Raw genomic sequence first — 53606 nt, 5'->3', positions numbered from 1 at the left:
GGCGGCGGGCTACACCGACGACACGCTGGCGCTGAACCTGCGCTCGTCGCGGGGCGAGGTGAAGACGGTGTTCGGGGGGCTGTATGCGGGGGCCCTGTACGGGGCGCTCGACATCAAGCTGGGACTGTCAGGAATTTCGTGCGGGAGCGGCATGATTGGGAACGGAGGTGATTCCCCATGCCTGCACGCAAGACGACGAGGATATCGGCGGAGCTGCTCGACCAGCTCTTGGACGGCGCCGAGGCGAAGACGGCTTTCGACAAGGATGGCCTTTTCGACGAGTTGAAGAAGGCGCTCGCCGAGCGGGCGCTGAACGCGGAGATGGACCATCATCTGGCCAGCGAGGCCGCGGCCGGGGTGTCGAACCGGCGCAACGGCGCGGGCCGCAAGACGGTGCTCACCGAGACGGGCTCGATCGAGCTGGAGATTCCACGCGACCGTAACGCCAGCTTCGATCCCCAGCTGATCGCCAAATACCAGAGGCGTTTTCCCGGCTTCGACGAGAAGATCGTCTCGATGTACGCGCGGGGGATGAGCACGCGGGAGATCCAGGGTCACCTGCGCGATCTCTATGGACTGGAGGTCTCGCCGGACCTGATCTCGACGGTCACCGACCAGGTGCTCGAGGAGATCGCCGCCTGGCAGTGCCGGCCTCTGGAAGCTGTCTATCCCCTGGTCTTCTTCGACGCCCTGCGGGTGAAGATCCGCGACGAGGGCCTGGTCCGCAACAAGGCGGTGCACGTCGCCCTGGGGGTGCGCCACGACGGGACCAAGGAGGTCCTGGGCCTGTGGCTGGAGCAGAACGAGGGCGCCAAGTTCTGGCTTCGGGTCATGAACGAGCTGAAGAACCGCGGCGTGGAGGACCTCCTGATTGCCGTGGTCGATGGCCTCAAGGGCTTCCCCGACGCGATCCGCGCGACCTTTCCCGAGGCGACGGTGCAGACCTGCATCGTCCATCTGCTGCGCCACAGCCTCGACTTCGTCTCCTACAAGGACCGCAAGGCCGTGGCGGCCGCCCTGAAGGACATCTACCGGGCCCTCGACGCCGACGCCGGCGAGCGGGCCCTGGCGGCCTTCGAGGCGGGGCCCTGGGGGAGCCGATATCCGGCCATCGCCATGAGCTGGCGCCGGGCCTGGACCGAGGTGATCCCGTTCTATGCCTTCCCGGGCGAGGTCCGGCGGATCCTCTACACCACCAACGCCATCGAGGCGCTGAACGCCAAGCTCCGCCGAGCGGTGAGGGCAAGAGGCCACTTCCCCAATGACGAGGCGGCCATGAAACTGCTCTTCCTGGTCTTGAACCAGGCCCAGAAGGACTGGAAGATGGCCGCCAGGGAGTGGTGCTTGGCCAGGGCCCAGTTCGCCGTGCTCTTCGGCGAGCGCTTCACACGGGCCGCGGCCTGAATGTCAAACCGCCGCTCCCGCACGAAATTCCTGACAGTCCCCATCAAGCTCGGGGTGATGGGCGGCGGGACGCAGGCCACGACGCAGCGGACGGTGCTGTTCCCGTCCTTCATGGACACGGCCCACGGGCGCGGCGACGGCACGCTGGTGCAGGGCTTCGGGGAGGTAGGCTACCGGATCGGCCTGCCGGAGGGCGCCGCGCGGGGCTACGTGGAGCCGGTGGTCCAGGGGGCGGTGATCCACGTGGACCAGGACGGCCTGCGGGAGACGGGCGGTTCGGCGGCGTTGCGGGTGTCCTCGCGTTCGGCGGATGTGGGGACGACGACGCTGGGCGTTCGGAGCGAGGTGAGCCTGTCGGCGGCGCTTCCGGTGATGGCGCACGGTTTCGTGGGCTGGCGCCGTGCCTTCGGCGACGTGGTGCCCCGGGCGCTGGTCGGGTTCGGGGGCGGGGCGACGCCGTTCGCCGTGGCCGGGACGCCGATCGACCGGAACGCGGCGGTGGCGGAGTTCGGGCTGGACTACCGGGCGAGCGCGGCGATGACGCTGGGCGTGAGCTACAGCGCGCAGGTGGGCTCCCGGGCCTCCGACCAGAGCGTCAAGGGCCGGTTCGAGTATCGGTTCTGATCCGCCCGGCGACCGGGTTGATTGCAAGACCACAAGAAGAGCCCCGGCGTCCGGCCGGGGCTCTTTCGTTTTTGGGCCGGACGGCCCTTGCCTCGGGCGGACGGTGAGTCAGGCCGCCAGGGGCAGGCCAGCGGCCCTGCCGGGCTCGGAGGCCGCCGCGACCGCCTCGGCGACGAGTTCGGCGGTGGCGCCCGAGAGGGTCCAGCCGAGATGGCCGTGGCCGGTGTTGTAGAAAACCCCGGCCCGGCGGCCGCGCCCGACCTTGGGCAGCATGTTCGGCAACATGGGCCGCAGGCCGCTCCAGGCCACCACCCGGTCCGTGTCGACGCCGGGGAACTGCGCCCTCGTCCAGTCCACCAGGGGCTGGATGCGGTCGTGGCGGATGTCGCGGTTGAAGCCGTTGAACTCGGCGGTGCCGGCCACCCGGAAGCGGTCTTCGCCGAGGCGGCTCGTGACGATCTTGGTGGCCTCGTCGAGGATGCTCACCTCCGGCGCCGCGGCCCGGGCCTCGGGTGTGTAGAGGTTTACGGTGATCGAGTAGCCCTTCACCGGATAGACGTTCACCCGGTCGCCCAGCATCGCCGCGAAATGCCGGCTGCCGGTGCCGGCGCAGATCACCACGGCGGCGGCGTCCTCCATCCGCGTGTCGCCCCGCCCGGCCTCGCGCCAGTGGATCCGGTGGGCCCCCTCCCCGCCCGGCTCGATCGCCTCGACGGTGGCATCGTGCACGAAGCGTACGCCCCTGCGGGCGCAGGCGGCGGCGAGGCCGCGGGTGAACTTATGGATGTCGCCGGTGGCGTCGGAGGGCGTGTAGAACCCGCCATAATAGTCGCCCGCCAGCGTCGGCTCGATGGTCCGGATCTCCTCCGGGGTGACGGCATGCCGCTCCAGCCCGCCCTCGCGCAGCAGGGTGTTGACGGCCTCAGCCTTCCGGAAGGCGGTTTCGTCCCGGTAGAAATGCAGGATGCCGCGGGTCTTTAGGTCGAAGTCGATCCCCTCCGCCCGGGCCATGCCGAAGAGGGCTTCCCGCGCCCGGATCGCGAGACGCACGGTCTCCACGGTGTTCTCCCGGTAATGGGCGATCTCGCGGACGAATTCAGCCATCCACGACAGCTTGTGCCAGGAGGGGGCCGGGTTCATCAGCAATGGCGCGTCGCGCCGGGCCATCCAGCGCAGGCCCTGGATCACCGTCGAGAGCTTGTTCCATACTTCGGCATTGCAGGCCGAAAGCTGGCCGCCGTTGGCGAAGGACGTCTCCATCGCGGCATAGCGGTTGCGGTCGTAGACGGTGACGGGGTAGCCCCGGATAGCCAGGGCATAGGCTGTCGTCACGCCGGTGATGCCGGCGCCGATCACGGCGATGGGGGTCATGGGTCGAACGCTCCGGGACATGGGAGGGACGCGAGGGACCGGCGTCGTGTGTCGCCGGCCGGTTGCGCCCCATCTGTCCCGGTGCCTGAGAGCTTGATCCGGCGCCGCCTTGGCGTGGCGGTGAGCACGGACGTCCCCTTCGGCGGGTGCCAGCGGACGAACCGCCGCACCGCTCTCCAGATCGCCCCGACGACACGGTTCTGGTGCCTGAGAGTTTCCGGGGCGGTTGCTCCGTCGGCGCCGGGCCGCCTCTAGGGGGTGGTCCCGGTCTCTCCCGCATCATCGTGATGGGCGCTGCGACACTAACGCAACGGCGGCTCAGAACAGAAGCCCATTTGGCCGGCAACGCGCCCGGAATGCTTGCAATCCGCAGGCCCTGTCAGCACGGCGGCGAGAAACCTTCGCCGGCCTCGCGGCTTTGGTGGGCAGCCGACCCGGCGCGGGGGGAGAAACGGACCGGATGACAAGCCTCAGCGTGGCCATCGCCTTCTTCGTCCGCCTGCTCCTCGTCCTGCTGTTCCTGCCGTTCAGCGCCCTCGACAAGATCGTGAACTTCAAGGGTGCGGTCGGGCAGGCCAAGCAGGCGGTCCACGCGACGGCCCCGGCCGTGGTGCTCATCCTGATCGGGCTGGCGGTGGAGATCGGGATGTCGGCCTGCATTCTGGCCGGTACCTTCGACCGGGCCGCCGCCTTCGTGCTGGCAGGCTATTGCGGCGTCACCGCCCTGCTCTGGAAGCAGTTCTGGAAGCCCGGCGACTTCTGGTCCGGGGGCAAGGGCCGGGAATTGTTCTGGGATTTCCTGAAGAATTTCGCCCTGGCCGGGGGCTTCCTGCTCATCACCTTTGGGACGGGGGCAAGGACCGTGGACAGTTTCTTCGCCGATCCCCTGGCCTCATCGCATCCCTACACGGTGACGGAGGCGCGCTAGTGCTACGGCGCATTCACCTCGTTCATGCGAACGAGCACTAGCTCTTTGTTATTCATCAATTTTTCCAGATCCGGATGATGCCTCCGTCTGGATCGATGCACGGGGCGGAGGGCTGGGAGGGTCCCCTCCCCCCCTTCGGCTCACCCCTGCGGCGGCACCGTCGCGGTCATCGAGGGGCGACCCTCGAACACGGCGTACCACGCGGCCGTGGCGGGACGCCCATCCCTCCATGCGAGGTCGGGGAAGCGGTAATCGAGGTAACCGAGGGCGCAGGCGATGGCCACCGTCCCGATATCGAGCACGGGCATGTCAGCCACCACCCCTTCGATCCGGTCGAGGGCGGCGCGGATCTTGGCCACCTGGCCCGCATCCCAAGCGTCCCAGCGCAGGGGCTCCGGCCGGAGCACGCGCTCGTAGCGGGTGATGAGGGCGGCATCGAGGATGCCGTCGGCGAGGGCCTGACGGATCAGGGCATCCCAGCGCTCGGCGCCTTCGGGAAAGAGGTGCGTCCCCTCCGAACGCATGTCGAGGTACTCGCAGATCACCCGGCTGTCGAAGAGGCAGGTGCCGTCGTCGAGCACCAGGGCCGGCACCTTCCCCAGGGGGTTGTGGGGGGCGACGTCGGGGGCACCCGCCGTCGGCGACGTTCCGGCGGTGACGACCTCGATCTCGCCGGCCTGGCCGGTCTCGTGGGCCACAACCAGCACCTTGCGGGCATAGGGGGAGGCGGGGGAGTAGAGAAGCTTCATCGGCCGGTCCCGGAATTGTCGTCGGCGCACCACGCACCGATCCGCCGTGGAAATCCAGCCCCGCTCGGCAGCTTTCCGCGGCAAGTTCGACCACGCAGGTCTGGAACCCCCCGGCCGTTGGGGCGTAGCTTGAGCAGAACGCCCTGCTCTGCTTCCACCGTCGCTGCCATCTGGGGATGCATCCATGCGCGCCCGAGCTTCCACCATCCTCTCCGGACTCGTCCTCTCGCTGATCCTGGGCGCCCCCTCGGCCATGGCCGACGTGGTGATCACCGTCGACAAGTCGGCCCAGCGGATGAGCGTCGCCGTCGATGGCACGCCGCGCTACTCCTGGCCGGTCTCGACCGGCGGGTCCGGCTACGACACCCCGTCCGGCAGCTACCGTCCGTTCCGGATGGAGAGGACCCACTTCTCGAAGGAATGGGACGACGCGCCGATGCCCTTCGCGATGTTCTTCACCAACCAGGGCCACGCGATCCACGGGACCAACCATGTCCGCAGCCTCGGGCAGCCCGTGTCCCACGGCTGCGTGCGGCTCTCGGTGCGCAACGCCGCGACCCTGTTCGGCCTCGTGAAGGCCGAGGGAATGGGCCACACCCAGGTGCGGATCGAGGGTGAGGGTGTCCCCATGGCCGAGGGCGAGCCCCGGATCCGCAGCGCCCAGCGCCGGGGTGGATACGGTGCCGCCTCCTTCGACGACGATCAGATGGGCGCCCGGCCGGCCTACTACGCCGTTCCGGTTCGGCGTTCGCCGTATCGCGACCCGGTGGGGATCGACGGCTACGGGTATGGCTCCGCCCCGGCCGACCTCTACGACGGCTACTGAGGCCGTCGATGACGCCCCTCCCCCGTCTCGCGCTCCCGGCTTTCGCCATGCTGGCGGCCCTGGGGGCGGCGCAGGCCCGCCCCGCCGGCGGCGTTTCCCAGGATTCGGACCGGGTGCTGATGCGGATGGCGGTGCAGGACAGCCGTACCCTCTGGCCCGCATGGCGGCACGGGCGTCCCCTGTCCAGTGTCTTTCCCCCCGCAACGCGGGAGCGGGTGGCGGCCCCGCCTTTCGCCGGATGGGGCTACGGGACCACCATTCCCGGGGCGTGGCCGTCTTTTTGAGAGACGGCTCTCGGACCTCCCCGGGAAACTCGGCCCGTTAACTCTTCTTCTAAGCGAAGCCTTTACGGGCGCCCGCGACACTTGCGCGGGTACCTCGCCCTTCCGGGCGGGACGTCGCAGAGAGGAGGGACGATTCGATGAAGCGATCTGCTGCCATCGCCGCCGTATGCCTCGCGCTCGCCGCTCCGGCCTCCGCCAGCACGGGTGACCATACGGTCCTTACGGGACGGCGCCTCGAAGGGCTTCTGACCGCCACGGAACCTGGCACAACGGGCTCGGTCCAGCCGGCCCCCGCCACGACCGCGAAGCCTTCCTGCCCGCCCGAGAAGCGGGTCGGCACCGGCGCGGGCTTCTGCCTCATCAACTAAGACGCGCCGGCCTCACTCGCCGATGGCGGCCCCCGCGGGACGGCGGTTGTCGTTGGCGCCGTAGATCAGGCCCGGCTGCATGCCCCGGGTGCGCGAGGCATCGTTGCCCGAGGACGCCGCCCCCTCCTCGTGCTTGAGCGCGCCTCGCACGGCGATGAGCTCTTCCGCACCCCAGGGGACCTGGATGCTGAGGGTATGACCCATGCCCTTCAGCGCGGCCTGGGTATCCGCCGAGAGGGCGAAGGGCTCGGCGTAGACCGTGTCCGGCAGCCATTGGTGGTGGATGCGCGGGGCATCCACCGCTTCCTGCGGCTGCATGCCGAAATCCAGCATGTTGATGATCGTCTGAGCGTTGATGGTGATGATCCGCGAGCCTCCGGGCGAGCCCACCACCATGACCGGCTTACCATCTCGCATGACGAGGGTTGGCGCCATGGACGAGAGGGGGCGCTTGCCCGGCGCGATGGCGTTGGCGGTGCCCTGAACGAGGCCGAACAGGTTCGGCACCCCGACCTTCACGGTGAAGTCGTCCATCTCGTTGTTGAGGAAGAAGCCGGTTCCCGGGGCGATCACGCCGGAGCCGAAATAACCATTGATCGTGTAGGTCAGGGAGACCGCGTTGCCCGCCTCGTCAAGGACGGAGATATGCGTGGTCTCGGCGTGCTCCCTCGGGAGGATCAGGGTCGGATCGGGCTTGATCGCGGATGAAGGGGTCGCCCGGTCCGGGTCGATCCCGGCTCGCAGGGTGCGGGCGTAGTCCGGCGAGATCAGCCGCGCGACGGGGTTTTCGACGAAGGCCGGGTCGCCGAGGGTGGCGTTGCGGTCGGCGTAGGCCCGGCGCATCGCCTCGACCATCAGGTGAACGCTCCGCGCCGAGTTGAAGCCCGCGCCGGCCAGATCGTAGCCGTCGAGGATCGCCAGGATCTCGCACAAAGTCGTGCCGCCCGAGGAGGGCGGGGGCGCCGACAGGATCGTGGCGCCGCGGTACGGGCACGCGAGCGGGTCGTCCTCCGTGACGGTATAGCTGGCGAAATCCGCCGCGGTGAGGATCCCGCCCCCTTGCCCCGAGGCGGTCTCGACGGCCTGGGGGATCCTGCCCTTGTAGAAGGCATCCGCGCCGCCATCGGCGATGGCCTGGAGCGTCCGGGCGAGATCGGCCTGGACCAGCCGGTCCCCCGGCCGGAACGGCGAGCCGTCCGGCCTCAGGAAGATCCGGGCGACGGCTGGATCCCTGGCGAAGGTGGCGGTGCCAGTCTCGAGGATGTCCGTGTCCGCCCGGGTCAGGACGAAGCCGTCCCGAGCCAGGGCGACGGCCGGCGCCACGATCCGCGCGAGGGGCATGGTGCCGTAGCGGGCGAGGGCGGTGGTGAGGCCGAGCACCGTCCCGGGCACCCCGGCGGCCTTCCAGCCGCGGAGGGAGGCACCCTTCACGACCTTGCCCGCCGGATCGAGATACATGTCCTGGCTCGCTGCGCCGGGGGCCTTCTCGCGGAAATTGACGAAGCGGCTCCGGCCGTCCCCCATGTGCAGCAGCAGGAAGCCGCCACCGCCCAGGTTGCCGCAGCAGGGATTCACGACCGCCTCGGCGAAGGCGACCGCGACCGCCGCGTCGACCGCATTCCCGCCCGCCGCGAGGATGTCGGCGCCGATCTGCGAGGCCAGCGCCCGGGACGACACCACCATGCCGTGCGCGGCCTCGACCGCGGGAGCCGAGGCCGCCCGCGCCGTGGCTGGCAGGGCCAGCGACAGCGCGACGACGAGTGCGGTCCGCAAGCGTGCGATCATGGGAACCTTAACCGGCGGCGGGGACCGCCGTTCCGGGACAGCCTACACGGGGCGTCGGTTCTCCGCACCGGGCGAGGCGGCTTCCCCCGTAGGGGAGCGTGTCCCGGCGTCCGTCCCGGCCTTGAACCTAATCCCGAGGTGCCCGCCCCCGGCGGGCCTAGACGGAGGGTTCCAGACTGCGCGGCGATCCCTTGGAGCCCTCCTTCGAGGCCGCTGCTGCGCAACGGCACCTCAGGATGAGGGCGGGCAGAAAGTGCGCTGACGAAGCCGCCCTCACCCGTTGCGGAAGGTGTAGCTGTAGCCGTTGAGTGCCGGCGCGCCGCCGAGATGGGCATAGAGCACCTTGGAGCCTTCGGGGAAGAAGCCCTTCTTCACGAGGTCGATCATGCCCTGCATCGACTTGCCCTCGTAGACCGGGTCCGTGATCATCCCCTCCAGACGCGCCGACAGGCGGATCGCCTCGACGGTCTCCTTCGAGGGCACGCCGTAGACCGGATAGGCGTAGTCCTCCTTGATGACGACGTCCTCGTCCTCGATCCGGGCGGCACCGACCAGTTCGGCGGTGTTGCGGGCGATCTCCAGCACCTGGGCGCGGGTCTGCGCGGGCGTGCAGGAGGCGTCGATGCCGATGACGTTGCGGGCCCGCCCGTCGGCGCCGAAGCCCACGACCATGCCGGCATGGGTGGAGCCGGTCACCGTGCAGACGACGATGTAATCGAAGCGCAGGCCCATCTCCTTCTCCTGGGCGCGGACCTCCTCGGCGAACCCGACGTAGCCGAGGCCGCCGTACTTGTGGACCGAGGCGCCCGCGGGGATCGCGTAGGGCTTGCCGCCCTCGGCCTCGACTTCGGCAAGCGCCCGCTTCCAGCTGTCGCGGATGCCGATGTCGAACCCGTCATCCACGAGCTGCGCCTGGGCGCCCATGAGCCGCGACAGGAGGATGTTGCCCACGCGGTCGTAGACGGCATCCTCGTGCGGCACCCAGGCCTCCTGGATGAGCCGGCACTTCAGGCCGAGCTTGGCCGCCACCGCCGCCACCATGCGGGTGTGGTTCGACTGTACGCCGCCGATGGAGACCAGGGTGTCCGCCCCCGACTTCAGGGCATCGGGGACGATGTATTCGAGCTTGCGCAGCTTGTTGCCGCCATAGGCGAGGCCGGAATTGCAATCCTCGCGCTTGGCATAGATCTCGACCCCGCCCCCGAGATGGGCCGAGAGCCGCTTCAGTGGCTCGATCGGCGTGGGGCCGAAGGTCAGGGGATAGCGCTCGAATTTCTCCAGCATCGGGTCTCTCCGGGGTCACTGAACTCCGGCAAAGCTAGCAAAGCTGGTGTGAAAGGTGCTCTCGATCTTTCGCCATGCGTCTATACGATGTTTCGCCAGTAACGCTAAAATCCGCGTTTCCTTCCGGCTCCGGGCGCCATTGTGAAAGAATCTTCCGTTCCGCCTTCGCTCGACCGGACTGACATCCGGATCCTGCGCCTGCTGCAGGCGGACGGCCGGATGGGCAACGCCGAGATCGCCAAGCGGGTGAACACCAGCGCGGCCACCTGCCATCGCCGCCTGCAGGCCCTATTCGCGGATGGCGTCGTCCGGGCGGTGAGGGCGCTGATCGACCCCGCCCGGGTCGGGCGCGGCACCCTGGTGATGGTCGGCGTGGTCCTCGACCGCTCGACGCCGGAGAGCTTCTCCGCCTTCGAGGCTGCCGTGCGAGCGATCCCCACCGTCCTCGATTGCCATCTCGTGGCCGGGGATTTCGATTACTTCCTGAAGATCCGCGTGTCGGACATGGCGGACTTCAACGCGCTCCATAGCGTCACCCTCCTCGGCCTGCCGGGGGTGCGCCAGTTGCGGACCTTCTTCGTGATGAAGGAGGTCATCGACAACGCGCCGTTGCAGCTCTAAACGCATGATCGGTGTGATTGTGGGATTTTTGCCCACAATCCCGTGAGCGAGGCGTGAACCTTGGTCAAGCCCGTTGCGTGGCCTCATGAAAACCGCATTGCCGCCGTCAGCAGCTTCCCCAGAAAGGCCACCATCCGGATCGCCGCCCATGCCGTCCCCGCCGCCAGAGCCGGCGACCGCCGTCCCCGCGCCGGGGCTCGCGCAGGTCGCCGCCGGGATCACCCTGTTCCACCCCACCGCCGAGCAGATCGCGGCCCTGCCGGGGCGCCTGCCGCAGGGGCTGTGCGCGCGGCTGGCCTTCGCCAACTCCGTCCTCGGGCCCGACGCCTGGGACGCGTTGGCGGAAGCGGGTTTCACGCTCCTCGGGGATGGGACGAATCTCGGCATCGCCGAGGCCCTGAACCGCCTCGCGGAGGCGGCCGGGACGGCGGGGGCGCAATGCCTCTACCTCCTCGATCAGGACGCGGCGGCCGATCCGGCCCTGCCCGCGTCCCTCCTCGCCGGGCGCGAGGCCCTGCGCGCCCTCGGCCTGACGCCGGCCGTGGTCGGGCCGGCCCCCGCCGCCGCCGCCGGGCACAAGGCCCCCTCCTATCCCGCCCGCTCCGGTGCGGCTCCGGTGGCGGGATTGCGCCCGGTGCAGTTCCTGGCGACCTCCGGCTCCCTCGTCGATCTCGCCGCCTTCGCCCGTACGGGGCCGTTCCGCACCGATTTCTTCATCGACGGCGTCGAGCTTGAATGGTGCTTCCGCGCCTGGAGCCTCGGCTGCGGCACTTACCTCGACCCGGCCTCGTCCCTGCCCCACCGGGTCGGCGGCGGCACAATCCGCGCCTTCGGGATCGCCATGCCGCGCCAGCCCCTGTTCCGCATGGCAACCTACCTGCGCAACAGCGTCTACGCGTGGCGGCTGCCGCACCTGCCCCTGTCGTGGAAGCTGGCCCAGGGCCTCTACCTGCCAGCCCAGGCGGCCCTGTACTGGGCCGATTCCGGCTGCCGACCCGCCGTCCTCGCGCGCCTCGCCGGGGCAGCCCGCGACGGGCTGCTTGGGCGTCTCGGCCCCCCGCGGGACTTCGGACGATGACCGAGCTCGACGTGGTCATCGTCAATTGGAACGGCGGCTCTCTCCTGCGTGACTGCCTCGCCGGCATCGCCGCGTCCGAGGGGGCGGAGCGTATCGCGGTGAGCGTGGTGGACAACGCCTCCACCGACACATCCCTCGATGGCCTGCCCGCCCTCCCCGGTCCGTTCCGGCTGATCCGCAACGGCGAGAACCTCGGCTTCGGCCGGGCCTGTAACCAGGGCGCCGCGGCGGGAACCGCCCCGGCGATCCTGTTCCTCAACCCCGATGCCCGGGTCGAGCCCGACACCCTCGTCTGCGCCCGCGCCGCCCTGCTGGTCGAGCCCGGCTGGGGGATCGTCGGCGCCCGCCTGCGGGAGGCGGACGGCACCACCGCCCGGTCCTGCGCCCGCGCCCCGACTCCCGCCGGCATGCTCGGCCGGGCCTTCGCCCTGGACCGGCTGGGCCTCGCGCGGCCGCACTTCATGCGCGAATGGGACCACGAGACCGACCGCGCTGTGGATCAGGTCATGGGGGCCTTCCTGATGATCCGGCGGGACCTATTCGCCGCCCTCGGCGGCTTCGACGAACGGTTCTTCGTCTACTACGAGGATGTCGATCTGTGCCTGCGGGCGCGCGAGGCGGGCTACGCCGTCCGCCACCTCGCCGGCCCGAGCGCCCGGCATCTCGGGCAGGGCACCACCCGGCAGGCCAGGGCGCGGCGCTTATTTTACATCTTGCGCAGCGAGATCCTCTACGCCGGCAAGCATCACGGCCGGGCCGTGGCCCTCGCCCTCACGGCGAGTGCGTTCGGCGCGCAGATTCCCCTGCGCCTCACCCAGGCCCTGCTGCGCCGCTCCCCCGCCGAGGCCCGGGAGGTGCTGCGCGCCGCTTGCCTCCTGGCCGCCGCCCTGCCGGAGATCCTGTCGGGCCTCCGGGCCGGGTCTACCCCCTCCCCCGCGGTGCCGGCCGGTTCCGGCGAGCGTGCCTGAGTCCCCACAAGAACGAGCCTGATGCTGCACGGACAGAGAATCACCGTCGTCCTGCCTGCCTACAACGCGGCGGCGACCCTCGAACGCACCCACGGCGAGATCCCCTTCGACATCGTCGATGACGTGATCCTCATCGACGATGCGAGCCGGGACGCCACCGTGGCGGTGGCCGAGCGGCTCGGCATCCACACGGTGCGGCATGCCACGAACCTGGGCTACGGCGGCAACCAGAAGACCTGCTACCGAACCGCCCTGGAGCGGGGGGCGGACGTGGTGGTGATGCTCCACCCGGACTACCAGTATGCCCCCCGTCTCGTGACGGCCATGGCCTCCATGATCGTCTCCGGAGAGTATGACGCGGTGCTGGCCTCGCGCATCCTGGGCAACGGCGCCCTGGCAGGGGGCATGCCCCTGTACAAGTACGTCGCCAACCGCGGCCTCACCCTGGTCCAGAACTGGCTGATGGGGCAGAAGCTCTCCGAATACCATTCGGGCTACCGGGCCTGGAGCCGCAAGGTCCTCGAATCCCTGCCCCTCGACCGCTGCTCGGACGACTTCGTCTTCGACAACGAGATGCTCGCCCAGGCGATGCACCAGGGTTTTCGGATCGGCGAGATCTCCTGCCCCACCCGCTATTTCGACGACGCCTCGTCCATTAACTTCCGGCGCTCGTGCATCTACGGCCTCGGGGTCCTGCGCACGAGCCTCGCCTATCGCCTGCACCGCTCCGGCCTGAAGGCGGATCCGCTCTTCGCGGATGGGGCACAGCCCCTAGAGGTCCGGCCGTGATGCTGCCGAAGGCCTCCCGCCTCGCCGGCCTTCTGCTGCTCGGTGTCCTTGCCGCCGCGCCACTGGCGGTGGGAGTCCTCGCCCCCGACGCCGCCGAGCGCGTGGCGAACGGCCTGAAGGGCCTCGGCCCCTCCGGGCCGGCGATCATCCTTGCCGTCCAGGCGCTCGTGGCGGCGTCCGGCGTGGTGCCCGCCTCCGGGATCGGCATCGCCGCCGGCGCCCTCCTCGGGCCGGTGGAAGGGTTTGTCGTGGCGGCGGCGGGTACCCTGGCCGGTGCCCTCGTCACCTTCGGCCTCGCCCGGACGGTGCTCGGCGCCCGGGCCCTGGCCCGGTTCGGCGGCCGGCGGCTGGCCGCCCTCGACGGGGCGCTTGCGGAGGAAGGATGGCGCCTCGTCTGCCTGATCCGGCTGTCGCCGATCATGCCCTTCGCGCCGACGAGTCTCGCCCTCGGCACGACCGCAGTGGGACTGCGCGACTACGCGCTGGGCACCCTGGCCGCCCTCCCCGCCCTGTTCGCCTACGTGGCCCTGGGGGCCCTCGGCCGGGGCGGCGGCCACCTTCTCTCCGGTGCCGGGCCAGCGGAATGGCTGCGCCTCGGCGTGCTCGGCGCGGGAGCCGTGGCCACGATCCTCCTGATGATGCGCCTGCGCCGGATCCTCGGTCGTGCCCTGCCGGACCATGCCCTTCCGGGCGGGACACCGTCGCGCGAAGACCTGCCCGCGTGATCCGCATGCCCCGCGTCCCGTCCGGGCCCCGGTTCTGGTGCCTCGCCTATCTGTGCCTCTGCGCCCCTGTCTGCATCGCCCTGGCGCTGATCGTGCCGCCGGGCGAGGTCGCCGACGAGGCCGCCCACCTCGCCCGCGCCGCCGCGCTCATGCAGGGGGATTTCGTCGGCCACCGGGAGAACGTGCGCTATGCCGACGGCTCGACCCATGTGGCGGCCGGGGTGCGGATCGATCCCGCCTGGATCCGGGTGGCCCTCTCGCGGCCCAAGGATTTCTGCGGCGGCCTCGCGGCCGACGACGGAACGCCCGACGCCCGGGGGCGGCTGTTCATGCCCCTCTACACGGTGGGCACCTACCCGCCCTTCCTCTACGCGCCGGCGGCAATGGGCCTCGCCGCGGGGCGGATCCTCGGGCTCGCGCCGGAGGTCTGCGTCTATCTCGGTCGGCTCGCCAACGCGACCGCCACCGTGGTCCTCGCCATGGCCGCCCTGGCCCTGGCGACCCGCGGGCGGGCCGCGCTGTTCGCGCTCCTCGCCCTGCCGATGACCCTGTCCCTGGCGGCCTCGTTCAACCAGGACGCCCTGATCATCGCCCTGTCCGCCCTGTCGGCCGCGCTCCTCACCCCCCGCGATCCGGCGGGCCCCGGCTCTCGCCTGAGAATCTCCGGGGCGATCCTCGGCATCGCCCTCGTGGTGCTCGCCAAACCCCCCTATGCGGGCCTCGCCGCGATGCTGCTGGTCCCCCTGAACCGGGCCGAGACCGGCAGTCTCGCGCGCCATGCCGGGCGGCGCCTCGCGGCGGCTGTCCTCGCCGTCCTGCCCGCCGTGGTGTGGACCGCCGCGGCGACGGCCTTCGTCGCCACCCCCGTGCCGCGCTACGCCTACGAGGCCGGCCCCCTCTGGTCCGGGCCGCGCCCGGCGACCTTCACCGCCACCGATCCAAAGGCGCAGGGGCAGATCCTCTTGGACAAGCCCGCCCGCCTCGTGACCCTGCCCGGGCATTTCTTCGGTACGATCAAGCACCTGACTGTGCTCGCCAAGGGGGCCGTCGGCATCTTCGGCTGGCTCGACAGGCCCCTGCCCGGCTTCGTCTACGGCATCTGGGCCCTGGCCTTGCTCGGCCCCCTGTTCCTTTTGCGCCAGGGGATCGCGCCTCCGTGGCCCGAGCGGATCGTCCTGCCGGCCGCCGCCCTGGCGAGCCTCTGGCTGGTGGTGCTGTCGCAGTACCTGACCTGGACCTCCGTCGGCGCAGACCGGATCGACGGGCCGCAGGGGCGCTACCTGCTGCCGCTGGTGCCGATGCTCGTCCTCGCCTTCGCCCGCATCCGGCCGGGGCCGGTGGGGGCGGGACGCTGGCCGGCGATGCTGCCAGTGGCGGCGGCGGGGATCGACCTCGTCGCCCTGCCGCTCGCCGCCCTGTCCATGACCGTCTCGGCCTGAGCGCCCGGGCGGCTTGCCGGACGCCCCGAGCCGACTACAATCATTGGTTGCTCCCGAGGAGTGACCTGCGATGCGCGCCCTGTCTTGCCTCGTCCTCGTGCTGGGTTGCATTGGATCGGGAGCCGTGGCCGGCGAGGCCGAGCAGGCGGCGGCCCGGACCGTTATCACCCGCCAAGCCGAGGCCTTCGGCCGCGACGATGCCCCGACGGCCTATGCCCAGGCCGCGCCGGCGATCCGGCAGATCTTCCCCAACGCCGACCTGTTCCTCGGGATGGTGCGCAACCAGTACCAGCCGGTCTACCGCCACCGGAGCTTCGTGTTCGGTCAGGCCCGGGACCTCGGCGACACGTCGGTGAGCCAAACGGTGGCGATTCAGGACGAAACCGGCACCGACTGGACGGCCGAATACACCCTGGAGCGCCAGTCCGACGGGGAGTGGCGCATCACCGGCTGCCGGCTCACCAAGGCGCCGGGAACCAGCGCGTAGGATCGTTCCCGCGGCCACCGTCTTCACGGGCGCAGCGAAGCACTCCGGGAGCGCGGACCATCGACCGGGGTGGCGCTTACCCTGGGGTGCTTCACTCTGCTCGCAATGAGGGCGAGGGTGTCACGGAGGTCTGTCGTCCAGAGAGGGCAAATGACCCCTCGGAAGTGCCGACGCGGCCCCCGGAGGCGGCGTCGGCACGGGGCCGTGGCCCGTCAGCGGGGTGTCAGCGACCGTCACCCGGCTTCATGGACTGAAGCTTGTCGAGGAGCTGCGTGATCGTGTCGGCACAGGCCTTGGTGGGCTCGTCGTCGGCGCATTTGACGTCGATCCGCGCATCTCCCCGCTGGAAGACGAAATGGGCCGCCTTCGACGGCGGTGGGGGCGGCGGGGGCGGGGGCGGCGCGTCGGGCCCGCGACCGAAGCCGGGGCCACCCGGCGGCGGCGGAGGCGGCGGGGGCGCGTCGGCCTCGGGGCCCGGGCGCGGCCCGCGAGGCGGCGGCGTCTGGGCCATGGCGGCGGTGCCGAGGAGCAGGGTCGCGACCCCGGCGAGACAGAGCAGGCGCTTCATGAACGGGTCCTTGAGCGTGAAAACATCGTGGGACGCGGCACCGCGGACGGGCCTCGACCCGGCGTTCGATTAGGCGCAGCCCGGCAACCGGCCCTGAACCGGCCGGTTAAGCCCCGGTTCAGCGTCGGATGCGGGATCCGCTTTCGACACGGGCGCCCGCATCGTGTAGACGGGCGGCCTTCCCACGGAGGCCCCTGTGCTCCACGTCTCGACCCGCGGCGAGGCCGCGCCGCTCTCGTTCTCGGATGCGCTCCTGGCGGGTCTCGCCCGCGACGGGGGGCTCTACGTGCCCCAGACCTGGCCGCGAATCGGCCGCGACGAGATCGCCGCTCTGGCCGGCAAGCCCTATGCCGAGGCCGCCAAGCGCGTGCTGCGTCCCCTGGTGGACGGCGAGATCGCCGATGCCGACCTCGACCGGATGATCGACGGCGCCTACGCGACCTTCCGGCATCCGGCGATCTGCCCGATCACCCAGCTCGACGACAACCTGTTCCTGCTGGAACTCTTCCACGGCCCGACGCTCGCCTTCAAGGACGTGGCGATGCAGCTCCTCGGGCGGATGATGGACCATGTCCTGCGCCAGCGGGGCAGCCGGGCGACCATCGTGGGCGCGACCTCGGGCGATACCGGCTCGGCCGCCGTCGAGGCGTTCCGCGGGCTCGATCAGGTCGACGTGTTCATCCTCTACCCGCACGGGCGGGTCTCTGAGGTGCAGCGGCGGCAGATGACCTCCGTCGACGCCCCCAACGTCCACGCGCTCGCCTTGGACGGGACGTTCGACGATTGCCAGAACATCGTCAAAGCGTTGTTCCAGCATGGGGAATTCGCGGACGCGGTGCGCCTGTCCGGCGTGAACTCCATCAACTGGGCCCGCGTCGCCGCGCAGGTGGTCTACTACTTCACCAGCGCCGTGGCGCTCGGCGCCCCCCACCGGGAGGTCTCCTTCGCGGTGCCCACGGGCAATTTCGGCGACATCCTCGCCGGCTGGGTCGCCAAGAAGATGGGTCTGCCGATCAAGCGCCTGATGATCGGCACCAACGCCAACGACATCCTCGTCCGCACCCTCGAGCATGGGGCCTACGAGCTGCGGGGCGTCGAGCCCACCACCTCGCCCTCCATGGATATCCAGATCTCCTCGAATTTCGAGCGCCTGCTGTTCGAGGCCCTCGACCGGGACGCCTCCGGCCTGTCGCGGCTCATGGCGGGGTTGAAGCAGTCCGGCGGATTCCACCTCGACGAAGGAGTGCTGGCCCGGGTCCGGGGGGAGTTCGACGCCCACGCGGTGCCGGAGAACGCCGTGATGGAGGAGATCGCCCTCACCCACGCTGCGACCGGCGTGACCCTCGATCCCCACAGCGCCATCGGCGTCAACGCCGGCCGCCACCTGCTGGCCAGGGATCCGGCGACGCCGGTCGTGGCGCTCGCCACCGCCCATCCCGCCAAGTTCCCCGACGCGGTCTCCAAGGCGACGGGGGGCCGGCGCCCCATCCTGCCGCCACACCTCGCGGACCTGATGGACCGGCCCGAGCGTCTCACCCGCGTCGCCAACGACCAGGCGGCGGTGGAGCGTTTGATCCGCGAACGCGCCCGCATCACGAAGGCGGCCTGATCCGCGCATGAACCAGCATTTCTCGACCCATGCCGCCTCCCCGACCCTCCGGGTCACGCGGCTTCCCAACGGCGTCACGATCGTCACCGAGCCGATGCCGGGGGTGGCGACGGCGAGCTTGGGCGTCTGGGTGGGCGCCGGCTCCCGCCACGAGCGGGCGGATGAGAGCGGTCTATCCCACCTCATCGAGCACATGGCGTTCAAGGGCACGGGCCGCCGCACGGCCCGGGACATCGCAGAGGAGATCGAGAACGTCGGCGGCGACATCAACGCCGCCACCTCCACCGAGACCACGAGCTACACCGCCCGGGTGCTCGGCGAGGATGCGGGCCTCGCCCTCGACGTGATCGGCGACATCCTGACAAGCGCCACCTTCGACGAGGGCGAACTCGCCCGGGAGAAGGGCGTGATCCTGCAGGAATACGCGGCCATCGAGGATACACCGGACGACGTCGTCTACGACGCCTTCACCGAGGTCGCCTTCCCCAGCCAGCCGGTGGGGCGGCCGATCATCGGTCGGCCGGAGACGATCCGGAGCTTCGACGGGGCGGCGATCCGCGCCTACCTCGCCCGGGAATATACCGCCGACCGGCTCGTGGTGGCGGGCGCCGGCAGCGTCGAGCACGAGGCGATCGTCGCGGCGGCAGAGCAGCATTTCGGCACCCTGCCGGCGCACGAGGCGCCGCCGATGGAGCCTGGCCGCTACGGCGGCGGCGGCGAGCGGCGGATGAAGCGCAAGCTCGAACAGGCCAACCTCGTCATCGGCCTGCCCGGCCTGTCCTTCCGGGACGAGGGCTACTACGCCCTGCATATGTTCGCGCAGGTGCTCGGCGGCGGCCTGACCTCTCGCCTCTGGCACGAGGTGCGGGAGACCCGCGGCCTCGCTTACGAGATCCAGGCCTTCCACTGGCCCTTCTCCGATTGCGGCCTGTTCGGCATTGGCGCGGGCACGGCGGGCTCGGACGTGGCCGAACTCGTGGACGTGACCCTCGACGCCACCGCCCGCGCGGCGAAGGATCTCGACGGGATCGAGGTCGCCCGCGCCAAGGCGCAATTGAAGGTCTCCCTCCTCTCGGCCCTGGAGACCCCCGGCGGCCGGATCGAGCGCAACGCCCGCCAGATCCTCGCCTGGGGCCGGGTGATCCCGGCCGCGGAGGTGATCGCCAAGGTCGATGCGGTAACGGTGGATGACGTCCGCGCAGTGGCGGCGCGGATGCTGTCGGGGGCTCCGACGCTTGCCGCCATCGGCCCCATCGCCGGCCTGCCGAGCCTCGACCGCATCGCGAAGGGCCTGCAGGCGGGCTGACCGGTCCGATTTGGGCGCGGTTTCCCCTCTCTCCGCAGGGCGGGGAGAGGGGATGCTTCCTCGTTCGGGTGGACCAACCTTGGCCGACGCGAGCGTCCGAATCCCCCCTCAACTTGATTTGGCCGCAAAAGGGCGCGATCCGCGGGCGGTGGACCGGCACGGCCTCGGCCTTGCCGGGCCTTAGCGTCGCCTTTACCAATCGAGGCCGCCAGGGCGGCCCAAGCCAACACCCCCGGCCGGACACGTCAGCCCTTTGCGCATCCTCGCCCTCCTCCTGATCCTGGTCGGCGGCCTCGTCACCGGCGGACCCGCCCGTGCCGTCGAGGCTGTCCGCGTCGGCCTCGACCAGCCCGTGATCGACCTGACCGGCGCCATCGAGCGCTACCGGTCGGACGGCGACCTCGTGCAGATTTCCACCGCCGCCGGCAAGGACGGCATCAAGCGCCGCATCGTGGTGAAGGCCCGTGACGCCGGCGCCCGGCCCGACTGGATCGCCTTCGCCCTCACCAACGACACCGACGAGCAGATCGACCGCATCCTCGTCGCCCCGCATTTCCGCCTCGTCGGCTCGGGCGTGATCTGGCCCGACCTCGGCGGTTCGCGCATCGCCGCTATCACCGCGAGCCAGGGCATCCGCCCGGAGCGCGACGAGAACCCCGATGCGGACCAGTTCACCATCACCCTCGATCCCGGCACGACGGTCACCTACGTCGCCGAACTGCGCACGCCCAACGTGCCGCAGCTCCACCTTTGGGATCAGGACGCCTACCGCCGGAAGACCTCCGGCCTGACCCTGTACAAGGGCATCATCATTGGGATCAGCGGGCTGCTCGCCCTGTTCCTCACCATCGTCTTCGTGGTGAAGGGCGCGATCATCTTCCCCGCCGCCGCGGCGCTCGCGTGGTCCGTCCTCGCCTATGCCTGCATCGATTTCGGCTTCCTGCAACGGGTCTTCCCGGTGACGGAACTGGCCGAGCGGGTCTACCGGGCCTCCGCCGAAGCGGTGCTCGGGGCAACGCTGCTGGTCTTCCTGTTCGCCTACCTGAACCTCGCCCGCTGGCACGTGCGCTACAGCCACGTCGCGTTCTTCTGGCTCGCCTTCCTCGCGGGCCTCGTCGGGCTCGCGGTGTTCGACCCGCCCGTCGCGGCCGGTGTGGCGCGGATCTCCATCGCGGCGGTGGCCGGCATCGGCCTCCTGCTGATCCTCTACCTCTCGGTCCATAACGGCTACGACCGGGCGATCCTGCTGGTGCCGACGTGGCTCCTGTTGGTGATCTGGGTGACGGCGGCGGGCTTCGCCGTGACGGGGCAGATCGGCAGCGACCTCGTCCAGCCGGCCCTGATCGGCGGCCTCGTGCTGATCGTGATGCTCATCGGCTTCACGGTGCTCCAGCATGCTTTTGCGGGCAGCGGCCTGTCCCACGCCCTCGTCTCCGACACGGAGCGTCGGGCGCTCGCCCTCACGGGAGCCGGCGACGTGGTGTTCGACTGGGACGTCCCCGCCGACAGGATCTTCGTCGGCCCGGAGATCGAGGCGCAGCTCGGCCTGTCGCGGGGGGCGCTCGAAGGCCCGGCCTCGAACTGGCTGGGTGCCCTGCACCCGTTCGACGTGGAGCGCTACTCGGCGGCCCTCGATACGGTGATCGAGGAGCGCCGGGGCCGCATCGTCCACGATTTCCGCCTGCGCTCCGCGGCGGGCAGCTACTTCTGGTACAGGCTGAAGGCCCGTCCGGTGATCGGCGCCGACGGTGAGGTGATCCGGGTGGTCGGCACCATCGCCGACGTGACCGAGGTCAAGACCGCCGAGGAGCGCCTGCTGCACGATGCCGTGCACGACAGCCTCACCGGGCTGCCGAACCGGGAGCTGTTCGGCGACCGGCTCGACGCCGCCCTCGCCTTCGCCAGCCAGGATGCCCGGCTGAAGCCCACGGTCCTCGTCCTCGACATCGACCGGTTCACCGGCATCAACGACGCCATCGGCCTCTCGGCGGGCGACTCGATCCTTCTGACCCTCTCCCGCCGCCTCGGCCGGCTGCTGCGTCCGCAGGACACCCTGGCCCGCCTCTCCGGCGACGAGTTCGCGGTGATCCTGCTCTCGGAGCGGGACCCGGACCGGATCCTCGCCTTCGCGAGCATGATCCAGCGGGCCATCGCCACGCCGATCACCTATGCCGACCGGGAGATCTTCCTCACGGTGTCCATCGGCCTCGCCCTCTATGAGGGCGGCCAGAAGCGCGAAGAGGTGCTGAAGAACGCCGAGGTCGCGATGATCCAGGCCAAGCGCCAGGGCGGCGACCGGATCGAGGTGTTCCGCGCCCACATGCGGGCCGAACGCTCCGACCGCCTCATGCTCGAAGGGGACCTGCGCAAGGCCATCGAACGCAACGAGCTGCGGGTGCTTTTCAACCCCGTGGTCCGCCTCGACGACCGGACGGTGGCCGGGTTCGAGACGGTGCTCCGGTGGGATCATCCGAAGCTCGGGCGCATTCCCGCGGCCACCTTCATGCCGCTCGCCGAGGAATGCGGGCTCATCGTCAACCTCGGCATTTTCGCCCTCGAGCGCACCGCCCTCGAACTCGCGGCGTGGCAGCGCTCCCTGGAAGTGGAGCCGCCGATCTTCGCGGCCTGCAACCTGTCCTCCCGCCAGCTCCTGCGCCACGACCTCCTGCACGATGTGAAGACCGTGCTCGCCCGGTCCGGCGCCCTCCCCGGCTCCCTGAAGCTCGAATTCAGTGAAAGCCTCGTGATGGAGAACCCAGAATACGCGGCGCAGATGCTGTCGCGGATCCACGATCTGGGCGCGGGCCTGTGCCTGTCGGATTTCGGCACCGGCTACTCGGCCCTGTCGTACCTGCAGCGCTTCCCCTTCGACACGATCAAGGTCGATCGGGCCTTTGTCCGGCAGATCGCCTCGGGCCAGACCGGGATCCTGCGCTCGATCGTCAAGATGGCGAGCGAACTGAACCTCGCCATCGTCGCCGAGGGCTGCGAGTCGGAGGCGGATGCCGTGGCATTGGCCGAACTCGGCTGCGAATATGCCCTGGGCCCCGCCTTCGGCGAGCCGATGACCATGCTCCAGGCAAGGCAGATCGTCGGCGCGGCGCCGGAAGCGGCTTAGGGCGCTCCCCTCCCCCCGCATCGCGAACGCGATGACGGAGGGGCGCCCGGCGGGTGGGCCGCGCCCCGGTTGCGGGGCATTCGAGGCCTCGGATTAAGCCCCCCTTAACCACGTTCGCCCAAGGTCATCCACAGGTCGCGTGTGGGGAGATCAGCGGATGGCCGAGGCGGCGAGGCGTTTCCAACCGGCGGACAGCCCCGATCTCGTGCGTCGCATGATCGCCCGGCCCGTGCAGCTGGCCCATCGGGCCCGCACCCGTCTCCCGGAGCACGAGACCACATCCGGATCAGCTGTTGGCCGGGCCGAGGCCGCCATCGGCCGGCTCGAAGCCGAGCTGAGCGTGATGAAGGCGGTGGCACGGGTGCAGCGGCAGGAGATCGAATCCCTCCGGGCCCAGCGCCGGCTGCTCACCGAATCCGCCCCCGACGACGATGTGCGGGCGACCCGCGAGCGTTGGGCCGCCCTGGTCGATTCCCTGCTCGTCCGCGCCCGCTGACGTTCCCGGCGAGCCGGATCCCGCCTCCCGTCCAGGATGAGCCAGTGTCGCACGATGTCCGCGGGAATCCGGATCTCACCTTTCTTCACCGTGGCCTGAGAAGGGGCGAGGGTCCCGCCATGCGCGCGCGCTGCTCGCTCGTCGTCAACGGCCGTGCCGTCCGCTGCTCCCCCGGAGACACGCCCCTGGAGGCGGCCGTCGCCGAGGGGATGATCGCGCCCGTTCCTGGGATGCACGGCGTCAACATGCTCGGCCAGGGCGGTGCCCCCGCCGCCCGCCGGTCCCAGGGCCGCCGGGGCCGCGACGCACCCGCCACCCTGTCCGATGTGCCCGAAGGCCGCGAGGCGGGGCCGGCGGCGCGGGCTGCGCCGCAGGAGCGCGCCCGCCAGAACCTGAAGGGAACGCTGACGGAGGTGCGCCGGCTCGGCCCCGGCATCCTCGAACTCGTCGCCACCCTCACCCGCCGACCGCTCCACGAGCCGGGCGAGCAATACACCGTGAGCCTCCCGGGCCTGCCCGCCATGACCCTGAGCCCGACCCTGCGGACCGACGGGTCGGCGGAGATCAACGAGGCGGTGTTCCACCTGCCGAGGGATCCGGACGAGGATGGGGCAGCTGCCTTCGTCGTCGGCCAGGATGTCAGGCTGAAGGGTCCCTTCGGCCGCGGGCATTACCGCCCCGGCGGCGGACGCCTCGTCCTCGCCGCCACGGGCGCGGGGTTCGGGCCGATCTGGGCCATCGCCCGGGCCGCCCGCTACATTGAGCCCGAGCGTGACATGGCGCTCGCCATCGGCGCCCGGGATGCCCTGGATCTCTACATGCGCGAAAGCGTCGAGTGGCTGCGCGGAACGGGCGTCGGCCGGATCGTGCTCTGCGCCGAACGGGGGCGCCAGCGTCCGCCGGATGTCCGCCCCGGCCCGGTCGGGGCGCACCTCCCGCAATTGCGGGCGAGCGACGTCATCCATGTGGCCGGCGACATCGCCACGGTCGGCGCGGTCCAGGCGCTGGCGGGTGCCGTGGGCGCGCGCTGCTACCCAATCGTGGTGGAGTGACCCGGCGGGGCCGTCCACCTCCGCCGCCTCGCGGGACGATCGCGCCCGACGAAGGTCGGTCCCACCCTGCCCCCTCATCCTGAGGTGCGGCGTGAGCCGCCTCGAAGGAGGGGTCCAGAAGGCTCCGCGATCCCTGGAGCCGTCCTTCGAGGCCTGCTGACGCAGGCACCTCAGGATGAGGCCTTCGAGGCCTGCTGACGCATGCACCTCAGGATGAGGCCTCCGAGGCCTGCTTGCGCGGGCAACTCAGGAGAGGGGAAAGGGTGGGAGCACCGGCGCGGTGATCCCCGCCCGTGGAAGGGGAACCGTCCCCCCGCGTGAAGCTCCTACCGCCCCTCCCCCACCGTCAGGGAGCCGGTGGCCGTCCGCCCGTAACGGGCGGGGCGGTACATGTCCTCGACGGTGGCGCCGGGATGGACGTAAGTCCCCGGTGACACCGCGCGCACGGCATAGGCCACGGTGAAGAAGGCCGGCTGGCTCGGGTCCCGGGTATAGGCTGCCACGAAGCGGTCGTCCCGGAACTCCGTATGGACCGGCTGCACGTCGGACTTGGCGAAGGCGAGCCCCTGGAGCGCGTCGGCGTCGAGGAGCTTCGGGTTGTCGATCTCCAGCCCCGCGGGCAAGCGGTCGACGAGGAGAAGGCGGGCGGATTCGGCCTTGGCCTCCGTGACCTTCAGCACCACCACCAGACGGTCGTTCTGACGGATGGCGGCGGGGTCGATGACACTGCCGTCGAGGCGGTGAAGGCTGCGCTCCACGGTGTAGCCGCGGGACTCCGCCGGCTCCGGCGTCACCGGGTTGCCGGAGACGCCAATGGCCACCTGAACCGGCGCGCCGCCGGTATTGACGAGCACCTTGTCCCCGGCCGCCAGATCGGCCTCCCCGTAGGTGCGGGCGAGCGGCCCCGGGAGCGCCGCCCCGTCGAGGGTGAAGGACAGGCCCTTCCCCCGCTCGGCGAGGCCCTCGGCGGCCATCACCATCCAGGCATTCTCCTGGGTGCTGGTCGGGCGATTGTCCGCCCGCTCCTGGCCGACGATCGTGGCGGCGGGCGCGAGGGCCGCGGCGGACAGCCCCATCTCCGCGGCGAGGGCGATCAGCCCCGCCCCGTCCCGGAGGCGGGAGCCGTAATCGGCCCGGTAGCTGCCCTTGTCCCGCTCGGAGGTGAGGAGGGAGAGGGCGGACTCCATCGCCTTGCCCGCCCTCCCCCGGTCACCGAGGAGCGCGAGGGCGGCGGCGATCTGTGCCCGGCCGAGGGACGTCTTGATCTCGGACAGCTTGGAATCGGCGAGGTAGCGCAGATCGCCCATCACCGGCCTGCCGTTGCGGGCGAGGACATAGGCGGCATAGGCGATGTCGGCCCCGCCGTCCCGCACCTCGCTCGCGTTGGCGACGGCGTTGCGCAGGCGGTCGAGGGCGAGGGCGAAGGGCCCCTGCGGCACGGCGAAGTGCCGCTCCCTGGCGCGGGTGAGGAAATCGGTGACGTAGGCGTCGAGCCAGAGGTCGTTCGATCCCTCCGCCGACCACAGACCGAAATCGCCGCTCGAATCCTGGCGGGAGAGCACCCGCTCGATGGCCTCGCGCACCCGCCCGTCCGCATCCGGTTCGAGGGCCAACCGGTCGCGCCCCGCCAGCCGGTCCACCGAGAGCAGCGGCATCGCCCGGCTCACCACCTGCTCGGAGCAGCCGTAGGGATAGCGGTCCAGGGCCTGGAGCAGGGCGGCCACGTCCACCCCCGGAAGGGCCGAGGCGGACAGCGAGACCCGGCCGGTGCCGGGGATCACGTCGGCCAGCAGGTCCGCCGCGAGGGTAAGGCTCTCCCCGGGGGCGAGGCTGCGCACCTGCCGCCGCAGCAGCGCCCCCGTGCCTGGGGCGACGCCGAGGCTGAGGCTCTGGGACAGGGGGCTTGCAAGGCCCGGCCCCGACAGCGCGATGTCGATCCGCCCCGTGCCCGGCGCGGTCGCGGTCAGGGGTACCGTGAGGCTCGCCTTGCCGCCGGCCTCGAGACGCAGAGTGCTGCGAAGCGCCTGCTCTCGTCCTTGAGCCTGCCCTTGCACCTGCCCTTGCCCCTCGGCCCGCACCGGCCCGGTGGGGACGATCTCGGCGGTGTAGGTCCCCGCCGGCCCCTCGACGTTGTCGAGGGCGACGAACAGGCGCGACCGGTCGCCGATATCGAGGAAGCGGGGCAGGGTCGCGCTCACCACGACGGGGTCGCGGATGGTCACGTCCGCCTGAGCCTGCCCGACCCGGGTCCCGCTCCAGGCAGTGACCATGACCCTCCCGGTCCCGTTGAAGGCCGGCAGGGGAAAGGTCACGCTGGCTTTGCCGTCCGGCCCGACCTTCACCACGCCGGAGAACAGGGCCAGGGGCGCCTCGGTCGGCGGCGCATCCGCGAACTCCGCGCCACCCGCATCGCCGCCGGAGCGGATGGCCCCGGCGCTGCCCTGCATCCCGTCGATCAGGTAGCCGTAGACATCGCGGAACTCGGTGCCCAGCGCCCGCTGGCCGAGGAAGTAGCGGGTCGGGTCGGGGGCGGCATAGCGGGTGAGGTTGAGGATGCCCACATCGACCAGGGCCACCGTGACCCGCGCCTCCTCGCCCGGAGCGAGCCCCGCGACGGTCACGGGGAGGGTGAGGTCCTGGCGGGGCCGCGCCTTCCCGGGCGCCGCGACGGAGACCGCCAGGGCGCGCCGGTCCCGGTCCACCGAGAACCATGCGAGGCCGAGCGCCCGGCCGGGCTGGCGCCGCGCCGCCTGATCGAGGGGGCGGTAGGCGGTGGCGACGAGGTAGGCCCCCGCCCCCCAATCCGCCTCCACCGGCAGGCTGACGGTGGTGCCCCCCGCGGCGACGCTCACCTCGCGGATCTCGTGGACCCTGTCGCTCACCACCATGACGCTCGCCTGACCGGCGAATTTCGGGCCGAGCCGGGCGTGGATCGTCTCGCCGGCCTCGTAGGCGGCCTTGTCGAGGGTGAGGTCGAGGAGGTCGGGAGCCTGGGCGGTCTCGGATCCGGCCCAGCCGACGTCGAAGCCGAGGCTCGCCGCGGCTTGGGGCAGGCCCGGCGCGGAGACGTCCAGCCGGTAGGCGCCGAGTCCGACGGGCGCCTGGATGCGGCCGGGTGCCCCGGCGGCGAGGTCGACGCTTCCGCTGGCGACGCGCTTCGTGGTCTTACCCGCCTCAAAGGACCAGCGTCCGTCGGCCCGGTACCATTGGTAAGTCCGCTCGACCCTGGACAGGGTCCAGGTCACGCCGGATCGGGTCAGGCGGCGCCCGTCGGGGGTGGCCAGCACCACGTCGAATCCGGCGAGGTCGCCCTCCTTGAGGTCGGCGAACGTCTTCCGGACCGCCAGGACCGGCCCGGCCGGCAGGATCGGGAGTGTGAGGCTGCGCGACAGGGCCCGTCCCCCGGGCTCGCCCACCGCGAGGGTGACCTTCGCTTCCAGGGGCCGCGGCGCGGTGACGTCCGGCACCGGCACGGAGACGCTCGCCATCCCCTGTGCATCGGTGACGGCGAGGGCGGAGAGGTCCCGCGTGGTCGCCTCCACCGCCTCGTCGTCGAGGCCCACCGTGAACCCGTCGAGGCCCGGGATCCCGTTGCCCGAAGCGGCCTGGACGGTGACGCTGCCCGAGACGCCGAGCCCCGCCCCCGGTGCCCCATAAAGGTAGCGTGCGGCGATCTTCACCCCAGCCGGCTCGCCCCGCTTCAGGCTGGCCGCGGCGGGGGTGAGGGTCACGTCGAGCCGTTCGGGGACGTAATCCTCCACCAGGAAGCTCGCCTCGCCCAACGGGGGCGCCTTGGGGTCCGTATAGGCCGTGATCCGCCACGTTCCGTGCATGGTCCCCGACAGGAGGGGCAGCGCATAGGCCCGTCCGCCGAAACCCTGGTCGGGCACCGAGGCCCGCCGGTACTCGACCCCGTCCGGACGCTTCACCACCAGGGTCAGGGGCAGGTCGGCGACGGCATCCCCCCTGGCGTTCCGCAGGAGGGCGGCGATCTGCACCGTCTCGCCCGATCGGTAGACCCCCCGCTCGGTGAACAGGTAGGCGTCGAGCCCGCCACCTTCGGGGCGGCCCTTCACCCCCCGGTCGGTCAGGTCGAAGGCGCCCTGATCGAGGTCGAGGAAGCCGTAATCGTCCCCGCTCTGCGCCACGACGAGGCTCGGTGCGCCGCCGCCCTCGCCGCGGCCGAGGCCGCCCTCGAAGGCGGCGTGGCCCTCGGCGTCGGTCCGGCGGGTGGCGAGCACCTCGTTGTCCCGGGCGACGAGGCGGATCTCGGCGCCCTCCATGGGTTGAGCGGTCCCGAGGGAGCGCAGCACCACGTGGACACCGTCCCGGCCCTTGGTCGCGGTGAGGCCGAGGTCCGAGACGACGAACCATTGCGTCGCCTGTTGCTCGTAGCCCCCATCCTCGTCGGCCGGGGCCGTCCCGGAGGGCCGGGCGACCATCACGTAGACGCCCGGCTCCAGCTTGCCCACGGCCCGGAGGACCGGGAAGGCGGTCACGCTCTCCTGGTTGATCTCGGCCTTGGCCGTGTCGAGACTGCCCTTCCAGACCCGGACACCCTTCTGCGCGGCGATGGCCTTCGCCGTGGCGCCGCTGAGCTGGCCGAGGAAATCCTCCGAGCGGAGTGTCGGCAACAGCCCGCGGTCGCCGATGCGCAGCACCTCCAGATCGAGCTTCGGCGCGTTGACCGAGACGATGGGGAGGCCCGCCTGACCGGTGCGGGGCAGGACGTAGTTCCGGCCGGTGAAGCGCGCCTGGGGGGCGCGGTCGCGGACGTAGATCTCGTAATCCGCGGCCTTGGGCAGGGTCTCGCCCACCGACGAAGGCAGGCCGGGGCGCAGGACGACCGCGTAGCGGCTGCCGTGCTTCAGCCCGTCTACGCAGACCTGCGAGCCTTCCCCCGTCACCGCCGCCGACGCGCTGCCGGTGACCGCGACGAAGGGCGTGAAATCGGCTTTCGGTGCCACGACCTCGGAGAAGGTGAAGCACAGGCGCGGGGCTGCCGCATCCGAATCCACGGTGTAGGTGAGGATGCGGAAGCCGTGCTCGGCGCGCAGGGCTTCGTAGGTCTCGCGCACGGGGGCGTCGTCGTTCAGGGCGAGGCTCGCCGCGTAGGCGTCCAGAGCCGGGCGCCACTCCTCCTGGGCTGCTGCGACCTCACCCAGAAGCGCCAGGGCCTCCGCGGCCTCCGGTGCCGTGCGGGCCCGCTCATAGGCCCGGTAGGCCGCCGCCTGAGCCCGGCCCCGAAGCCGCGCCCGGCCCTGGTCATCGTTCTCCTCGGTCTCCCCTGCCGCCGACTGCGCCGCGCGGGCATAGGCGCGCCAGTTGGCCGGGTCGGCGGGGTCGGCCGCCACCGCGGCGGCCAGGGGTGGCAGGGCCTCCACGGGCTTCTCGGCCTGGAGCAGGGCCTCGCCCTTCCGGCGGGATTGGGCGGCGGGCGGCAGAGGCGTGGGGGCCTCGGCCTTCAACGCCGCGTCGAGGCGCACCGCATCGCTCGCGAGGGTGAGGCGGGAAAAGGTCTTCTGGACCGGAGCCGCGGCGGGCGTGGCCACGGGGGCCTTCGCCGGGGGCTTCGGTTGGGCGGCAACCGGCGCCGCGGCCATCAGCAGGACGGCGAGGCCGCCCGCGACCGCTTGGATCCATCCCCGCGCCATCGGCCCCTCCCCCGCCGCCGCGACCCGAATCGCGGCGGTATCGCGAGGGGGAGATTACAGGGTGGGTGGGGGAAGGGAACCGGCTGCATAGCCTCGCCCGGAGCGTCCCGATCACTACCTCATCCTGAGGTGCCGCGAAGCAGCCCCGAAGGAGACGTCCAGATGGCACCGCGATCCCTGGAGCCCTCCTTCGAGGCCCGCTCACGCGGGCACCTCAGGATGAGGTCGGAGATGGGATCGCGGCAGCCGGCTCCTAGTACACCTGCGCCGGCGCCTCCTGCGGGCGGGGCGCCTTCCCGTCCAGGGTCTTCTCGATGACCTTGGCCAGCCCGATCATGATCTGGTCGATGGCGTAGTCCTTCGGGGTGTAGACCGCCCGCACGCCCATGTTCTTCAGGACCAGTTCGTCCTCCGGCGAGATGATGCCGCCGACGACGACGGGGATATGGTCGAGCCCGGCTTCCCGCATCTTGGCGCGCACCTCCCGCACCAGGGGAACGTGGCTGCCCGACAGGATCGACAGGCCAACGACGTGGGCGCCGGTCTCCTTCGCCTTGGCGACGATCTCCGAGGGCGTCTGGCGGATGCCGTCGTAGGTCACGTCGAAGCCGACGTCCCGGGCGCGCAGCGCGATCTGCTCGGCCCCGTTCGAGTGGCCGTCGAGGCCGGGCTTGCCGACGACGAGCTTCGGCTGCTCGCCCAGGCGCTCGCCGAGATCGGCGATCAGCAGGCGCGCCTCCTCTGCCGCCCCCGCCGACACGGTCTCCCGGGTGACGCCGGTGGGCGCCCGGTATTCGCCGAACACCCCGCGCAGGCAGGAGCCCCACTCGCCGGTCGTGACCCCGGCCTTCGCCGCCGCGATGGAGGCCGGCATGATGTTCGTGCCCGAGCGCGCCGCCTCCTCCAGGCCGGCGAGCGCCGCCCGCACCGCCGCCGCGTCGCGGGTCTCGCGCCACGTCTTGATGCGGCCCGCGGCCTCCATCTCCACCGTCTCGGAGACGGAGAAGATCGCGCCTTCACCCGCCGTCAGCGGCGAGGGCTCGCCGTGCTGGTACTTGTTGACGCCGACCACGATCTGGTCTCCGGCCTCGATGGCCGAGATGCGCCTTGCGTTCGATTCCACCAGGGCGCGCTTCAGGGCGCCGGTCTCCACTGCCGCCACGGCGCCGCCGATGCCGCCGATTCGCTCCAGCTCGGCCCGGGTCTCGGCCTTCAGCGCCTCGACCTTGGCCTCGATGACGTGGCTGCCGTCGAAGATGTCGTCGTATTCGAGCAAGTCGGTCTCGAAGGCGAGGATCTGCTGCATCCGCATCGACCATTGCTGGTCCCAGGGGCGGGGCAGGCCGAGCGCCTCGTTCCAGGCCGGCAATTGCACGGCCCGGGCGCGGGCGCGCTTCGAGAGGGTGACAGCCAGCATCTCGATGAGGATGCGGTGGACGTTGTTTTCGGGCTGTTGCTCGGTGAGCCCCAGCGAGTTGACCTGCACGCCATACCGAAAGATGCGCTTCTTCGGGTCGTGGATGCCGTAGCGCTCCTGGGCGATCTCATCCCACAGTTCCGAGAATGCCCGCATCTTGCAGATCTCGGTGACGAAGCGCAGCCCGGCATTCACGAAGAACGAGATGCGCCCGAACACCTCCGGGAAGCTCGCCTCGTCGAAATCGGGATCGTCCCGCACCGTGTCGAGGACGGCGATGGCGATGGCCAGCGCGTAGGAGAGCTCCTGGACCGGCGTCGCCCCTGCCTCCTGCAGGTGGTAGGAGCAGACGTTCATCGGGTTCCACTTCGGCACCTCCTTGGTCGTGAACAGGATCACGTCCTTGGTGAGCCGCAGGGAGGGGGCCGGCGGGAACACGTAGGTCCCCCGGGACAGGTATTCCTTGATGATGTCGTTCTGGGTGGTGCCCTGGAGCGCGGCGAGCGGCGCGCCCTGCTCCTCGGCCACCGCGAGGTAGAGGGCGAGCAGCCACGGGGCCGTGGCGTTGATCGTCATGGAGGTGTTCATCTGCGCCAGCGGGATGTCCTGGAACAGGGTCCGCATGTCGCCGAGATGAGCCACCGAGACGCCGACCTTGCCGACCTCCCCGCGGGAGAGCTCATGGTCCGGGTCGTAGCCGGTCTGGGTCGGCAGATCGAAGGCGACCGACAGGCCGGTCTGGCCCTTGGCGAGGTTGCCCCGGTAGAGCTTGTTGGATTCCGCGGCCGTGGAATGGCCCGCATAGGTGCGGATGATCCATGGCTTGTCGCGCTTCACCTCGGCGATATCGGCGCTCGCGCCCATTCCCGTCATCTCCCGTGCCGCATTCTGATGCCGCGCTGAGAGCGCCGCTTGCGGCGCAGCGTAGCGGAGGCTCAGGCCGCCGTCATCCACGTCGGGTTGCACGAAAAATCGGGGTTGACGGTGAACGGAATTTGAGACCGCGACAAGCGCGTCACCCCAACAGCGCCGCCACCCGCTGCGCCGCCGCGGCGTAATCGGCGAGGTGGACGCCATCGCTCAGCGCCCCCGGTCGGGCGAGGCCGCCCTTCCCATCGCGGAAGGCATCGAACGGGTCGGCGAAGGCGCAGCCGTTCTCCCCTGCCAACCTCTCGAGGCGGGTCGAGTAATCCCCCACCGCTGCCGCTTCGCGCTCCTGGCCTGGCACCGGCTCGATGGGCGGCAGGGCGAGCACGACCACCCGGTCCGCATGCGCCCGCAGCCAGCCGATCAGTGCCGCCGCCGCCGCCTCGAACCGCGCCACCGCCTCCGGCGAGAGCGGGCGGACGCGCACAGAGAGGTCGTTGCTGCCGGTGATCAGCACCGCGACCCCCGCCCGGTGGCGGAACCTCAGCTCCGACAGGCGCTCGGCATAGCCCCCGGTGGAGATCCCACCGATCCCGCCATTGACGACCGGACCGCTGCCAAGGGGGTGCGCGCACAGGAACTCGGCATGGGAATCGCCCACGATCAGGGCGAAGCCCGGCGCCGCCGCGTCGAGAGCCCGCTGGATCTGCGGGATGCGCATGGCGATGCGCTCCCGGCAGATCTTGCGATAGCGCCGCCGCTGGAGACGGCGGGCCAGCCAGCCGCGCATCAGCGGCCGAACCGCTCGAACTTCGGGAAGCTTCTGGCCATCATCAGGCCGACCTCCGCCCGGTGGCCGACCCATTTCTCCAGGATGGCGGCGTTGGCGAGCCGTCCTTCGGCCGAGCCGTCCTGCCAGGGCAGGCCGTCCTCCATCCGGAAGACGTGGGCGTGGGTCAGCTTTCCGCTGCGGCAGCGCTGGAGCCGCACGCCCTTGCCCCGGGCCAGCTCCGCCACCTCTCCGATGGGGAAGATCAGAAGCAGTTTCTCGGAGTTCATCACGGCCACATGGTCGCCATCCGCCGGCACCAGGATCGTGGCGACGGCGTCGCCATCGAGGCCGAGGATGCCCTTGCCCTTGCGGGTGTTGGCGACCAGGGCGTCGGAGGGCGCCACGAAGCCGCGGCCGTCGGAGCCGGCGAGCAGCACCTTGGTCTCCGGCCGGTAAGGCAGGGCGGCCACCACCTCCGTGCCGTCGTCGAGATCGACCATCAGCCGCACCGGGTCGCCGAAGCCCCGGCCGCCGGGCAGCTTCGAGGCGTCGAGGGTGAAGACCTTGCCGTTGGACACGAGCAGCAGGATCTTCTGGGTGGTCTCGCTCGGAAATGCGATCTTCAGCCGGTCGTCGCCCTTGAAGGCCACGCCGGAGAGGTCGGCCACGTGGCCCTTCAGGGCGCGGATCCAGCCCTTCTCCGAGACGATCACGGTGATCGGCTCCCGCTCCACCAGGGCCGCCGTCAGGTCGACGCCAGCCGTGTCGGGCGGGTTCTCCAGGGTGGTCCGGCGGCGGCCGAGCTTGGTCTCGGGTCCGAAGGTCTTCTTCACCGCCCGGATCTGCGCCTGGATCGATTTCCACTGCGCCGGCTCGGAGGCGAGCAGGGCGTCCAGCTCGGCCTTCTCCGCCGTCAGCGCGTCGAACTCGCGCTTGAGCTCCATCTCCTCCAGCTTGCGCAGGGAGCGCAGGCGGGTATCGAGGATGGCGTTGGCCTGCACCTCGGTGAGCTCGAACCGCGCCATCAGGGCGGCCTTCGGCTCATCCTCCTCGCGGATGATGCGGATCACCTCGTCGAGGTCGAGATAGACGATCAGCAGCCCGCCGAGGATCTCGAGCCGCCGGTCGATCTGGCCGAGGCGGTAGCGGGAGCGGCGCTGCAGCACCACCCGGCGGTGGTCCACCCACTCCCGCAGGCATTCCACGAGGCCGATCACCTTCGGGACGAGGCCGCCGACCAGGACGTTCAGGTTCAACGGGACCCGCGCCTCGAGTTCGGTGAGGCGGAACAGGGATTCCATCAGGATCACCGGATCGACGCTGCGGGAGCGCGGCTCCAGCACGACCCGCACGTCCTCGGCCGACTCATCCCGCACGTCGGCGAGCAGCGGCAGCTTCTTCTCCTGCAGAAGCTCGGCCATCTTCTCGATCAGCCGCCCCTTGGGGATGCCGTAGGGGATCTCGGTGACGATGATGTTCCACGTCCCCCGGCCGAGATCCTCCTTGTGCCAGCGGGCCCGGACCCGGAAGCCGCCGCGCCCGGTGCGGTACGCCTCGGCGATGGACTCGGCCGAGTCGACGAGGATGCCCCCGGTCGGGAAGTCCGGTCCCTGCACGAACTTGGCGAGCTGCCCGGAGGTCGCCTCGGGGTGGTTGATCAGGTAGAGGGCCGCGTCGCAGAGTTCGGCGGCGTTGTGGGGCGGGATCGAGGTCGCCATGCCGACCGCGATGCCCTGCGAGCCGTTGGCGAGCAGGTTCGGGAAGGCCGCCGGCAGCACCACCGGCTCCTCCTTCTCGCCGTTGTAGGAGGGGCGGAAATCGACCGTGTCCTCGTCGATTCCGTCCAGCAGCAGGCGGGCGACCTCGGTGAGGCGGGCCTCGGTGTAGCGGTAGGCGGCGGGGCCGTCGCCGTCGATGTTGCCGAAGTTGCCCTGCCCGTCGACCAGCGGGTAGCGCTGGGCGAAATCCTGGCTCAGGCGCACCAGGGCATCGTAGATCGCTTGGTCGCCGTGGGGGTGGAAGTCACCCATCACGTCGCCGACGATCTTCGCGCACTTCTTGTGCGCGGTGTTCGGATCGAGGCGCAGCAGGCGCATGCCGTAGAGGATGCGCCGATGCACCGGCTTCAGCCCGTCCCGGGCGTCCGGCAGGGCCCGGTGCATGATGGTCGAGAGCGCATAGGCGAGGTAGCGTTCTTCCAGCGCCGACTTCAGCTCGACGCTCTCGATGCCGTCGCCGGACGGCGGCTCGAAGGGCTGGCCCATGGTGGTTCCCCGACTTTTCCCGTGCCCTCTCCGTCATGGCGAGCGCAGCGAAGCCATCCAGGGACGAGCCGCATTCTCAGGCGTTCCGCTGCCCTGGATGGCTTCGCTGCGCTCGCCATGACACAGTTGCAACCGTACTTAGAACATATCGCGAACGTTAGCCCGCCGCGACGCCGAGCGCAACGAATCGCGCCCGTTCCTCCGGTGGCGTGAGGCCACGCGGACCCCAGACGTGCCGGTCGAGGAAGTACCCCGTCAAGGTAAACCCTTGCGCAACGCCGTCCGGTCCCGGCGCACCGCCCTCCCGGAGGAAGGTCGGCAAGGCGAGCAGGCGGTCGCGGAAGGGCTCGCCCGCGGCGGCACTGACCGCCCGGCCTGTGCGGGGGGAGACGTAGGCGAGGCGGTCGTTGCCGCCCGTGGCGGCGCAGGCCGAGAGATCGAGGCCGAAACCGAGTTCGGTGAGCACGGCGAGTTCGAACCGCACCATCAGGGGCGGGGCCACCGCCGGATCGTCGAGATGCTCCACGAGGATGCAGGCCGCCTCGTAGAGGGCGTCGTGCGGGTCGCGCTCGGGCAGGAGGCGCAGGAGCGCCGCCATCGTGCCGAGCCCGTAGAGGGCGAGGCCCGAGCCGATCATCCGCGATACCTCCGACGCCAGGGGCTCGACGGCGAAGGACCCGAGACCTTCGTCGAGCCGCGCGCGCCATGTGAGCCGCACCCGGTTGCCCGGCTGGAGCACCGGCTGCATCCGCCGGGAACGACCCCCATGCACGAGGCCGAGATGGCGGCCGTGTTCCGCGGTCATGGCCTCGAGGATGACACCGCTCTCCCCGTGCCGGCGCAGGCCCAGCACCAGGGCGTCGTCCGTCCACTGCATTCCGCGACTATAGGTGTTTTCTCCGTCGCCGCACTGCGCTTTCTCGGCCGCAGGAGAGAATCGCATGCCGGTCCGGCCCCATTGCCTCGCCCTCGTCCTGCTCGCGGCTTTGCCCTCGCCGGTACTGGCCAGGGACGAGCCCTCCCCCGCCCTGAAGGCGCGGATCGCGAAACTCGCCCTGAAGCAGGTGGAGTTCGGCGCGGTCTCGCTTTTGCCGGTCACCTTCGCCGGGAGCGGTCTCGCCGGACCGTTCGAGGAGGACGGCCACACCTATTTCTGCGTCATGACGCGGATGAAGGGCCGCGATTTCGGCGGCTCCGAGCATGTGCGGATCGCCATGCGTTACGAGAACGACCGGCTGACGATGATGCATGACGACGACGTCTGCGCCTATCACCACGCCCGGCCCTTCCCGGAACTCACTGCCCTCGGCAACGCCCGCTGAGCCTTTTGCGTTCGTGGGCATGCCCTCTGCTTCCCGCCCCCTCGATCTGACCCTCGATCTGATCCGCGCGGCCCATGCCGGACCCGTGGCGGATGATCCGGCGGCCCTGACGGTGATGACCGACGAGGAGTTGCGCCCTGGGCTGGAGGAGATCGTGGCGGGCCGCGAGGGCGCCGCCCTGTGGGTCTTCGCCTACGGCTCGCTGATGTGGCGGCCGGAATTCCCGGTTGCGGAGCGGCGGCTTGGCACGGTGCGCGGCTTCCACCGCCGGTTCTGCCTGCTGCAGCGGCGGTTCCGCGGGACCCCGGAACGGTCGGGCTTCGTGCTGGCCCTCGACCGGGGCGGCCTGTGCCGGGGCGTCGCCTTCCGCCTGCCGGACGCCGAGATCCGCGAGGCGCTGATGCCCTTGTGGCGCCGGGAGATGCGGGGACGCGGCTACGTCGCCCGCTGGCTGCCGGTGGAGACGGACGAGGGGACGGTCTCCGCCCTCACCTTCCTCGCCAACCGCGCCAACGACCGCTACGCCGGCCGCCTGCCGGACGAGGAGATCGCCGACCGGATCGCCCTCGCCTGCGGCCATGCGGGCCCGAGCGCCGAGTACCTGTACCGGACGGTGGAAGCCTGCGAGGCGCTCGGCATCCGCGACCGCCACCTCTGGCGCCTTCAGGCGCTCGTCGCAGCACGGCTGAGGGCGTTGACCTGACGGGGCATGAGGGCGGCCGCTGCCGTCCTGGCGAGCGTCATCGAAGCAATCCAGGGATGCGCCACCTCCTGGGACAGCCCGCCGCCCTGGATGGCTTCGCTGACGCTCGCCATGACGGGGTCGGGATGGGCCGCCTGGACACCTCAGACCCACGCTCGCTTCGTCGCCACGATGCTGCGGGCTCCGGCATGCTCCGCATCCGGGTTGCGGAGTTCGCGGAAGCCGGGGGCACGGCCGTCGATGAGATAGACGACGAGCATGAGGCCGAGGGTAATCTTGATGCGCATGGCCACGCCTGAGGACCTGAGCGTGGCTTTTAGGATCGATCAATTTTGAATGAGTTGCTGCAGCGCACATCAACCATGCGGCGAGGGTCGGTTTCTTCGGGCCGTGGTAAAGGGCCCGCTCCCGGCCGCGGAGCGGCGTTAAGGACCACGGACCCCATGCGAATCGTCGCCCCGGCTCTGGCTTGTCTGCTCATGACTGTCCCCGCTGCGGCCGCACCTCCGGCGGCGGGGGGCGAGGCGGTGTTGACCGGCGAGGCCACGATCGGCAGCGAGGCTCGCCACGTCACCCTGCGGCTCGCCTGCGACCCTGCCCATGCGGGGATCTCGGCTGTTCTCACGGTCCCGCGTTTCGCCGACTTGACCCCACGGTTCGCCTTCGACGCCTTCGAGGGGCCGGATGGCACGACGAAGCCGCTGACGGCCATCCGCATCGTCGGGGCGAACGGCGTGCGCAGCGTGATCGCCCCGGCGACGGGTGCGGTCGCCGCCGACCCGGCCACGAGCTACACCTTCACCGTCGCCGGACCGAAGCGGACCGAGAACCCCCTCAGGGGCATCGCCACAGGCTTCGCCGAGGCAGGTGCGCGGATCGTCTGGACGCAGTCGAGCCCGCGGGCGGGGGACGCGTCCGTCATCGCGACCTTCACGGTGACCGAACCGGCGCCGCTCCGCACCGCCCTCGAGCCGTGCTTCGGACCGTAAGACGCCGCGCCGTCATTGCGAGCGCAGCGAAGCAATCCAGGGATGCGCCGAGTCCCGAGGCGGCCCGCTGCCCTGGATTGCTTCGCTTCGCTCGCAAAGACGAGGCGGGCGACTGTCTACGCCTCAGCTCACCTCCACCTGCGCCACGCCGGGCATGGCCCGGAGCATGCCGGCGAGTTGTGGCGTCGCCTGATAACGGCCCGGCAGGCGGATCTCCACCTCCCGGTCGCCGCCGTCCAGGCGCAGCACCAGGGATACTTCCCCCTCCCCGCGCATGGTCAGGCGGCTCTGGACCGCCTGGATGCCCCGGGCGTCGTCCAGGTGGATGCGCATGCCCTTCTGGAAACGGGCCACCGCGGCATCCAGGGGCTCGGCGGTCATGATCCGGGCGCGCACGTCCTCACCCTCGGCATTCGCCTGAAGCTGCAGGACCAGCGGGCGGCCAGGCTCCAGGATGTCCCGGTAGTGGCCGAGACCCTCGGAGAAGATGATCGCCTCGAAATGCGCCGTCCGGTCCGAGAGGGTGACGATGCCCATCTTGTTGCCGGTCTTCGTCCGCCGTTCCGCCCGGTCCAGAACCGAGGCTGCGACACGCCCGACGCTCGTCGTCCCCGCCCGCACCGCCCGGCAGAAATCCGCCCAGCTCTGCACGCGGAGCTTATCGAGAAGCTCGCCGTACTCGTCCAGCGGATGGCCGGAGATGAAGAAGCCGATCGCCGCGTATTCGCGCTTGAGCGTGTCGGCCATGGGCCACAATTCGTGGGGCGGGATGCGCAAGGTAACGTCGGCCGAGGCGACGCCGCCGAACATGTCGGCGACGCCGGTCGTGGCCGCCTCCGCCGCGCTGGCGGCCAGCCGCATCATCGGCTCCACGGCGGCGAAGGCCCTAGCCCGGTCGGCCTCGATGCAGTCGAGCGCCCCGGCCTGGACGAGGCTCTCCATGGTCCGCTTGTTCACGAGGCGGGGATTGAGGCGGCGGGCGAGGTCGGACAGGTCGGCGAAGGGCCGGTCGCCCCGGGCCTCCACGAGGGCCCGCACCGCCTCGCGGCCGACGCCCTTGATCGCCGCGAGGGCGTAGAAGATCTTGCCGTCCCGCACCTCGAACACCTCGCCGGAGGCGTTGATCGAGGGCGGCTCCACGGCGATCTTCAGGCGCTGGGCGTCCTGCCGGAATTCCGCGATCTTGTCGGTGTTGTCGATGTCCAGCGTCATGGCCGCGGCCAGGAACTCGACCGGGTGGTTCGCCTTCAGATAGGCCGTCTGGTAGGTCAGCAGGGCATAGGCCGCCGCGTGGCTCTTGTTGAAGCCATAATCGGCGAACTTCGCCAACAGGTCGAAGATCTCGTTGGCCTTCGCCTTGGTCAGCCCGCCCGCCTCGCAGCCCTTCACAAACCGCTCGCGTTGGGCGTCCATCTCCGCGCGGATCTTCTTGCCCATGGCGCGCCGGAGCATGTCAGCCTCGCCGAGGGTGTACCCGGCGAGCACCTTGGCAATTTCCATCACCTGCTCCTGGTAGACGATGATGCCGAAGGTCTCCTTCAGCATCGGCTCCAGGGAGGGGTGCGGATACCAGTTGGCCTCGTTGCCGGCATCGCGCCCGAGCTTGCGCTCGCAATAGACCGGGATGTTGGCCATCGGACCCGGCCGGTAGAGGGCCACGAGGGCGATGATGTCCTCGAACCGGTCGGCCTGCATCTCGCACAGGGCCTTGCGCATACCGGCCGATTCCACCTGGAACACGCCGACCGTCTCGCCCCGGCCCATGGGCTCGTAGGTCTTCCTGTCGTCCAGCGGCAGGGAGGCGAGGTCGATATGGATGTCGCGCTGCTTCAGCAGATCGGTGCAGCACCGCAGCATCGTCAGCGTCTTGAGGCCCAGGAAGTCGAACTTCACGAGGCCGGCCTGCTCTACCCACTTCATGTTGAACTGGGTGACGCGCATCCCCGTCTTGGGGTCGCGGTAGAGCGGCACCAGCTCCTCGAGGGGCCGGTCGCCGATCACCACGCCGGCGGCGTGGGTCGAGGCGTGGCGGTGCAGGCCCTCGAGCTTCTTGGCGATGTCGATGAGGCGGCCGACGACAGGCTCCTCCTCCATCGCCTGCTGCAGCTTGGGTTCGCCCTCGATGGCCTGGGCCAGGGTCACCGGGTTGGCCGGGTTCTGTGGGACGAGCTTCGTCAGCTTGTCGACCTGCCCGTAAGGCATCTCCAGCACGCGGCCGACATCCCGCAGCACACCGCGGGCGAGCAGGGTGCCGAAGGTGATGATCTGCCCGACCTGCCCCTCGCCGTAGCGCTCCTGCACGTAGCGGATCACCCGCTCGCGGCCCTCGACGCAGAAGTCGATGTCGAAATCCGGCATCGAGACGCGCTCGGGGTTCAGGAACCGCTCGAACAGCAGGCCGAAGCGCAGGGGGTCGAGGTCGGTGATGAGCAGCGACCACGCCACCAGCGAGCCGGCGCCGGAGCCGCGCCCCGGTCCCACCGGGATATCGTGCTCCTTCGCCCACTTGATGAAATCCGAGACGATCAGGAAGTAGCCGGGGAACTTCATCGAGACGATGACGTCGAGCTCGAAGGCCAGCCGCTTGCGGTAATCGTCCTCGGTGAAGCCCGGCGCCGTACCGTGCTGCTGCAGGCGCAGTTCGAGCCCCGCCTCCGCCTGACGCCGCAACTCCGTCGGCTCGTCGGCGGCCACCGCCTTGGCCACGGCGCTGGATGCCTCGGCCAGGGCTTCGGCCATCGGCGCGGCCTCGCCCCCGGCGACCCGGGAGAAGTTGGGCAGGATCGGCTTGCGGGTCCGCGCCCGGACCGCACAGCGCATGGCGATCTCGACCGTCGCGGTCAGGGCGTCCGGCAGGTCCTTGAACAGCGCGGCCATCTCCGCGCGGGTTTTGAAGTGGTGGCGCGGAGTCAGCTTGCGGCGGCGGTCGTCCGACACGATCCGCCCGTCGGCGATGGCGAGCAGGGCATCGTGGGCGTCGTAATCGTCGGGCTTGGCGAAGTAGGTCTCGTTGGCTGCCGCGACGCCGAGGCCGTTCCGGTCGGCGAGGTGCAAGAGGGCCGCCTCGATCCGCGCCTCCTCCGGCAGGCCGTGGCGTTGGATCTCCACATAGAGCCTGTCCTCGCCGAAGGCCCGCTTGAGGCTTTCGAGCCGGCTGGCCGCGAGTTCGGGCCGGCCCGCGCGCAAAGCCCCATCGAGGGGGCCGCCCACGCCGCCGGTGAGGGCGATCAGCCCCCCCGCGTAATCCGCCAAGGCCCCGGCCGCCACCCGTGGGGCCTCCCCGAGGGGTGAATCGAAATAGGCCCGGCTCGCCAGGCGCAGCAGGTTGGCGTAGCCGGCCTCGTCCTGCGCGAGCAGCACCACGCCGTGGTAGGTCGGCAGGCTGCGCCCGTGCGGATCTGCCGGCTCGAACGCGACGGAAAGCTGGATGCCGGCAATGGGCTGCAGCCCGTCCTTGGCCGCCTTCTCCGAGAATTCCAGGGCGCCGAACAGGTTGTTGGTGTCGGTGAGCGCGAGGGCGGGCTGCCGGTCGGCCACGGCAGCCTTCACGAGATCGCCGACCTTCACCGCACCTTCGAGCAGGGAATAGGACGAGTGGACGTGGAGGTGGACGAAGCCGACCTCCTTCAACTGACGTGTCATATCCGGCCTTGTTCGGGGTCGGCGAGCATCCCCCGCAAGATGCGCGGAGTCGATGTTCCGGGGCGGCCGGGAGCAGGTTTTCCACCGCTCGTGCCCCGGCCGCATCACCCCCACCGGCCGATCAGGGAAATTCGCCCCCAAACGGGGTTTAGCCTGTGGACAAGCCGCTTCCGGCGGGAACTTCGGGCGGTTTCGCCAGCCCCCGTCAACGGATCGGCGCCAAGGCTACGCTCCACGCGCCGAGCGCCCCGAACAGCATTCCGAACGCCATGAGCTCGATGATCCCCGTCACGAACACGCCCTTGCCCATCGCTGCCTCCTGTCGCTGACGGTCTCATTATGTTCTTGTTTTGTTCTATGTAAAGCTAGTTTTTCCCTCTCCGTTCGGTTGGCTACTGTCAAGGTTTTGCAATTCTAAATTGCCAGAAATTTCCATTAACAGACAATATTTCAATTCCGGATCGCTATTGTCCCCCTCCGGTTTCGCCTAAATCCGGTACCTTGCCGATCTAACGGGCAAGCTCTGAAGCGGACCCATCGCGTGCGAGGACTTGCGGACTCTCTCGACATCGACTTGGTCGCCGTCGGCACCCATGGGGATGTCCTGCCGTTCATCGCCCTTGGGGATGCCCTCCGCGCCCGTGGTCACCGGGTCACCGTCGCGGCGCCCGCGCCGTTCGAAGCGATGACCCATCGGGCGGGGCTCGGTTTCAAAGCCCTGGGGACGGTGGCCGATTACGAGGCGCTGATCCGCGAGCCGGATCTGTGGCACCCGATCCGCGGCTTCCGGCCGCTCCTCGCCTACGCCCAGCGCATGGCCGAGCACACCCTCGCATGGCTGGCAGCCTCCGAATCCCGTTCCGGAGGGCGGGTGGTCGTCGCCTCACCCCTCGCCTGGGGCGCCCGCATCGCCCAGGACCTCCTCGGCCTGCCGACGGCCACGCTGCACGTCATGCCGTTCCTGATCGAGAGCCGCTACGCCCCGCCCCGGCTTCCGGGCCTGCCCATACCACGCGTGCTGCCCGCGTCATGGCGCGCCGCGGTCAACAAGGGCGTGGACGATGTCCTGATCGGACCGTTCATCCTGCCGTCCCTCAACGGACTACGGGAGCGTCTCGGCCTCGTCGGGATCGGCCGCCTGCGTCATTGGTGGAACAGCCCGACGCGCCTGCTGCTGATGTTCCCCGATTGGTATGTCGCGCCCCAGGAGGACTGGCCCGGGCAAGCCGTCCAACTCGGCTTTCCCCTGGCCGACCGTTTCGGCGACACCCCGGAGCTCCCCGCCGGGCTGGACGCGTTCCTCGCGGACGGACCGCCTCCGCTAATCTTCACCTACGGTTCCGCGATGCGGCAGGCGCAGGCCTTTTTCCGGACCGCCATCGCCCTGTGCGACCGGACGGGGCGACGGGGCGTGCTCCTGGCACCGCAGGCCGACCAGATCCCCGCCCCGTTGCCCGCGGGGGTGATTCACCAGCCCTATGCGCCCCTTGGCTCCCTGCTCCCCCGGAGCGCCGCCCTGATCCATCACGGGGGCATCGGCACCGTGGCGCAGGCCCTGGCGGCGGGGGTGCCGCAACTGATCGTCCCCTATGCCTACAACCACTTCGACGACGGGTTGCGCATCCGCGACAGTCATCTCGGCGCGATGTTAAGCCGGCGCCGCTTCACCCCGGCCAGGGCCGCCCGTGTCCTCGACCACTTGCTGGCGGATCCCCGGGTGGTGCGTGCCTGCGGGCAGGCCCGGGCGCTCATGACCCAGGGTGAGGATGCCATCGCCAGGGCCTGTGACGAGGTCGAGGCCCTCGCCTCAAATCGGGCCGGGCTCAGTCGAGCGGCATGATCTGCCCGTCGCGGATCGTCACGCGGCGGTCCATCCTGGCGGCGAGGTCGAGGTTGTGGGTCGCCACCAGGGCGGCGAGCCCCGAGGCCCGCACCAGCGAGAGCAGCACGGAGAAGACGTGGCCGGCGGTGCCGGGGTCGAGGTTGCCGGTGGGTTCGTCGGCCAGCAGCAGCCGCGGGCCGTTGGCCACCGCCCGGGCGATGGCGACGCGCTGCTGCTCGCCCCCGGAGAGTTCGGCCGGGCGGTGCGCCAGCCGCTCGCGCAGGCCGAGGAAGCTCAGGAGTTCGGAGGCCCGCCCCTTCGCCTCGGCCCGCTTCAGGCCGCGGATGAGCTGGGGCATCATCACGTTCTCCAGCGCCGAGAATTCCGGCAGGAGGTGGTGGAACTGGTAGACGAAGCCCATCTCCTCGCGCCGCAGGCGGGTGCGCTCGAAATCGGCCATCGCAGCCGTGGGCTGGCCCCCGATATAGACCTCGCCCCCGTCCGGCCGCTCCAGCAGCCCTGCGAGGTGCAGGAGGGTCGACTTGCCGGCCCCCGACGGGGCGACCAGGGCGACGAGTTCCCCCGGCCAGATCGCCAGATCGGTGCCGCGGAGGATCTCCAGGGCGCCTTCGGCCTGCGCGTAGCGCCGCTCGACCTGGGCGAAGAACAGGGCCGGCACGGGCTGTGCGCCGACGGCATCGGGGCTGGGACTGGGGCCGGAACTCATACGGATCAGCCTCAGCCGTAGCGCAGGGCCTGCACCGGATCGAGCCGGGCGGCGCGCCACGAGGGGTACAGGGTCGCGGCGAGCGACAGGAGCAGGGTGGTGATCACCACCGCAGTGATCTCCCGCGGGTTCATCTCGGCGGGGATCTCGGCGAGGAAGCGCACCGTCGGGTCCCAGGCGCCGGGGAAAAGGAAGCGCTGGATCGGCTTGATGTTGAGGGTGATGACGATGCCGAGCACCAGCCCGGAGAGCGTCCCCACGACCCCGATCAGGGCGCCGTTGATGAGGAAGACCCTCATGATCGTCCCGGGCGTCGCGCCCATGGTGCGCAGGATCGCGATGTCGCTCGACTTGTCCCGGACCAGCAGGATCAGGCCGGACACGATGTTCAGCGTCGCCACCACGACGATCAGGCTGAGGATCAGGAACATCACATTCCGCTCGACTTCGAGCGCCCCGAAGAACGTCCGGTTGCGCTGGCGCCAGTCGGTGAGCAGGAGCGGGCGCTCAGCGGCCATCTCCAGGGGCTCACGCATGTCGCCCACATGGTCGGGATCGTCCACGTAGATCTCGATCAGCGAGACGTCGCCCTCCCGGTTGAAGAAGGTCTGCGCCTCGGCCATCGGCATGAACACGAAGGTCTGGTCGAATTCGGTCATGCCGACCTCGAACACCGCCTTCACCATGTAGCTCTTGGTCCGCGGCGCGGTGCCGAACGGGGTCGAGGCGCCCTTGGGGGTCGAGAGGGTGATCGTATCCCCGGCCTGGAGCCCAAGCGTGTCTGCGAGGCGCTTGCCGATGAGCACGCCGGACCCGTCATCGAATCCATCCAGCGTGCCGCCGCGGATCGAGGTGGTGACGGCGGCGAGCGCGTCGAGGTCCTGGCCCCGCACCCCCCGCACCAGAACGCCGGAGCCGCCATATTGCGAGGAAGCGAAGGCCTGCCCCTCCACCAGGGGCACCGCCGCCTTCACGCCGGCCACCTTCGACAGGCGATCGGAGAGGTCCTGCCAATCGTTGAAGGACCGGTCGATCGGCGTGGCGAAGAGATGGCCGTTGATGCCGACGATCTTCGACAGCAATTCGGCCCGGAACCCGTTCATCACCGACAGCACGATGATGAGGGTGGCGACGCCGAGGGCGATGCCGAGCACCGAGAAGAAGGCGACCACGGAGACGCCGCCGCCCCGCCGCCGGGCCCGGAGGTAGCGGCCGGCCAGCAGCCATTCGAACGGGGCGAAGGGCGCCGTGCCCCCCCGCATCGACGCGACGAATCCCGACGCCAGCTCCCCCGCGCGCCCCCTCAGCCGGTCGATCGCCGCATGCCCTGCCATCGCCCCGCCTAGACGCGCCGGATCCGTGCCAGCAGATCGACGGCGGCGAGGCTCTCTCGCTCCCCACCGGCCCGCCGCTTCAGCTCGATCTTGCCCTCGGCGAGGCCCTTGGGCCCGACCACCACCTGCCAGGGCAAGCCGATGAGGTCCGCCGTGGCGAACTTGGCGCCCGGCCGCTCGTCGCGGTCGTCATAGAGGACGGTGAGGCCGGCGGCTTCCAGTTCGCCCTGGATCTGCGCGCAGGCGGCATCGGTGCCCGCATCGCCGACCTTCAGGTTGATGAGGGCGACGTCGAAGGGTGCGACCGCATCCGGCCAGATGATCCCGGCCTCGTCATGGGAGGCCTCGATGATCGCCGCCACCAGGCGGCTGGGCCCGATCCCGTAGGAGCCCATGTGAACCGGCCGCTCGATCCCGTCCGGACCGGCGACTTTGGCGCCCATCGGCTCGGAATACTTGGTGCCGAAGTAGAAGATGTGGCCGACCTCGATACCCCGGGCGGCCATGCGGCTCTCCTCCGGCACCTCGGCGAAGGCGGCTTCCTCGTGCATCTCCTCGGTGGCGGCGTAGCGGGAGGTCCACGCGTCCACGAGGCCCTGGAGGCCGGCGACGTCGTCGAAATCCACCGTCTCCGGCGGGATGTCCATGCCGAGATAGGCCTTGTCGCAGAAGACGGCGCTCTCGCCGGTCTGGGCGAGGATGATGAACTCGTGCGAGAGGTCGCCGCCGATCGGGCCGGTATCGGCCCGCATCGGGATCGCCCTCAGCCCCAGCCCGGCGAAGGTGCGCAGGTAGGCCACGAACATCTTGTTGTAGGCATGCCGGGCGCCGGCCTGATCGAAATCGAAGGAATAGGCGTCCTTCATCAGGAACTCGCGGGAGCGCATCGTGCCGAAGCGCGGCCGAACCTCGTCCCGGAACTTCCAGGAAATCTGGTAGAGATTCTTCGGCAGGTCCTTGTACGACCGGACACTCGCCCGGAAGATCTCGGTGACCATCTCCTCGGCGGTGGGGCCGTAGAGCATCTCGCGCTCGTGCCGGTCCTTCAGCCGGAGCATCTCCTTGCCGTAGGCGTCGTAGCGGCCCGATTCCCGCCACAGATCCGCGGACTGCACCGTGGGCATCAGGATCTCGACGGCGCCGGAGCGGTCCTGCTCCCGCCGGATCACGTCGCACACCTTATTGAGCACCCGCAGGCCGAGCGGCAGCCACGCGTAGATGCCGGCCGCTTCCTGGCGCACCAGCCCGGCGCGCAGCATCAGGCGGTGGGAGACGATGTCCGCTTCCTTGGGCGTCTCGCGCAAGGTCGGCAGGAAGTAGCGGGAGAGACGCATCGATCGCTTCGAACGGGAGTTGTGCGGGGCTCGGGGGCCTGGCGCCCGGCACACAACACGTCACTGTGGCAAAATACAAGCGGATCCTCGACGTGGCCGACGGCACCCGATGGGGCAAAGCCCGGGGGCCGCAACCCGAGGGTGAGGGGGTGGTTCCCCATTGTCGGCAAAAAAGCGCAGATTTTTTCACCAACCCCGGTGACAGCACGCATTGTTGTTCCTATAAGCGTGCCGCGATGTTTGCGACGCCCGAGAGGGTTGGCGCAGGGTCCGAGTCTCGGGAGGAAAAACCGGCCACCGCGCAGGCAATGCGCTGGGTAATCCAAGGCCGAAAGACTGCCAATTCTTAAAGCAAGGCCTTGCGGCCTTGCTTTTTTGTTTGTGCGGTGCCCGCAAGATCCGCCGACGGCTGGTTCACCGCTCCGACAATAAAGCGCGCCTACTCAACCGTACGTCGCAATATGCTGGGTTTGCCGGGATCAGCGGATGCCGGCCTCGGTCAGTTCCCGGCTCCAGCATTCCGCCGAGATGAGGGCGCCCTTCTCTGTCGAGAAGGCATAGGGCGACCGACGCAACGCCGAGCCGTCCGACCGGCGGATGATCCAGCGATAGCTCGGGGTAGCCCCGGCGCAGGGCACGATCTCGACGGTATGGCCGTGTTCGGTGGAGATGCTCATGCGGAACCAACGTTCGCAGACGCAAAAACGCTCCCCGCCTCGCGACGCCGCCTGAGACCCGAGAGCCTGTGTCCCCACGGTCACACGACCGGTTGATCTGCACCAGTACTGATAAGCTGCCTTACTCTGCACGAACCCGGCCCGCATGGCTTGTCCATCGCGATACGAGAGGGGCGGAGCCGATGAACAAGCGCAGCCAGGCGGAAGAGACGACCGTAGTGGCCTTTCCGGCCCGCCTCGCGCCGACCGTGGCCGACGAGACCGTGGCCTCGGTGATCGAGGTGCTTCAGGATCAGCTCGCCCTCGCGCGCGAGGGGAAGCTGCGTTCGGTGGCGGTGGTCTCCGTGTCCTCGGACGGGGAGGCGATCGGTACGCAATGGTCCTGCCGCAAGGGCGATCTCACCAGCCTGATCGGCAAGCTCACGGTGCTCACCCACGACATGATGGCGTCGCGGGATTGACGGCCGGCTTTATTGGCGGCTGAGGGCGGAACGCGTTCGCGCCCTTAGGCGAGAGTGTGAACGAGGCGTCGCCGTGGACTGGCCTAACCGGGCTGGCGCGAACCGCGCTCGCACCGGAAGGAGGCGATGGCGGGAGATGCTCTCTTGCCGAGAGCGGCGAACTCCTGGCTGCATCGCCACACGTGCGGCTCGGCGGGGAGCGTCGTTTGCGATGTTGGGAGTTTGATGGCTCCCCGAGCAGTTAAGGCATAATTGAACGATGTCAGTGCGTTAGCTCCCGCACTGCGGCCTAGGCCCACCGTTGAAGACAAACGGGAATTTTCGGCCCCTCCCGTACCTCCGGCCGCTTGTTTGCCCGCCTTATCGATCCTGGCTGACGGGCTGATTTGATCGCCTACCGCTCCGCCTAGGCGAGGCATCAAACGCCTCCCGCATGCACTACCGCCAGTTCCCCCACCTGCGTCGTGTAGCGCGGCGTGCGCATGTCGAACTTTGTGGTCCAGTCCCGTCGCGCCACCAGCCCCGCCCGCGCCGGCACGACAGCCCCCCTCCCCCACCGCGCGTTGCAGGCGTCCATTGCTGCCATCAGCGGGCCGGAACGCGCGCGGTCGAGGGCGCCGATCAGCGCGCGGGGGCTCTCGATGAGCGGCCACAGGTCGTTCGTCACCACACCCGCCTTGCTGTAGCGCCACGCCGGCCGGTCGGGGCTCGGATCGCGCCAGGTCTTGGCCACGCCGAGCCGCGCCGCCTGGATCAGCGCCAGCGTGTCCGAACTGTGCTCGGGCAGGCTTACCGTCGTCGCCACCGAGCGCTGCGGGGCGTCCCGGTCGTGCTCGCTCGTGTGGTAGAAAACCGTCACGTGGTCGGTGCCGAGCCCTTCCCGGCGCAGCTTCTCGCCGAGCCGCGTGGCGTGGGCGGCCACCGCCTCCTCCAGGGTCGCCCGGTCTGTGATGCGGGCGGAGAACGAGCGCGTCACCGCGCAGCCCTTTCGCCGGGCCGGGACGAGATCGAGGGGCAAGCAGGCGAGGCCGCGCAGCTCGTGAATGATGCGCTCGCCCACCACGGTCAGACCCTTGCGCACGGGCCTCGGATCGAGGTCGCGCAGGTCCGCGACGCTCTCGACGCCCATCGCCTCCAGCTTGGCGAGGGAGGCTCGGCCGATGCCCCAGACCTCGCCCACCGCCACCCGGCACAGCCAATGGTCGGAGGCCGCCGCGTCGGTCAGGTCGCAGACGCCGTCCAGCGCCGGCACGCTCTTGGCGATGTGGTTGGCGAGCTTGGCCAGCGTCTTGGTCGGGCCGATCCCGACGCAGGTCGGGATGCCCGTCCAGGCGCGCACCGTGGCGCGCAGGTCGCGGGCGAGCTCCACCCGCACGGGGGCCGCGACATCGGACAGATCGAGGAAGGATTCGTCGATCGAGTAGACCTCGACCCGGGGGCTGAACTGCCGGTAGACGGCGTTCGTGCGCCCGCTCATGTCGCCGTAGAGCGTGTAGTTCGAGGAGAACAGGCGCACGCCCTGGCGGCGGCACAGGTCGCGGATCTTGAAGTACGGCTCGCCCATGCGGATGCCGAGCGCCTTGGCCTCGGCCGTGCGGGCGATGGCGCAGCCGTCGTTGTTCGACAGGACGATGACCGGCACGCGTGCCAGCTTCGGATCGAACACCCGCTCACAGGAGCAATAAAAGCTGTTGCCATCGATCAGCGCGACGACCCGGCCGGCGTTCCCGCTCATGCGAGCCGCCCACGCGCGACGTGCCACCGGATGGTGAAACGCACCACGCCCCAGATCTCGACCTCGCTCGCCTCATCGACGGCGAAGGCGGGCAGATCGGGGTTGTCGAAGGCGAGCCGGGGGGTGTTGCCCTCGATGCGGTAGCGCTTGCAGCTGAGCAGCGCGTCGACCACCGCCACCACGACGCTGTCGTGCTGCGGTAAGAGGCTGCGGTCCACGCAGGCGAGATCGCGGTCGAAGATGCCCGCCCCGCGCATACTCTCGCCGCGCACCTGCATCAGGAAGGTCGCGGGCGGGTTCGGCACCAGCCAGCGCGGGAGTTCGAGCGCGCCCTCGAGGAAATCGTCCGCCGGGGAGGGAAAGCCCGCGCACACGGCCGGCCCAACCAGGGGCACCCGCACCGTGCCCGGCCCCTCGGCCGGCAGCGTCGCAACGCGGCGCAAGCTCATCGGGCGGTCCTGTCCGCGCCGCATGGCTGCCGCTCATCCCCACTCAATCGACGCGGCATGACTCGCCTCCGGCTCAACCCTCGCTAGAACAGAGCGGGAACAAGCCTGAGCCCGGCGGAGAGTTCAACCGGCGGGAGGCGACGCGGCGCGATGGAGCCAGGGGACGATGTGGACGGCTGTGGACGCCTGTCGAAATCATCAATGAGGAATAAGGTTTGTACCGACGAGGCGCCGCTGTGCCTGCGCGGCCGTCCGCTGGCGGCCCTGCGGGCGGTGGCGGGTGCACCCGCAGGACTGCGGCTGCAGGCCTATCCCTCGGTGATGCCGTTGCTGGTGCAGCTCGGCGTGGTCGAGGCGCGACCGATGCGGGCCGGTGGCGCGGAGCGACTATGGTTTCTCACGCCGCTCGGCCGGCGCACCGCAATGATGCACGGGCGGGATGAGGCGTAAGGCCTTCCGCTTTTGAAGGGAAGCTTGAGATGGCTGCTTTCGACCCAAGTCGGACGCTCGTGCCGACGTCAGCGCTTCCAAAAAGCGGGCGTTCGTCGGTCGTGTAGCAACTATGCTTCGAGGCATCGAGCTTGAATTATCTTCGAAGCTTCAGCCATCTGCTAACGAAGACACCATTAGCCAAAGTTGCAGCTATTGAGTTAGATGAATAGTGATAGTCGCCCTTCCGCTCTTCAGGAGGCAGGGCGGTAAAGCCTGTAACTTGAGTTTCTCTGGCCTTGAAATTCGCGCCACAACTTGACTCACTATAAATAACTCCAAATTCGTGCGGTAATTTCCCGGCCAGCGGTTCGATAACCCGGACCCAAGCGTACCATTCACCCTCTGAAACCTCTCGCGCTCTCAGAGTTTCTACTTTGGCAGCGAAGAGACCTTCAGGCCAGGATACGGTGGAACCCTTCGGTGGAAATGGAATATCACATGCAGCAGCATCTAAAGGGCAGTTCAACGCCGCGAAGATCATGAGCGCTATGAAGCCGATTTTGGCCAATGGTCAGACTTTCGATTGGGCGCATGCAGTAGCTCCGATGATACTGGACCTCCCAGGACCATCGCAATGACACACAGCTTCCGCACCGAGTCGCGAGCAGGCGCGGTAATATCGTCCGCTTCTCTGCCTTATCGCGCCAAAGCGGACCGGCGGAAATCCACCCGGAGCAGCCCTCCTGCTTCCGACCCATGCCAGCCGTAGAGATAAGGTGTTGGCAAATCCCAGAAGCAGCCATTTGCCTGTCGTCCGGCGACTTCGGCTCTGACGTAGGCTCAGAGCCTTTCCGATAAGTCGTCCGTGAGGCTGAAAATCATGCGGCCGGTAGCACTCGCGCGTTGAGCCCTGACGGCTCGAAAGCGCGCGAGGGATTCGCAGTAAACAGATTTCTAGGATAATCGATCGGGTTCTCTGGGTACGATTCTGCGTACGCGGACTGAGTTACGCAGCGATATATTAGGAGACATCAGGTAGCGTAACTCGTCTTCTGATGAGATCGTATTATGCGCAAACGACAGATCCCGACAATTACAAGCCTCGCGCTCGCTCTCGTGGCGGCCGTCAGCCCAATGGCGGCCCAAGCCAAGGTCAAAGGTCCGTTCGTCCCGGTTACGGAATGGTTCGCTCACGACCTGAAGCTCGGCTGCATCAATACAAACGCAGATCGGATACCGTGTCCTTTGACGGTTGATGACAATTTTCGCCTCTATAAATCCAGTGACAGCGAAACGGCACTTGTCATCATTGAATACTTGCCCGACGCGACAGGCAACGCTGGCGCGACCGCTGGGGCAGTTGTCAAGCTATCGCCAGCAACGGGCACGTGGCAAATCGTGAAACGAGCCTATGACTTGGGCGGACAGGAGCCCGAACACGTAAAATTTGACCGTGATTCTGTGTCGCTGGTGCTCAAGACATTTCGCCCAACTGATGGACGCTGTTGTCCGTCGGGCCACAAAACCATCAAGATTCCTATTTCGTAAGGCGACCGACCACGTGTTAGGTGAGCTTCAAAGCGAACGCCGGACGTCCGCTTCCTCCGTTCTTCGACAAAAAGCGGAAGGACGGCAATCCACCCGGAGCAACCCTCCTGCTTCCGACCCAACCCGGCCGATATGACCGTCGTTGGCGCTCCCCCAAAGCGGTCGACCGTCAGCCGTCCCGCAACTCCGGCTGCCGCGAGCACTGTTTGCTCCCACTCAAAGGCGCTGTTTGTTAGTAGGCGGTGAAAACTATGTCTGTCGTCGATGAGTATAGACAGAAGGTTAAAGGGCTGGCCTTGTTGGACGCCGCATATTTATTATGGGTCGAGCGACGAGCTTTCGAGCAACATGCATTACCCAGGCAGCCAATCCAACCCTAGACTTGAGTAATCCGAAAGTTTTTGGGAGATTGATCAAGGATGTTTTTGCCTCTATTAATAAATCGCGTCGAACGGCTCCCGACGGCCCCACGTTTGAGCACCTGAAATACCTATATCCCGGCATCGAAGATCGTTACCTCAAAGAAGCCATAAAGCAAGCGGTTAGTTTCGACATGGCTTGTGTTGCGAATTTTCATTATAATTCCGATAGCTATATCGATGATTGCAAAATTGCTGTTGCGTTTGCTGCCGCGGAAAATCCCGGTTTTTCTGCTAAAACTATTGCCATAGCTGAACATTATCTAATGATTTCCATGCGCTGAAGAGAAGCTAAAGGAAGAAAATTGCTTTCTATGGCGAGCCAATATCCCCATGCTGCAGATCTATACTCGCGCTCTGGGATTTGACCAAGCCGTGATCGCGTCGCGCATGGGTCGAGAGTGAGCGCAACGACCATGTCCGCTATCCTTCGTTGCTGCCCAAAAGCGGACCAGCCGAAAACCACCCTGAGCGGTCCTCCTGCTTGCGACCCAACGCAGTCGCCACCGATGGATTGAAGCATTCTCGGAAGCAGACCTAGTTCGCGTCTTTATTGAGATGCGGCTGTCTTCGCAGCACGCACATCGGAATCGATGTCCGAAGCGTAGGCGTTGATAATCCCCGCCAACAAACCGGGAAAGCGTGCCTCCACTTCGGTCCAGCGGGAATGATTGCGCACCTCGACGCCATGGCGTTCGCTGCGGATCAAACCGGCCTCGCGTAGAACCTTGAAGTGGTTGGACAACGAGGATTTCGGAATGACCCGGTCCCCAACCGCCGAGACGGCCGAGCAGGCCTCAACACAGCCCGCCCGCATGATCTTGGCGAAGATGGCTGCGCGGCTCGGATCGGCGAGCGCGTGTAGGATGGCCTCCGGCCGCACGTCCTCGATGGCAGGGTGAAACAGGGGTCTCATATTTCGTCCATATGGGGCCTTGAACGACGCTCCATTAGTTCCGAAGTTCCGAACTATGGGACAGCGGCCGCCATCCTGGAGCCGCCCCAGTCGGAGATAGCACATATGTCGAAGCTTGAGGGTAAGGTCGCCGTCGTAACCGGGGCATCCAAGGGCATCGGTGCAGGGATCGCCAAGGCGTTGGCCCGGGATGGCGCCGCTGTGGTGGTGAACTACGCGTCAAGCAAGGCCGCGGCTGACGCC

46 protein-coding genes and 2 riboswitches are annotated in these 53606 nt (G+C 69.4%); of the genes, 27 read left to right on the top strand and 19 right to left on the bottom strand.

All coding sequences use genetic code 11. The features are described from left to right. Positions 1–177 precede the first annotated feature (177 nt). Entirely contained in the window at positions 178–1404 is a 1227-nt protein-coding gene (locus MFF22_RS13900; RefSeq protein ID WP_238249562.1) for an IS256 family transposase, read from the top strand. Continuing rightward, complete coding sequence (locus tag MFF22_RS13895) at positions 1405–2028, top strand: autotransporter outer membrane beta-barrel domain-containing protein (RefSeq protein WP_238249561.1); 624 nt, start codon at positions 1405–1407, stop codon at positions 2026–2028. A 108-nt stretch (positions 2029–2136) separates the two neighbouring features. Here MFF22_RS13895 and MFF22_RS13890 read toward each other — a convergent pair whose 3' ends face one another. Then, positions 2137–3399, bottom strand: a complete 1263-nt coding sequence (locus MFF22_RS13890) for a D-amino acid dehydrogenase (RefSeq protein ID WP_238249560.1) — start codon at positions 3397–3399, stop codon at positions 2137–2139. Positions 3400–3470: 71 nt separating this feature from the next. Beyond that, positions 3471–3581, bottom strand: a riboswitch (glycine riboswitch). A gap of 3 nt (positions 3582–3584) precedes the next feature. After that, positions 3585–3686: riboswitch (glycine riboswitch) on the bottom strand. A 173-nt stretch (positions 3687–3859) separates the two neighbouring features. On the opposite strand from MFF22_RS13890, the gene MFF22_RS13885 reads away from it, so the two are divergent. After that, positions 3860–4327, top strand: coding sequence for a DoxX family membrane protein (locus MFF22_RS13885; RefSeq protein WP_238249559.1), 468 nt, complete (start codon positions 3860–3862; stop codon positions 4325–4327). Positions 4328–4467: 140 nt separating this feature from the next. On the opposite strand, the gene MFF22_RS13880 is transcribed toward MFF22_RS13885, so the two are convergent. After that, positions 4468–5076, bottom strand: coding sequence for a glutathione S-transferase (locus MFF22_RS13880; protein WP_238249558.1), 609 nt, complete (start codon positions 5074–5076; stop codon positions 4468–4470). A gap of 184 nt (positions 5077–5260) precedes the next feature. Between MFF22_RS13880 and MFF22_RS13875 the strand changes: the two genes are divergently transcribed. The 3 genes from MFF22_RS13875 (at position 5261) to MFF22_RS13865 (ending at position 6554) form a co-directional block, all read left to right on the top strand. Further along, positions 5261–5902 carry a L,D-transpeptidase gene (locus MFF22_RS13875; protein WP_238249557.1) on the top strand — a complete coding sequence of 214 codons (642 nt, stop codon included), beginning with the start codon at positions 5261–5263 and terminating at the stop codon, positions 5900–5902. Between the two features lie 8 nt (positions 5903–5910). After that, a complete protein-coding gene (locus MFF22_RS13870; protein WP_238249556.1) occupies positions 5911–6186 on the top strand; it encodes a hypothetical protein in 276 nt (91 codons plus the stop codon). Positions 6187–6323: 137 nt separating this feature from the next. Continuing rightward, positions 6324–6554, top strand: a complete 231-nt coding sequence (locus MFF22_RS13865) for a hypothetical protein (RefSeq protein WP_238249555.1) — start codon at positions 6324–6326, stop codon at positions 6552–6554. 12 nt (positions 6555–6566) lie between these two features. Here MFF22_RS13865 and ggt read toward each other — a convergent pair whose 3' ends face one another. Together ggt and MFF22_RS13855 are read right to left on the bottom strand one after the other, a co-directional pair. After that, complete coding sequence (gene ggt, locus MFF22_RS13860) at positions 6567–8339, bottom strand: gamma-glutamyltransferase (RefSeq protein WP_238249554.1); 1773 nt, start codon at positions 8337–8339, stop codon at positions 6567–6569. Positions 8340–8612: 273 nt separating this feature from the next. Beyond that, positions 8613–9623 carry a 1-aminocyclopropane-1-carboxylate deaminase gene (locus MFF22_RS13855; protein WP_238249553.1) on the bottom strand — a complete coding sequence of 337 codons (1011 nt, stop codon included), beginning with the start codon at positions 9621–9623 and terminating at the stop codon, positions 8613–8615. 141 nt (positions 9624–9764) lie between these two features. Here MFF22_RS13855 and MFF22_RS13850 point away from each other — a divergent pair, with 141 nt between their 5' ends. The 7 genes from MFF22_RS13850 to MFF22_RS13820 all read left to right on the top strand — a co-directional run bounded on the left by MFF22_RS13850 (position 9765) and on the right by MFF22_RS13820 (position 15730). Beyond that, positions 9765–10244: an Lrp/AsnC family transcriptional regulator gene (locus tag MFF22_RS13850; RefSeq protein WP_238249552.1), complete on the top strand. Its 480-nt coding sequence runs from the start codon at positions 9765–9767 to the stop codon at positions 10242–10244. A 148-nt stretch (positions 10245–10392) separates the two neighbouring features. After that, entirely contained in the window at positions 10393–11322 is a 930-nt protein-coding gene (locus MFF22_RS13845) for a glycosyltransferase family protein (RefSeq protein WP_238249551.1), read from the top strand. Continuing rightward, the gene (locus MFF22_RS13840) at positions 11319–12290 is read left to right on the top strand and encodes a glycosyltransferase family 2 protein (RefSeq protein WP_238249550.1); all 972 of its coding nucleotides are present in this window, start codon (positions 11319–11321) and stop codon (positions 12288–12290) included. The genes MFF22_RS13845 and MFF22_RS13840 overlap by 4 nt, the downstream gene beginning before the upstream one ends. Positions 12291–12311: 21 nt before the next feature. Then, positions 12312–13079, top strand: coding sequence for a glycosyltransferase family 2 protein (locus MFF22_RS13835; protein WP_238249549.1), 768 nt, complete (start codon positions 12312–12314; stop codon positions 13077–13079). Then, the gene (locus MFF22_RS13830; protein ID WP_238249568.1) at positions 13079–13804 is read left to right on the top strand and encodes a TVP38/TMEM64 family protein; all 726 of its coding nucleotides are present in this window, start codon (positions 13079–13081) and stop codon (positions 13802–13804) included. The genes MFF22_RS13835 and MFF22_RS13830 overlap by 1 nt, the downstream gene beginning before the upstream one ends. A gap of 5 nt (positions 13805–13809) precedes the next feature. Beyond that, on the top strand, positions 13810–15243 hold the full coding sequence (locus tag MFF22_RS13825) for a DUF2142 domain-containing protein (protein WP_238249548.1): 1434 nt from the start codon (positions 13810–13812) through the stop codon (positions 15241–15243). A 70-nt stretch (positions 15244–15313) separates the two neighbouring features. After that, positions 15314–15730 (top strand): DUF4864 domain-containing protein, encoded by a 417-nt coding sequence (locus tag MFF22_RS13820; RefSeq protein WP_238249547.1) that lies wholly within the window; start codon positions 15314–15316, stop codon positions 15728–15730. A gap of 223 nt (positions 15731–15953) precedes the next feature. Here MFF22_RS13820 and MFF22_RS13815 read toward each other — a convergent pair whose 3' ends face one another. Next, a complete protein-coding gene (locus MFF22_RS13815; RefSeq protein ID WP_238249546.1) occupies positions 15954–16298 on the bottom strand; it encodes a hypothetical protein in 345 nt (114 codons plus the stop codon). 196 nt (positions 16299–16494) lie between these two features. Between MFF22_RS13815 and thrC the strand changes: the two genes are divergently transcribed. The 5 genes from thrC (at position 16495) to MFF22_RS13790 (ending at position 23879) form a co-directional block, all read left to right on the top strand. Further along, a complete protein-coding gene (gene thrC / locus MFF22_RS13810; protein ID WP_238249545.1) occupies positions 16495–17907 on the top strand; it encodes a threonine synthase in 1413 nt (470 codons plus the stop codon). Between the two features lie 7 nt (positions 17908–17914). Beyond that, positions 17915–19213 (top strand): M16 family metallopeptidase, encoded by a 1299-nt coding sequence (locus tag MFF22_RS13805; RefSeq protein ID WP_238249544.1) that lies wholly within the window; start codon positions 17915–17917, stop codon positions 19211–19213. A gap of 253 nt (positions 19214–19466) precedes the next feature. Beyond that, positions 19467–22331, top strand: coding sequence for an EAL domain-containing protein (locus tag MFF22_RS13800; protein WP_238249543.1), 2865 nt, complete (start codon positions 19467–19469; stop codon positions 22329–22331). Positions 22332–22488: 157 nt separating this feature from the next. Further along, positions 22489–22827 (top strand): hypothetical protein, encoded by a 339-nt coding sequence (locus MFF22_RS13795; RefSeq protein ID WP_238249542.1) that lies wholly within the window; start codon positions 22489–22491, stop codon positions 22825–22827. A 119-nt stretch (positions 22828–22946) separates the two neighbouring features. After that, entirely contained in the window at positions 22947–23879 is a 933-nt protein-coding gene (locus tag MFF22_RS13790; RefSeq protein ID WP_238249541.1) for a ferredoxin reductase domain-containing protein, read from the top strand. Between the two features lie 326 nt (positions 23880–24205). Here the strand turns inward: MFF22_RS13790 and MFF22_RS13785 are convergent, their stop codons facing one another. The 5 genes from MFF22_RS13785 to recO all read right to left on the bottom strand — a co-directional run bounded on the left by MFF22_RS13785 (position 24206) and on the right by recO (position 35730). Beyond that, the gene (locus tag MFF22_RS13785; protein ID WP_370877622.1) at positions 24206–29533 is read right to left on the bottom strand and encodes an alpha-2-macroglobulin family protein; all 5328 of its coding nucleotides are present in this window, start codon (positions 29531–29533) and stop codon (positions 24206–24208) included. Between the two features lie 253 nt (positions 29534–29786). After that, positions 29787–31814, bottom strand: a complete 2028-nt coding sequence (locus tag MFF22_RS13780) for an ethylmalonyl-CoA mutase (RefSeq protein WP_238249566.1) — start codon at positions 31812–31814, stop codon at positions 29787–29789. 151 nt (positions 31815–31965) lie between these two features. Continuing rightward, complete coding sequence (locus tag MFF22_RS13775; protein WP_238249540.1) at positions 31966–32607, bottom strand: SGNH/GDSL hydrolase family protein; 642 nt, start codon at positions 32605–32607, stop codon at positions 31966–31968. Then, positions 32607–34853 (bottom strand): DNA topoisomerase IV subunit A, encoded by a 2247-nt coding sequence (gene parC / locus MFF22_RS13770; RefSeq protein WP_238249539.1) that lies wholly within the window; start codon positions 34851–34853, stop codon positions 32607–32609. Before parC ends, MFF22_RS13775 begins: the two co-directional genes overlap by 1 nt. Positions 34854–35010: 157 nt before the next feature. After that, positions 35011–35730 (bottom strand): DNA repair protein RecO, encoded by a 720-nt coding sequence (gene recO, locus MFF22_RS13765; RefSeq protein WP_238249565.1) that lies wholly within the window; start codon positions 35728–35730, stop codon positions 35011–35013. Positions 35731–35794: 64 nt separating this feature from the next. Between recO and MFF22_RS13760 the strand changes: the two genes are divergently transcribed. Together MFF22_RS13760 and MFF22_RS13755 are read left to right on the top strand one after the other, a co-directional pair. After that, a complete protein-coding gene (locus tag MFF22_RS13760) occupies positions 35795–36175 on the top strand; it encodes a hypothetical protein (RefSeq protein WP_238249538.1) in 381 nt (126 codons plus the stop codon). Positions 36176–36194: 19 nt separating this feature from the next. Then, a complete protein-coding gene (locus tag MFF22_RS13755; RefSeq protein WP_238249537.1) occupies positions 36195–36878 on the top strand; it encodes a gamma-glutamylcyclotransferase in 684 nt (227 codons plus the stop codon). A 143-nt stretch (positions 36879–37021) separates the two neighbouring features. On the opposite strand, the gene MFF22_RS13750 is transcribed toward MFF22_RS13755, so the two are convergent. Next, a complete protein-coding gene (locus MFF22_RS13750) occupies positions 37022–37165 on the bottom strand; it encodes a hypothetical protein (protein ID WP_238249536.1) in 144 nt (47 codons plus the stop codon). Between the two features lie 156 nt (positions 37166–37321). Between MFF22_RS13750 and MFF22_RS13745 the strand changes: the two genes are divergently transcribed. Next, positions 37322–37867 carry a hypothetical protein gene (locus MFF22_RS13745; RefSeq protein ID WP_238249535.1) on the top strand — a complete coding sequence of 182 codons (546 nt, stop codon included), beginning with the start codon at positions 37322–37324 and terminating at the stop codon, positions 37865–37867. A gap of 123 nt (positions 37868–37990) precedes the next feature. On the opposite strand, the gene dnaE is transcribed toward MFF22_RS13745, so the two are convergent. Continuing rightward, the gene (gene dnaE, locus MFF22_RS13740; RefSeq protein ID WP_238249534.1) at positions 37991–41509 is read right to left on the bottom strand and encodes a DNA polymerase III subunit alpha; all 3519 of its coding nucleotides are present in this window, start codon (positions 41507–41509) and stop codon (positions 37991–37993) included. A 541-nt stretch (positions 41510–42050) separates the two neighbouring features. On the opposite strand from dnaE, the gene MFF22_RS13735 reads away from it, so the two are divergent. Further along, a complete protein-coding gene (locus MFF22_RS13735) occupies positions 42051–43349 on the top strand; it encodes a glycosyltransferase (protein WP_238249533.1) in 1299 nt (432 codons plus the stop codon). Here the strand turns inward: MFF22_RS13735 and MFF22_RS13730 are convergent. The 4 genes from MFF22_RS13730 to MFF22_RS13715 all read right to left on the bottom strand — a co-directional run bounded on the left by MFF22_RS13730 (position 43333) and on the right by MFF22_RS13715 (position 47403). After that, positions 43333–44058: an ABC transporter ATP-binding protein gene (locus MFF22_RS13730; protein ID WP_238249532.1), complete on the bottom strand. Its 726-nt coding sequence runs from the start codon at positions 44056–44058 to the stop codon at positions 43333–43335. The two genes, MFF22_RS13735 and MFF22_RS13730, sit on opposite strands and share 17 nt — an antisense overlap. An 11-nt stretch (positions 44059–44069) precedes the next feature. Further along, positions 44070–45320: a lipoprotein-releasing ABC transporter permease subunit gene (locus MFF22_RS13725; RefSeq protein ID WP_238249564.1), complete on the bottom strand. Its 1251-nt coding sequence runs from the start codon at positions 45318–45320 to the stop codon at positions 44070–44072. 80 nt (positions 45321–45400) lie between these two features. Next, positions 45401–46726, bottom strand: a complete 1326-nt coding sequence (proS, locus tag MFF22_RS13720; RefSeq protein WP_238249531.1) for a proline--tRNA ligase — start codon at positions 46724–46726, stop codon at positions 45401–45403. Positions 46727–47205: 479 nt separating this feature from the next. After that, the gene (locus MFF22_RS13715; protein WP_238249530.1) at positions 47206–47403 is read right to left on the bottom strand and encodes a hypothetical protein; all 198 of its coding nucleotides are present in this window, start codon (positions 47401–47403) and stop codon (positions 47206–47208) included. Between the two features lie 182 nt (positions 47404–47585). Here MFF22_RS13715 and MFF22_RS13710 point away from each other — a divergent pair, with 182 nt between their 5' ends. Further along, on the top strand, positions 47586–47864 hold the full coding sequence (locus tag MFF22_RS13710; protein WP_238249529.1) for a hypothetical protein: 279 nt from the start codon (positions 47586–47588) through the stop codon (positions 47862–47864). Between the two features lie 418 nt (positions 47865–48282). On the opposite strand, the gene MFF22_RS13705 is transcribed toward MFF22_RS13710, so the two are convergent. After that, positions 48283–49599, bottom strand: coding sequence for a Y-family DNA polymerase (locus tag MFF22_RS13705; protein ID WP_238249528.1), 1317 nt, complete (start codon positions 49597–49599; stop codon positions 48283–48285). Further along, positions 49596–50048, bottom strand: coding sequence for a LexA family protein (locus MFF22_RS13700; protein WP_238249527.1), 453 nt, complete (start codon positions 50046–50048; stop codon positions 49596–49598). The genes MFF22_RS13705 and MFF22_RS13700 overlap by 4 nt, the downstream gene beginning before the upstream one ends. A gap of 201 nt (positions 50049–50249) precedes the next feature. Between MFF22_RS13700 and MFF22_RS13695 the strand changes: the two genes are divergently transcribed. From MFF22_RS13695 to MFF22_RS13685, 3 genes are all read left to right on the top strand, one after another. After that, a complete protein-coding gene (locus MFF22_RS13695) occupies positions 50250–50498 on the top strand; it encodes a hypothetical protein (RefSeq protein WP_238249526.1) in 249 nt (82 codons plus the stop codon). A gap of 1050 nt (positions 50499–51548) precedes the next feature. Beyond that, a complete protein-coding gene (locus MFF22_RS13690; protein WP_238249525.1) occupies positions 51549–52028 on the top strand; it encodes a hypothetical protein in 480 nt (159 codons plus the stop codon). A 319-nt stretch (positions 52029–52347) separates the two neighbouring features. Next, positions 52348–52731: a hypothetical protein gene (locus tag MFF22_RS13685; protein ID WP_238249524.1), complete on the top strand. Its 384-nt coding sequence runs from the start codon at positions 52348–52350 to the stop codon at positions 52729–52731. Between the two features lie 266 nt (positions 52732–52997). Here MFF22_RS13685 and MFF22_RS13680 read toward each other — a convergent pair whose 3' ends face one another. Then, a complete protein-coding gene (locus tag MFF22_RS13680) occupies positions 52998–53363 on the bottom strand; it encodes an ArsR/SmtB family transcription factor (RefSeq protein ID WP_238249523.1) in 366 nt (121 codons plus the stop codon). Here MFF22_RS13680 and MFF22_RS24845 point away from each other — a divergent pair. Next, positions 53346–53606: SDR family NAD(P)-dependent oxidoreductase (locus tag MFF22_RS24845; RefSeq protein ID WP_373320249.1), on the top strand; the 261-nt coding region annotated here is incomplete at its 3' end. The genes MFF22_RS13680 and MFF22_RS24845 overlap by 18 nt on opposite strands.

Origin of the sequence: Methylobacterium persicinum, assembly GCF_022179525.1 — a bacterium.
In the GTDB taxonomy this organism is placed as follows: Bacteria; Pseudomonadota; Alphaproteobacteria; order Rhizobiales; family Beijerinckiaceae; genus Methylobacterium; species Methylobacterium persicinum.
Note: the sequence above shows the minus strand (reverse complement) of the source record. Positions and strands in the feature narration are given on the sequence as shown.

Excerpts from the sequence above, each read along its gene's own strand:
- MFF22_RS13705 (WP_238249528.1), bottom strand. The coding sequence starts at position 49,599 with ATGAGCGGGAACGCCGGCCGGGTCGTCGCGCTGATCGATGGCAACAGC.
- MFF22_RS13865 (WP_238249555.1), top strand. The coding sequence starts at position 6,324 with ATGAAGCGATCTGCTGCCATCGCCGCCGTATGCCTCGCGCTCGCCGCT.
- MFF22_RS13880 (WP_238249558.1), bottom strand. The coding sequence starts at position 5,076 with ATGAAGCTTCTCTACTCCCCCGCCTCCCCCTATGCCCGCAAGGTGCTG.
- recO (WP_238249565.1), bottom strand. The coding sequence starts at position 35,730 with ATGCAGTGGACGGACGACGCCCTGGTGCTGGGCCTGCGCCGGCACGGG.
- MFF22_RS13855 (WP_238249553.1), bottom strand. The coding sequence starts at position 9,623 with ATGCTGGAGAAATTCGAGCGCTATCCCCTGACCTTCGGCCCCACGCCG.
- MFF22_RS13730 (WP_238249532.1), bottom strand. The coding sequence starts at position 44,058 with ATGAGTTCCGGCCCCAGTCCCAGCCCCGATGCCGTCGGCGCACAGCCC.
- MFF22_RS13725 (WP_238249564.1), bottom strand. The coding sequence starts at position 45,320 with ATGCGGGGGGGCACGGCGCCCTTCGCCCCGTTCGAATGGCTGCTGGCC.
- MFF22_RS13700 (WP_238249527.1), bottom strand. The coding sequence starts at position 50,048 with ATGAGCTTGCGCCGCGTTGCGACGCTGCCGGCCGAGGGGCCGGGCACG.
- proS (WP_238249531.1), bottom strand. The coding sequence starts at position 46,726 with ATGCGTCTCTCCCGCTACTTCCTGCCGACCTTGCGCGAGACGCCCAAG.
- MFF22_RS13895 (WP_238249561.1), top strand. The coding sequence starts at position 1,405 with ATGTCAAACCGCCGCTCCCGCACGAAATTCCTGACAGTCCCCATCAAG.
- MFF22_RS13680 (WP_238249523.1), bottom strand. The coding sequence starts at position 53,363 with ATGAGACCCCTGTTTCACCCTGCCATCGAGGACGTGCGGCCGGAGGCC.
- MFF22_RS13745 (WP_238249535.1), top strand. The coding sequence starts at position 37,322 with ATGCGAATCGTCGCCCCGGCTCTGGCTTGTCTGCTCATGACTGTCCCC.
- MFF22_RS13885 (WP_238249559.1), top strand. The coding sequence starts at position 3,860 with ATGACAAGCCTCAGCGTGGCCATCGCCTTCTTCGTCCGCCTGCTCCTC.
- MFF22_RS13820 (WP_238249547.1), top strand. The coding sequence starts at position 15,314 with ATGCGCGCCCTGTCTTGCCTCGTCCTCGTGCTGGGTTGCATTGGATCG.
- MFF22_RS13840 (WP_238249550.1), top strand. The coding sequence starts at position 11,319 with ATGACCGAGCTCGACGTGGTCATCGTCAATTGGAACGGCGGCTCTCTC.
- MFF22_RS13690 (WP_238249525.1), top strand. The coding sequence starts at position 51,549 with ATGCGCAAACGACAGATCCCGACAATTACAAGCCTCGCGCTCGCTCTC.
- MFF22_RS13875 (WP_238249557.1), top strand. The coding sequence starts at position 5,261 with ATGCGCGCCCGAGCTTCCACCATCCTCTCCGGACTCGTCCTCTCGCTG.
- MFF22_RS13815 (WP_238249546.1), bottom strand. The coding sequence starts at position 16,298 with ATGAAGCGCCTGCTCTGTCTCGCCGGGGTCGCGACCCTGCTCCTCGGC.
- MFF22_RS13685 (WP_238249524.1), top strand. The coding sequence starts at position 52,348 with ATGGGTCGAGCGACGAGCTTTCGAGCAACATGCATTACCCAGGCAGCC.
- MFF22_RS13790 (WP_238249541.1), top strand. The coding sequence starts at position 22,947 with ATGCGCGCGCGCTGCTCGCTCGTCGTCAACGGCCGTGCCGTCCGCTGC.
- MFF22_RS13830 (WP_238249568.1), top strand. The coding sequence starts at position 13,079 with ATGCTGCCGAAGGCCTCCCGCCTCGCCGGCCTTCTGCTGCTCGGTGTC.
- MFF22_RS13835 (WP_238249549.1), top strand. The coding sequence starts at position 12,312 with ATGCTGCACGGACAGAGAATCACCGTCGTCCTGCCTGCCTACAACGCG.
- MFF22_RS13795 (WP_238249542.1), top strand. The coding sequence starts at position 22,489 with ATGGCCGAGGCGGCGAGGCGTTTCCAACCGGCGGACAGCCCCGATCTC.
- MFF22_RS13695 (WP_238249526.1), top strand. The coding sequence starts at position 50,250 with ATGAGGAATAAGGTTTGTACCGACGAGGCGCCGCTGTGCCTGCGCGGC.
- MFF22_RS13715 (WP_238249530.1), bottom strand. The coding sequence starts at position 47,403 with ATGAGCATCTCCACCGAACACGGCCATACCGTCGAGATCGTGCCCTGC.
- MFF22_RS13755 (WP_238249537.1), top strand. The coding sequence starts at position 36,195 with ATGCCCTCTGCTTCCCGCCCCCTCGATCTGACCCTCGATCTGATCCGC.
- MFF22_RS13845 (WP_238249551.1), top strand. The coding sequence starts at position 10,393 with ATGCCGTCCCCGCCGCCAGAGCCGGCGACCGCCGTCCCCGCGCCGGGG.
- MFF22_RS13775 (WP_238249540.1), bottom strand. The coding sequence starts at position 32,607 with ATGCGCGGCTGGCTGGCCCGCCGTCTCCAGCGGCGGCGCTATCGCAAG.
- MFF22_RS13890 (WP_238249560.1), bottom strand. The coding sequence starts at position 3,399 with ATGACCCCCATCGCCGTGATCGGCGCCGGCATCACCGGCGTGACGACA.
- MFF22_RS13750 (WP_238249536.1), bottom strand. The coding sequence starts at position 37,165 with ATGCGCATCAAGATTACCCTCGGCCTCATGCTCGTCGTCTATCTCATC.
- MFF22_RS13825 (WP_238249548.1), top strand. The coding sequence starts at position 13,810 with ATGCCCCGCGTCCCGTCCGGGCCCCGGTTCTGGTGCCTCGCCTATCTG.
- MFF22_RS13780 (WP_238249566.1), bottom strand. The coding sequence starts at position 31,814 with ATGGGCGCGAGCGCCGATATCGCCGAGGTGAAGCGCGACAAGCCATGG.
- ggt (WP_238249554.1), bottom strand. The coding sequence starts at position 8,339 with ATGATCGCACGCTTGCGGACCGCACTCGTCGTCGCGCTGTCGCTGGCC.
- parC (WP_238249539.1), bottom strand. The coding sequence starts at position 34,853 with ATGGGCCAGCCCTTCGAGCCGCCGTCCGGCGACGGCATCGAGAGCGTC.
- MFF22_RS13760 (WP_238249538.1), top strand. The coding sequence starts at position 35,795 with ATGCCGGTCCGGCCCCATTGCCTCGCCCTCGTCCTGCTCGCGGCTTTG.
- MFF22_RS13870 (WP_238249556.1), top strand. The coding sequence starts at position 5,911 with ATGACGCCCCTCCCCCGTCTCGCGCTCCCGGCTTTCGCCATGCTGGCG.
- MFF22_RS13710 (WP_238249529.1), top strand. The coding sequence starts at position 47,586 with ATGAACAAGCGCAGCCAGGCGGAAGAGACGACCGTAGTGGCCTTTCCG.
- MFF22_RS13805 (WP_238249544.1), top strand. The coding sequence starts at position 17,915 with ATGAACCAGCATTTCTCGACCCATGCCGCCTCCCCGACCCTCCGGGTC.
- dnaE (WP_238249534.1), bottom strand. The coding sequence starts at position 41,509 with ATGACACGTCAGTTGAAGGAGGTCGGCTTCGTCCACCTCCACGTCCAC.
- MFF22_RS13785 (WP_370877622.1), bottom strand. The coding sequence starts at position 29,533 with ATGGCGCGGGGATGGATCCAAGCGGTCGCGGGCGGCCTCGCCGTCCTG.
- MFF22_RS13900 (WP_238249562.1), top strand. The coding sequence starts at position 178 with ATGCCTGCACGCAAGACGACGAGGATATCGGCGGAGCTGCTCGACCAG.